Source organism: Floridaenema aerugineum BLCC-F46, assembly GCF_041929345.1.
Classification (GTDB): Bacteria; Cyanobacteriota; Cyanobacteriia; order Cyanobacteriales; family Aerosakkonemataceae; genus Floridanema; species Floridanema aerugineum.
In genome coordinates this window covers 1-40,599 of sequence record NZ_JBHFNQ010000251.1, presented here as the reverse complement: position 1 = coordinate 40,599, position 40,599 = coordinate 1, and the positions used below count along the sequence as shown (strand labels likewise).

Here is a 40,599-nt window from a genome sequence, read left to right as displayed (position 1 = left end):
CAACGAAACGATATGAACAATACATTTATGAACGAGTAATAAATTCTAACTGCGAACAGGTTGGTCGAACAGAGCAATTGAGTACAGAATCAGTGGAAAGTATATTTAAATCGGTAAGTAATCAATGGGAAAAAAAAGAGTTGTTCTCTCAATTCAAACGGGAAAGATTTCTTCGTCTATTTTATTGCGAAAGTTAGGGAACTATAGTCGAAAAAATCGTTTATATCAAGCTTTTCAAGAACTGGGACGGGTAGTGAGAACGGTGTTTTTGTTGCAGTATATTTCGGATATGCAACTACGACAACAGATTACGGCAGTTACGAATAAGGTGGAAGCTTATCACGGTTTTGCAAAATGGTTTTTCTTTGGGGGTGAGGGGGTAATTGCTAATAATGACCCAACTGAACAGGAGAAGATTATCAAGTACAACGATTTGATTGCAAATGCGGTGGTGTTTCACAACACGGTTGATTTAACTGAGGTGTTGCGCCAACTTCAACGTGAGGGTTATTTGCTGATGCGTTCTGATGTGGCGGCTTTAAGTCCTTATTTGACCAGTCAAATCAAGCGTTTTGGGGATTACCTGATTGATTTAGACGTGGTGCCGCAGGCGTTGGATGAGGAGATGGTGTTGACGTTTTCAGCCCCATAATCCTATCTCTGCGAGGAGTTTCTTTACATTTCTTTACGTCGTGTCCTATTGAGAGGGTCGAGGGGAACATTACTATTCCACCCCTCCCGTCCGAAACCGTGCTTGCCAGTTTCCCGGCACACGGCTACTCAATGTGTTTCCATTTTGTCAATATGGGACTTCAAGCTGCCATCATTGGCAGTTTTATCATCGTGGCAATGACGATGTAATAATTGGAGATTTTGCCATTCCTTCTTACCTCCACAGGAAATGGGTTTAATATGGTCAATTTCCAATAAATCGCCTTCTTGAAAATGCAAATTACACCAAGCACATTTCCCCTGTTGTTGTTTGAGAAGCTTCGCTTTCGTAGTAGGCATCTCAGGGTGTTTGCTTAGTCTTAAACTCCAGTAAATTAAGTCACCATCAAAAGGACTTTTATCACCGCGAACTTTTACATAATCGTTCACACTGGAGTGAAATTCGATATGTGTTAGTAACCGGAAAGGATTACTTTCTGACCTAGTGGTGAATACCCAATGGTTATCGCCTATGGTGTGCCAGTATTTTTGATGACCTAAATTAATGCTCCCAGTCTGTCTTTTAGCCCATCTTCTCAACCGAAGATAAGTAATCCTATCTAAGTGGGAGAAGTCCCCAGTGGTTCCGGCATCTGAGACTCTATAATATGAAGCCCATCCCCTGATAATAGGGTTGAGGTCTTTAATTAGTTCTGCTTGAGAACGTGACCTGTTTTTTGTGATGATGCTTTTCATATTCTGTTTATGAGCCTCAATTGCCTTCTTAGAGGGGGTAATGAGGGTGATGAAACCAAGTTTTTTACCTTGACTATTTTTATTGTCTCGGTATTTTCCCACCTTTATCTGTTGAATATGATGTCCCAAAAAATCAAATCCTGGTTGACCATCTTCACTTAAATGGGGGTATAGCGTATGTGCTATTCGCGTCTTTTCTGGTTTCAATTCTAAGCCAATACCTTTGAGCCAATCTTTGATTAATTCCTCACACCTCTTAATGACCGCTAAGGATTCATTTAACACCACAAAATCGTCGGCGTACCTAATACAGGTTACGCCAGATATTTCGCAGCCAAATTTGCTTTTAGCCCCTCTAATTTTCCCGGCTGAATTGACCGGAAATTCTTGGTTGAGTAGGCTTTCTAATCCATGTAAGGCGATGGATGCCAATAAGGGCGAAATTACACCGCCTTGTGGTGTTCCTGCCTTAGTAGCTGCAAATTTTCCGGAATCTATTACTCCCGATTTGAGCCAAGCTTTGATTTGTTGCCTGACTGAACCGTTCATATTTAATTTCCGAAGTAATGCTTCCTGATCTATTCGGTCAAAACATTGTGAGATATCTGCATCTAAAACAAATTTAGATTTAGATACTATGCAGTTTTTGATGTGTTTGATGGCATCATGGTATGACCTACCGGGTCGAAAACCGTAGCTTGATGGCTCAAAACGAGCCTCCCATTCCGGTTCAAGGGTAGCTTTCACTACTGCTTGTAAGGCACGGTCAAAAATAGTGGGTATCGAGAGCGGTCTAAATTCGGTTTTCCCTGGTTTTGGTATCCATATCCTCCTTTCGGTTATTTCCGAACCAAGGTGTGTCCGAAACACCAGCTTATTTCCCTTGGTGAGATTTGACGATGGCTCAACGACACTTCGTTTACTCTCCCCATAAACTCTTGCTTGCAGTTGGTGCTTTCAGCAATTACCACCATTAACCGCTTTCATCCCCGCTTTACAGATTTGATAGTCAGTCTTCTCCGTAGGGGCTACCATTATTGGTAGTTTATGTGCTTTCAACCCCGCACCAGGGCAGTAAGAATTGATTCTTTGAGAACCTCACTTACATGGATATCAAGTTGTCATTAGTAGAGGATTAAAGTGCGGACTCAACCAAGAGAGGTTACTCTACTAAAGCCTGGAATCCCCCCATGAAATGGGTTTCTCCAGAACGAATCGCACTTGCGCGTATCTCGGCTTTACCCCTAAAAGGGTTTAATCCTCTGATTTATCAGTCAAGTTGAGCATTTAAAAACCTGCGCGAGTGCAGTGATGCGTAGCATTATCGCCTAGAGGGAAAAGATGGGGATGTGCGATCGCATTTAAGAAAAGGTGGAGGTCTGCGATATGCCTCCGGCAGGCTACGCCAACGCATAAAAGCAGAAAATTAGAGTGCGATCGCTTTTGGGGAAAAGATGAGTATACGATCGCTTTTTCCAGAAAAGATGGGAGTGTGCGATCGCTTATCAAGTAAAATTCACAGGTGTAGTTTCTATGTTGTTTTCTTTGTATTTTACTGATTACCACTTGCAAAGCAGCCTACTTAGGGCTTGCTGAATAAAAGTAAAAAGTAAGATAGGCAATGGTGAAAGCGCCTTTTTTGCATATACAAGTGCAAGTTTTTCAGACCTTTTGGCGCAAAATTCAATACTCCTTTCGAGGAAATTGTAGGGACACGGCATGAAAGAGATAACGTAAGAGTAGCAAATATTAATGATGCCGTGTCCCTACCCCCACCAATAGACTTATTCAGCAAGCCCTACTTAGCGCCATCAATTCCGCCGCCAAATTTTGATAGTCTTGTCCGCACTGCCACTAGCAAGGGTTTGTCCATCTGGGCTAAACACAACAGATGTAACATTAGAATGTCCAGAAACTTGTTCTCTTTTTTGTTTCTTCTGCACCGACCATAGCTTAATCTGCCCAGTTTCGCTACCATTAGTAATAATGGTTTTTCTGTCGGGACTCAGAGCAATGTCTTGTAGCCAAATCAAAAAGGAAATTAAGTTCAACCAAAAATTCATAGGTTGGCCCTTCTGATGTACTTCTATGATTCTCTACGCTCCAAGCTTTCTCATCCCAAAATACATAGCTAGCATATTTTTCCAATGATTCTACATAATTGTTAAAAGCTTGTTGCCCATCCGCATTTTCAGCGTAATATTTAGCTCTCTCCCAAAATCTTTAGAGAGACATTCCAAGGTCAAAAATATGCAAAGATAGCACAAGAGCGTAATTGTAGTGAAGGTTATGTTAGAAGTAATGCTTCTGAACTATGGAAAATACTTTCTGAAGCGTTAGGAGAAGAAGTTAGTAAGACAAATGTTCAATTAATATTAGAAAGAGCAAAATTTTATAACTCTTCATCAGCGATTGGTAAATCAGCTATTGGTAGAGATTATGTAACAGTTAATAACGTCAATATTTGTCCGCAAAATTCTCAACCTTCACAAGCTACTCCACAAACCGAACAAACCCCAAAACCACACATCGACTTAGGCGACGCGCCGGAAATTTTCAGTTTTTTCGATCGCACCCCGCAACTAACCACCCTAGAAACCTGGATCTTACAACAAAACACACGCCTAATCGCAATTTTAGGAATTAGTGGAATTGGCAAAACCACCCTTTCACTACAACTAATCGAACAAATCAAACACAACTTTAATTACATCATTTATCGCAGTCTTCGCTTTTCCCCAACCCTAGAAACAACCCTCACCAACCTACTACAAATCTTCGCGCCAAAAACAGAAACACCCCAAAATATTGAAACCCAACTTTCCCAACTTCTCAACTACCTCCGCCAGCATCGTTGTTTAATTATCCTTGATGATGTACATACCCTTTTTAGCAGCAAACAACTTGCCGGACAATATCAAACTGGTTATGAAAATTATCACTTATTTTTTCAATTAATTACCCAAGTTAATCATCAGAGTTGTTTGATAGTAAATACTTGGGAAAAACCTAGAGAAGTTGTCCAATTAAAAAAAGAAAATAATGCCATACATTGCTTATTGTTAGAAGGTTTAGGAGAAGCAGCTAAAGAAATTCTTAGAGAACAAGACTTATTAGATGAAGACTGTTGGCAAACTTTGATTGAACAATATCAAGGTAATCCCCTTTGGTTAGAATTGACTGCTAACCTAATTAAAGAATTATTTGCCGGAAGAGTCTCTGAGTTTTTGCAATGTGATACACTGATTTTAAGCGAATCTTTGCAAGCACAACTAGACCAACAATTTCAGCGTTTAACATCACAATAAATTGCTGTAATGATTCAGCTAGCTAACGAAAATGAACCTGTTTCTTTAGCACATCTCATCAAAAATATAAACTTACCAACTTCAGAATTATTAAATGCAATACAATCACTGGGAATGCGTTTGTTATTGGATGTGAAAGAATGCGATCGGACAAGATTTTTTAATTTAAATCCGGTGTTGAAACAGTATGTTAAAAATCGATATACTGAAAGCAACAATGGGAGATAGGTATACTAGAGTAAAATTAGATTAAATTGGCTCGATATTTAACAATACTATCACCAATGTATGAAAGCAATTGAAACTACAGCCACAATTAATGAAAATGGGGAACTTACACTAGATAAATCCCTAGAAGTCACCAAACCCCAGCGCGTTCGTGTTATTGTTTTACTTTCCGAAGAAGACGAAATCGAGCCAGATGAAACACCAACAGAAATAGTTAGGGCTTGCTGAAAAAGTCTGTTGGTGAGGGTAGGGACACGGCATCATTAATATTTGCAACTCCTGCGTTATCTTTTGAATGCCGTGTCCCTACTTTAGGTAAATCACCCTACCAGCTAGATAGAAGCGGGTTAGAAGCTATTTAATGCTTAGGTCAGATTTAGGTCAGTTTTTTATGTCAGATAACTTGATTAACCAGTTTTTAATACAAAATGTAAAGTAAGGCAAAAGCCTGAAACCCTTACTGTATCTTAATTCTTAAAAAGCCCGTGACGAGGATTGAACTCGTGACCTCACCCTTACCAAGGGTGTGCTCTACCACTGAGCTACACGGGCATCGTGGAAGGTGGGCCGGGCTGGATTTGAACCAGCGTAGGCATAGCCAGCGGATTTACAGTCCGCCCCCATTAACCACTCGGGCACCGACCCGTTTGATCCACGATTACTAATAGTAGCACTCAATTTTTGGGTTGACAAGGGGTTTGCAGAAAATTTTTTTGTATTGATTTCCTGACAAAGAAGAGTCTGCTTTAAAGGCGTGACAGCTTACTTTTACCGACACTGACTCTGGGAGGAATGTCACTTTCATCATAGATTTCTCCGACCAACTCTTCGAGAATATCTTCCAAGGTGATTAAACCGACTGTTCCCCCGTATTCATCGACTACAATAGCCAAATGTAACCGTGACTGTAGCATCTCTTTGAGTAAACTGGGTACTCGCTTAGTTTCTGGAACATAGAAAGGAGAGTCCATTGCTTCTGTTACCAATGCTTTAGAACAATCCTCTTTTTGACAATTGTTGAGATGTTGCAATGCCCGTTTCAAGTGAACTACTCCCACAATTTCATCTTTGGAATCTTCCTGTACCGGAATCCGGGAATAACCTGTTTCTAAACAAAGATTCACCAAATCTTCTAAAGTTGCTTCGTGGGAAATTGTTCTCATCTCAATTCTAGGTTTAACTACATCACGGGCGCTGAGATTATCTAGTGTTAAAGCTTTACTCAATAACTGATGCTTATCTAAATCCAAGTAACCTTTACCACCCAATACTTCAATCATCAGTTGGAGATCTCTTAAAGATTCTCCTTCGGGAACATTACCTCTCTCAAACAAACGGATTACACTTTGGGCGATGTTTTGAAAGAGATAAATTACTGGGGATAAGGGAATTGAAAGCCAGTAAACGGGACGCACTGCTAACCTAAAAATTGGCATAACATGAGTAATTGCCAAAGATTTAGGCGTTACTTCCCCAAAAATTAGCACCAGAAAGGTAACAACTGCTGTGGCAACTCCTATCCCTGCATTACCTAACCAAAGGGCAAATAGGTTACTTGTCAGAATAGCGGAAAAATTATTTACCAAGTTGTTACCGATTAAAAGAGTGGTGATAAACTTGGCGCGGTTTTCCAGTACTAAGGTAAAAATCTTTCGGGGATCTCCTTGTTCCTTAATTAAGGCGCGGAGTTTAAAATTGTCTAGTCCGGTAATTGCGGTTTCTGAACCGGAAAAAAATGCTGATAATAACAGCATGATTACCAAGGCTGAAATATCAAGCCAAATATTCCCCAAAAGCGGGCCACTTTCTGTGGTAGTTAGTAAGTAGGACTGATTTGATAAGAAAATCACTGGTTGCTAAGGAAGGAAGAAGGCATTTACTCTATCCTGGAAATAAATTTTTTCTTGTCTTTTCCCAATCGTATTTTTCTGATGACTTAACTCTTTGCAGGAGTAAGGGTTTGATTTTCTTTTCTACCTCACGGAGGGCGAAAGGAAGTACGGGGGAATTAGCAGGATGGAGTAAAGGGTGAAAAGGCAAAAGAAAAGCAAAGCTTTCTTTCACCTTTTATTTTTACCTTTTTACTCTAAATTAGCTCACCTGTTTCTTGTAGTGAGTGGAGACGATGATAAATTCCTTCTCGGTGCAATAGTTCGCTGTGTGTACCAACTTCGACTATTTGACCTTGGTCTAACACAATGATTTTATCTGCTTCCCGAATGGTGCTGAGTCGGTGGGCAATAATGATTGTGGTACGAGTGCCTAAGATACTTCGCATTGCTAGCTGGATCGATCGCTCAGACTCATAATCCAAACTAGAGGTTGCTTCATCAAAGATTAGCACATCGGGATTGACTAACAGCGCCCTGGCAATTCCTAAGCGCTGTCGCTGTCCACCAGAAAGTCTTACGCCTCGTTCCCCGACAACTGTATAGTAACCTTGGGGCATTTCCCGAATTACTTCATCTACTCTGGCGATGCGACAAGCTTCTTCTACTTCGGCAAATGTGGCGTTGGGATTGCCATATTTCAGGTTATCGAGGATTGTACCGTTAAAGATGTCTACTTCTTGGTGGACGATCGCTAATCTGCGTCGGTAAGCTGTAACATCAAGGTTGCGAATGTCTTCTCCGTCGATTAAAATCCGCCCTTGGGTTGGTTCAAAGTACCGAAACAATAGCTTCACTAAAGTCGATTTTCCTGAACCAGAACGCCCGACTAAAGCTACAGTTTGATAGGGTTCAATGAGTAGGTTAATGTTTTTTAGGACTAAGCGATCGCTAACATAGCCAAAACTCATTTTGCCGAACTCTATTTTACCTGTAAACTGATAGCTAGTACTCGGAAGCAAACCATTTCCTGATGAGATTAAATCAATGGCATCTTCGCCAGATGGTTTCTGAATAAATTCATGAAATCTCAGCATCGAAGCATAGCGCCGTGCAAATACTTCTGCTAATTGACTAATCGGTTCTAACTCGGCATAAGCCATGCTAGAAATAGTTAAAGTTGTGACAAAATGCCCTAAAGAAATTTTTCCCTCAGCTGTAGCAGCTAGGGTCAAACCTAACACCATGAACACGAAGAATTGAATCACAGTCCTTTGCCAAGTATTTAACTTGACGTAACTTTTGTGAATTCGGTAATCAACTACTTTCAATTCTCGATCGAGGCGTTCATTTTGTCGGTTGAATTCTCTTGGTTCGGTAGCAAACGCTTTGACTGTCTTGATATTGGTGATAATTTCCGAAGTGCGGCTTTCAGTATTTTCCATATACTTATCTAGCCGTTCTTCTTTTTTCATTATCTCTTGCAAATTTTTCATGCTAAATCCCAGAATTAGCAGAAAAGACAGCAAAAACAGAATAGCAATTCGCCACTCTATCAAACAAATAATCACAAAAATTCCCAAAACTCTGGCAAGTTTGGGAATTAATTGTCCAGCGACTTCTGGGTAAGTCCATGTATGATTAGAAATGCCTCTGGCGACTCTTCCGGCAATGCGACCTGGGTTGTTTTCATCATAAAATTCTAAGGGTAAAGTGAGGATTTTTTCTAAGGCTTTTCGGAAATTATCTCGCCGAGAACGGAGGGCGATTTCCCAATGAAACCAAGAACTAATCCAAGGTTGAATGGGTGCTCTGACTACCGTGACAAAAAAGATGATTGCTAACAACACACTTAGGGATAAAATCTTACTTGCAGGTATCCCGGTCAGTGTGGCTACTGCTGCGATCGCTGTTTGCAATGGGCCATCTAAACTCTGTCCAGATAGCACGTTTAAAATTTGCCCAATGGTATAAGGAACCATTAGGTCAAGGATCTCAAACACACTCGTAGCGGTAATGCTCAAAAGTGCGATCGTCCGATAAGGACGAAAATATCCGACGACATCTGCAAATTTTGCCATGTCTTGGCTTGGGAACGACAACCACACCCAGTCTTCCATAAAATCTAACTGGGCTTTTTGTATTATAGTTGTAATATAAAACTTTAGCGGTGCTAAAATCTAAAATCTCATGGCTACACCAAAATCCCCCACCCCAGAAAAATACGCCCGACTCAAAGAGGAGATCAAAGCGCCTTATCGTGGATTAAGACAGTTTATTTATATAGCTTTTGGCGCTTCAGGACTTATTGGCGCTGTAGTGTTTTTATCCCAACTAGCCGCAGGTCGAGAAGTTGACACAGCCCTGCCTAATTTTGCCCTGCAACTGGGTATATTAGCTTTAATGGTGTGGCTGTTCCGCTTAGAAGCACGAGCCGCCAAAAAATCCCAGGCGAAAAAAGCCAAGCGTGATTTGTGATTTAAATCAACGCCGGAATTCTTAAAAAAGTCTAAAGATTTTTAGAAATTTCGCTTAGGTAACGTATAGGCAAAATAAATTTACAGAAAGCAACAATTCAAGAAAATTAGTAAGAAATATAAAAAAAACATTAACAATTTTAGTATTTCGCGATATTGCTGTCACAATAATGGTGTCTGAAACGGGGTCAGCCTATATAAAGACCCTGACTATAAAATCCCGCCTGGACATAAATACCGGGTTTTTCAATGGGGTCAGCTAATATAAAGACCCCGCATAAAAAAACTGACAGCTTTTTAAAGTCAGATTAAAGCACCAGCCGCAGAACTTAACTGAGGCTGGTGCTTGATTTTGAGTCGGTTGTAAACACTGAGCGTGTTTCCCGCTGGGAAAGAAACACACTCAGTGTTTACAACGAACGGATTATTGTCCGCCAGCTTCTGATGGGGTGTTGGAGGAAATGGTGACTACGTAAGGAGAAGCGATCGCTTCTGCACGTCCCGAATTTACCATTGCCTGATAGACAAAAGCAGCAAGATCGGCTCTAGTGACAACTTGGTTGGGATTTAACTGACTTTGCTCTGGGTAGTTTACCACTAACTTTTGGTTAGTGGCAGCGGCGACAGCTGGGGCGGCGTAACTGGGAATTTGAGCCGCATCTTTATAAAAAGACAGCACAGTAGGATTAGCATTAGGCAGTTTTAAACCAGTTGCTAAAGCCACTAATGCTTGGACTCTAGTAATAGGTTGCAGAGGTCGGAAATTGCTCCCTTCCCCAGATAAATAACCACCTCGGTAAGCAGCTTGAATGGCAGGAAAAGCCCAAAAATTACTTCTCACATCGGCAAAATTCATGCTGGGGCGCTGTGGTGCGGGGGCAAAAGCTTTTTGAATAATGACAGCAAATTGGGCGCGGTTGACTGGTTCGCTGGGACGAAATGTACCATCTTCATAACCAGTTAAGATACCTTTAGCGGCGAGGGCTTCAATATAAGGTTTTGCCCAGTGTCCTTCAATATCTGCAAAAGCGGCATGATTTCCCCCAGTGGGCGGTTTTACCGTTGCGGCGACGAAATTGACTCGCCCGGAAATGCGACTGCGGTTAATATCGTTACCGATCGCCAAAATAGTAACTGTAGAAGTAGCATTTTGCAGGTCTACATTGGCATTATTGCGGATAATATTATTTCCAGGTTCAGTGTCAGTTCCCAAATCAGGTTGAGCATTAATCGTGACAACAATACCAGCACGGGAATTATTTTGAATTAAATTATTCCGCAACACCGGACGGGCGGAATCATTAATATAAACCCCATCAGTGTTTTGCAGAATCCGATTTTCTGCAATTAACGGAGAAGATGTACCCCCAATAGCAATACCAAAACCCGTACTTTGAAACTGATTCCGCAAAATTTGCCCTTTAGCAGCACGCGCCACAGAAATTCCATTGCCATCATTGCGGGTAAACAGGTTATTTTCTATTTTGGGATTCGCTTCCCCAGTAATAAATATTCCTTCCCGCTTGCTATCACTAAAAGTGTTATTGGCAATAGTCGGATTGCCCGATTCTACCCAAACACCTGTACCTCGTTTGAGCGGGTTAGTCACACTCACCCCGCGAATTTCGGATTCACTTTCCGCTACAATTGTGACGTTTTGACCTGCAAAAGTCGGGCTAAGATATTTACCACCACCGAGAATCACAATACTCTGACCTCTAGTGGAATCATTCCCCCGTAAAATTACGCCCCGTTTAACGGTTAAGGGGAAAACTTCGCCAGTTTGTGCGGTGTAAGAACCTGGTGCTAGCTGAATTACTGTTCCCGGTTGCGCTTGTTGGAGCGCGAATGTAATAGTGCGATAAGGTGCAGCTTGATTACCAGCACCCGCACTATCATTGCCTGTTTGGGGATTAACGTAAATAATATTGGCAGCTGTAGGTGCAGGCGATTGATTTGTTTGTTGGGAGATTAACTGAGAGTTTGCCCAAGCAGGAAGTAAAATTAATCCACTAGAAGCAGAAAGCAAGAATGCTGCTAATCCAGCTTTTAGTGTTTTAGCAGGTTGAATGGATTTAGGAGAATTCTGGTTCAAAATAGTCACCTGATAAATATGAGTTGCCAAGTGTTTACCCATTTTCGGGTATTTTGAGTGCTATATTTTTATACTTGGTACAGATGAAAGTCATCTATGAGGTTTTTAGCTGTTGATTTACCACATTCAACACTCGATATGCAAGAGCTATAGGTAGTAAAGTTAGTAATTGTAATTTGGTTTTCCCACGAAAAAAACTGCCGCCTTGGAAGCAGCAGTCCTGAGAATTGAGAAAGTAATTGCACCGAAAGCGATCGATTTAATAAGCTAATGTTTCTAAAGTTTCGCGTAGATAACGACGCACTCGATAATCAAGGCTGGTATCATCTCGATCGAGTTGTTGTTCATATTGCCAGCGCTCAAAACCGGAACAGGAAGCGATCGCTTCTTTGAGGTTATCCCAGATTTGAGCATCGTTAATATCTTGAATGTTGGAAGAGGTAGGTTGTTTAGCCATAACTATCACAAAGAGCAATAACAGATTAGGTGGATCAAGTAGACTTAGTATCTTCTATTGTGAATGAATTTGAATTTTAGCTTGGTGTTTTTGGCGACAATTTTCTGGGTAAAATTCTATCTACTTGAAAACCTGCGATCGTAAAATCGGCAGAAATTTTTTCCACTGGATAAGGTTCTGTAGTCGCAAAAGCTGATTCTTTGGTAAGTAAAACACCCAAAACACTCAAAGGAATCTGAAAAAACAGATTAGATAACATAAAAGCTACTCCAGCAACTAACAACCCAGCAATTCGCCTGGATGGTGCTAAACTTGAGATTCCCAATGCCAGAGGAGCGATTCTATAAATTTGCCACAGCACCAAAAGTAAAAACAATGGTGCTGCTATTGCTCCTACCCTTTCTAAAGGACGTTTGAATAAACTCAAAATCTTTCTTTGTTCAACAGTTAGTACTTCTGGTTTGAGAGCTACTACCAAGATGCAGAAAATATTAAAGGGTTTTACCAACTGCATCCACAAAACTGGAACAATACCAATTACTGCAATTAAACTAAATTCTAACCAGGCTGGCAATAAGGGATTAGCGATCGCCAACGAAAGCAGCACTATTCCTAACCAAATCGGGAAAGCGGCTATTCCAGCTAAATGAATCCAGAGGAAAGGCTCAGACCAAAAAGAAGGGATCATAAAGTAATGAGTTTTAAGTGATGAGTTTTAAGTTAGTAACTTAACTCAAAACTCAAAACTCAAAACTCAAAACTATCTAAAACTTTACATTTTGACCTAACTGCCAGTCAAAGTCCGGCGTTTTGTCACCATGCGGTAAGCTTCGATAATATCGCCTTCTTGCCAGTCGTTGAACTTATCGATGCCGACACCGCATTCAAATCCGGCATTTACTTCTTTAGCATCTTCCTTCATCCGTTTCAAGGAATCCATTGAGCCTTCGTAAATCACTTGATTATTGCGGCGTACCCGCACTTTACAGTTACGGATCACCTTGCCAGATTGAATATAACAACCAGCAACCGCGCCTCGACCCACAGGGAAGACAGCCCGGACTTCCACCTGACCAAGGGGTTCTTCTACCAATTCTGGTTCCAGCAAGCCTTCCATCGCCCCTTGGATGTCTTCCAAGAGTTTATAAATGATGTTGTACTCGCGGACATCGATACCTGCTTGGTCTGCGGCTTGACGTGCGCCACTAGCCAGGGTAGTGTTGAAGCCAATAATTACAGCGTTACTTGCTGCGGCTAGGTCAACGTCTGTCTGCGTAACTTCCCCTGGTGCAGCTAACAAGATCCGAATTTGCACCTGATTTTGGGGCAGTTGTTGTAATGAGCCGATAATCGCTTCTAGAGAACCTTGAACGTCTGCTTTCAAGATCAAGTTTAGTTCTTTGAGTTCTCCTTCTTGAGCTTGTGCCGAGAGGGTAGTTAGAGTCACACCGCGCATCAAGCGAGATTGCCGTTGTTGTTCGGCGCGTGCTTCGGCAGTTACTCTAGCTTTCTTCTCATCTTGGTAGACTTCAAACTCATCGCCTGCTGCCGGAACATCGCCCAAACCTAAGACTTCTACGGCAAAAGAAGGTGTTGCGGCATCGACTCGCTGACCGCGATCGTCAATCATCGCCCGGACTTTACCAAATGCCGATCCGGCTACGAGGATATCACCGACCTGCAAAGTACCATTTTGAACTAACAGGGTAGCAACTGGCCCTCTAGATTTGTCTAGGTTAGCTTCAATTACAGTACCTTTAGCTGACCGATTCGGGTTAGCCAAGAGGTTTTCATCTACTTCAGCGATCAGCAGAATCATTTCCAGAAGTGTATCCAAATTTTGTTTTTGGATGGCACTCACTGGCACCATAATGGTTTCGCCGCCCCATTCTTCTGGTACTAGACCAAATTCGGTTAATTCTTGCTTAACGCGATCGGGCTGTGCTTCTGGCTTATCAATTTTATTAATCGCCACTAAAATTGGCACTTCCGCCGCTTTAGCGTGACTGATAGCTTCCTCTGTCTGAGGTTGTACCCCATCATCAGCAGCGACCACTAACACGGCAATATCCGTCACCCTAGCTCCCCTTGCCCGCATTGCAGTAAAGGCTTCGTGACCCGGAGTATCCAGAAATACCACCTGTTGAGTTTCGCCGTTATGCTGAACATCTACGTGGTAAGCACCAATATGCTGGGTAATTCCACCTGCTTCTCCCTGAGCCACTTTGCTAGCTCGGATTGCATCCAACAAGCTGGTTTTACCGTGATCGACGTGACCCATGATGGTAACAACTGGAGGACGACGCTCTAAGTATTCCCGATCTTCAGCATCAATCATCTCGCTACCTTTAGTAGCTTTCGATTGCGGCTGAGCAGTTTCTACTTTTACGCCTAGTTCGTCTGCCACCATTTTTATAGTAGCCTGATCCAAGTTTTGGGTCACGCTAACGGGAATTCCCTTCATGAATAACCGTCTGATGATTTCCGTTTCCGCTATTCCCAAAGCTGCAGCTAGTTCCTGCACGCTCATATTGCCCGTTAACACTAGCTCTTGCGGACGTTCTGGTGCTACTTCTTCGCGATTGCGCCTGTTGTTCGCTGCCCGATTAGCACTTCCTCCATCTCGTGAAGGTTTAGTTCTGGCTGTTGGTAAAGTAGCAACAGGTGTGGGTTGAGATGGTTTGGTAGCTTTTGGCTTCGGTGGACGAGCTACAGACAAACTGACTTGAATAGCCGGAGCTAAAGCGTCGAGTTCGGGATCGTCAAAATCGATCTCGTCTTCATCAATGATTTGCTTGCTGCGTTTACCCTTACCAGCCAGCTTCGCCGCCTTTTGCGGTTGTTCCTCTTCTTCTTCTTCCCATTTCCTTTTCTTGGTGGGCGCTGTCCTTGGCGGAATCGCCACAGGTCGCTTCAGTTCTTTGTCTGCCTTGCGTTGTTTGCCTTCTCTTTCGTCATCTATGATTACTGGTTCTACATCTTCCTCACCGACAGTTCTATCAGTAGGTTTCAACGCTGCGGGGGCGTTTGGTCTGACTGGCGGTTTGGGGCGTACCAGGTCTGGTATTGCTGGTACTGGTGCGGCAACTGCGGCGGGTCGATTTGGTTTCTCACCTGTTGGGGCAACTCTTTCCGGTCTTTCTTGCCGATCCTTTGGTTGTCCTACAGGTTTGAGTTTTTTCCGGGGTTGCTCGCTCTTGGGTTGCTCTGGTTTTGGCTGCTCAACTGCCTGTGCTGGTTGCGGTTGTTGCGGTTGAGGTCGTGGTGTTGGCAGTGACGTGTTAGGGCTGGCTGCACTTGGTCTTGACGGTGGTTCAACCAGCTTGGGTTTTGGTGCTACCGGAGCAGTGGGTGGATTGTGTAATTTTGCTTTCCCATCCGATTTCCCATCCGATGTATCCCTGTCCCTATCTGCTTGCTTAGCGATCGTCTCCGGTTGAGGATTGGGGCGCACTGGTTTGTTCGGCGCTGTCTGTTTTACGGATGACTGCGTTGGCTGATTGTTAACTGGCGCTCTGGGGGGAATCGCAACTGTTGGCCCCTGTGGCTTACCTGGGTTGTTGGAGATCTCCTGATGCTGGCGAATTCCTAAAATCTGTTGTTTCTTAGGAGGATTGGGTTTAGCTCCCGATCCGGGCGCATTAGCGCTCGCTTGTGAGTTGTGGTTATTTCTAGAACCTGATGTTGAGACGCGATTCATTACCTCTTTAGTTGGAGAAGAATGCTGAGCGGTGTATTTTTCCGCAGCCGTGCGAATGCGTTCTGCATCCGCGTCTGGAATGGTGCTGCTATGGCTTTTTACCGGAATTCGCAGCTGGTCGCAAATAGCAAGGATATCCTTATTTTCCAAATTCAATTCCCGTGATAACTCGTAAATTCTGACTTTGCCGTTGTTCATCCACGCTTTCCCCTTGAATCCTACCAGTGGTTACTCTTCGTAAGAGCCACTGTTGCTTGATAGTTGTTTACATCATTGGAACGCTGCCTCCTTTGGCGGAGTTCAAACAGTGTTGGTGTTGTCAAGGAAAAACCTATGAAAGCTTTTTACTTGACTGGGGCCTCTGAAATAAGTTAATAAATTCAGATCCCACTTCTAAAGTAGTTGTTTTTGCCTGCGTCCGTCAAATAGTCGGATTGCTCCCAGGCGATTGGCTTTCCGCTTCACACCCACTCTTCTAATGTTGCACCAAATTTTTCTTAAATGTGCTTGTTATCGCTAATTATTTAACTCCATCTTGTTGTTTGATTATAACTTCTACTATTCTGGCACCCAATAGCATGGCATGAAACAACGGATTTTTTGAGGGAAAGGGGAACAGGAGGTGGAGAATTGCTGAAGTAGGTAAAGTATTTCCCCCCATCTCCCCACAGCTTGTTCCCTGCTAGTAGGATTCTCTTTCAGGCTGATGGGATAAACGTTGCCATAAAGCTTGATATAGCTCTGGGGGTACGGTGCTTCTTAATGTCTTGCCCAAGCGATTTTTTTTCTGTGCTGTTTCCAGACAGCTGGCTTGGGGACAAAGATAGGCCGATCGCCCCATGCCCTGATCAAATTGTACCTGCCGTGATGGATAGACTCTCACGATGCGCCAAAAATTTGACTTTAAATCTACTTTCCGGCAACTGATACAACGTCGATAGTTAGGTTTCACTGCTACACAAATCTTGGCTAAACAAACTTTAAGTGTCACCATTCAACTAGAAATGGATAACTTCTAGAGGGTCTGCTTCCTGCTTCTTCCAAGGTAGACGGCTACTTCTTGTCCACAGGCGTAAATTCGGGTGTAGCCCACCCTATTTTACTAGATTACTTCTGAAGCTTTTAGTCATTGTTCATCCATTATTTTCGACCTATTTAACGAATCGCGGACGAGCGTTCCACCTTTTTACAGGCTGGTCAGTTCTGAATCGACTGTGGTTTACAAAGCCCAGATATGGTAATAGCCTTGGTTTTCGGCTTTTTGAGAACTTACCAGAAAATTACCCTCTAGTCAATTCCCGCCTAAACTTAGCCATCTTAGCTAAGTTTAGAAAGAAATAGATAAGAAATTGGTTACGTCGGTCAAGCTCTTATTCTTCATCTTCTGGCACGGATGTATCTTCATCGTAATCTGTTTCTTCGGTATCATCATCCAAGCTGTAGATTCTGACGCTATCTCCTGTCTGGGCATCCATGCTGGCGGCTTGTCCTTTGGCTATTGCCTCAGCAATTTTCTGGTCTTCTGCTGCTGCGTCGTACTTGGCAATATCTTTAATATCGATTTTCCAACCAGTTAAACGGGCTGCTAGCCGAACGTTCTGCCCTTCTTTGCCAATAGCTAAACTTAGTTGATCTTCGGTAACGAGGATGTGAGCTTGCCGACCTTCTGGATTAACTAACCGCACTTGTTCCACTCTCGCTGGACTAAGCGAATTTTGAATGTAAGTAGCCGGATCGGGCGACCAACGAATTACGTCGATTTTCTCTCCCCGTAATTCATTGACTACTACTTGAATCCGCGAACCTCTAGCGCCAATGCAAGCCCCTACTGGGTCTACGTCTCTTTCTAACGTATCTACGGCTATTTTAGTCCGAGGGCCAAGGGAACGTGAGGGCGGATTAGCCTCCCTTGCTACGGCGACTATCCGTACCACTTCATCTTCAATTTCTGGTACTTCGTTGGCAAATAGGTAAACTACTAATCCGGCTGATGCTCTGGATACTAGCAGTTGTGGGCCTCTTTGCGGGCCTTCCCGAACTTTTTTCAGGAATACTTTAAAGGTGGCGTTGGCGCGGTAGTTGTCGTTGGGTAGTTGTTCGCGTTTGGGTAACTCTGCTTCGACTTCTGGTTGGTCAAAATTACTTTTGACAGCCAGGATTACTGATTGCCGTTCAAACCGCAAGACTCTGGCTTGTAAAACTGTTCCTTCTAAGTCTTGGAATTCTTCTTGAATTAATTTCCGTTGCTGATCTCGCAGTTTTTGGGAGAGTACTTGTTTGGTTTGAATCGCTGCCATGCGCCCAAATTCGCCTTGATCTGGTGTGACATCCAATACTACGGTGTCACTTAGTTGGGCTTCTTCGACGACTTCTTTGACTTCATCGAGGGCGATTTCGTGGTCGGGGTTGCTGACTTTTTCCACTATGCTTTTGGTGGCGAGAACGCGAAAGCCTTCTTCTTCTACGTCTAGTTCGACTTCTAAGTTGTCGAAGTAGTTGTCGTCAAAGTGCCGCCGATCCATGTTTTGCGTGCGTCGATAACGTTCGTATCCTTTGAGAAGTGCTTCGCGCAGTGCTTCTTTAACGGAATGTTTGGGTAAGTTACGTTCTCGACTAATGCTTTCTATTAAGTCTTTTAGTCCTGGTAATTTAACGATCGTCACAAGTAAAAAGCCTCCTATTTGTTTTTTTTGCGGTGACAGTCTGGTGAGTGAATTTTTAGATTTGCTTATGGCACGCTACCCGATCGATTTCCTAACTTGAATGAACGACAGTGTGGGTACTACCAAAAATCGAAAATCGGCAATTCTTCAATCGATTATTGCTACTCTTTCTCTTCCAGTTGCACCCTAGTAATTAAGGGACGGGGAATGGCGATCGCCCGTCCTTTTTGGTTCAAGTAAACTGATGTCTCATCTCGCTTGATCAGTTTTCCTCGCCACTCACTTTTGCCTTCATAAGGTTCAGATGTATTGACGAGTACTGTAAATCCTTTAAAGGAGATAAACTCTCTATCGCTGGATAGATGGCGAGAAATCCCCGGACTAGAAATTTCTAGTACATAAGCGTCTGGGATTACGTCGGTGGCATCTAAGCTGGTTTCTAATGCCCGACTCATCCGTTCGCAGTCATCTAAACTAGTGTCTTGCACAGGGTTCCGAATGTCCACTCGCAATACCGGAGGGCTTTGGTTGGTGTGAAATACTACGCCCACAACTTCTAAGCATAAGGCTTCGGCAATGGGGTTAGCGATTTCGATTATTTGTGGTACTAAGGGATGAGTCATCCGTCAACTCCAATAAAAAAAGTGGGGCAAATACCCACTTCCCATGAAAGAATTATTCCTTCAACAAAATCCCTCGGTTGACTTCCGGGGATTAGGGGAACCGATTACTTAAGACTTTCCTGCTCTCTAAAGGAGAGATAGCTCCAGTATTACCAAGCTACCTCTGCTTTTACTGTTCTTTCCAGAAGGCTTCTTGGTTTTACTTTTACCGCATCACAGTCTTGATTGTATTCTAACTTACGGATTAGCTAAAGTCTTGCTTAAATTATTGAAGCTGACTCTGGTTTTTTGAGCGATTGGACTCACTTTCGCTTGTAGGGGATAATTTCTACTGCTTTTGGTTCGGTTCTTTGGCGCAGTTGTCTGGTTTGTTCGATTATTTGTTCCATATCTTCGTGAGATAGGCGTTCGACGTAGTTAATTTTGATTTCTTCGAGCATATCAATCAGTAAGCTCTGAATTCTTTCTATGGTATGTTGATTTCTTACTTCTTGAGCGATCGCTTTCCCTAAATGATTTACCAAGTTTCCTGATAGTTTAGCACCTACGGGATCTTCGATCGCTGCTGTTAAACCTTGATATGTGGCATAAGAAATTTCTGCTACCAATTTTTCGGTTAATTGTTTTGGTAAGTTGGCTAATCCGGGAATACCTTGTAAACTGCGGTAAGCTGGTAAATTTTGCAGCACGCTTTCTATATTATGCCGCAGTAATAATTCAATGTCTGGCTGTACTTTCGGCAAAATTCGGTAAACTGCTAATTTGGTGATTATGTTACTAATTTCTGCGACTTCATCGATATTATTGATGTCGATATAAGGGCGATTTTGCGAGTGAGATAACCAATCGCTTACATCTCCCCGCCGAATGGAAGATTGCATTTGATCGATTACTCCAACTACCACTACTTCGATAATTTCTTCGGCAAAGTTAGCAATAATTATTTGGTTCAAGTGCCGTTGTAATTTATTGAAACTGCTGATTTTAGATTGTTGGAGTCTCATGGCAACTGGAATTATTCTTAAAATGCGCCAAAAGGGTAAAATTAAGAAAATGTCATACCAACGCCATAAGATTGCTTCTCGCCAACTTACGCCTTTATGGGTGCGACTAATATAAATTACTCTGCCGATTAATTCCATACTAAAAATTAGGAAAAATATCCAGTCAATTTGTTCAAAGAAAAAATCAACAAATTCGCCGTTTTCGCCTACAGGACGGAAATAATTAGTTTCAATCAATGGTTGAATTTGTCTTTTAAAATATGCTAATTCCTCTTGCCAACCTCTTTGGGATAAGTTGGGAGAACTCCAAAATTCTTGAAAAGCTTCTTTGGAAGATTCATGATCGAGATGTCGTCGCATCCGATTTTTAATTTTTTCTAATGTACCTGTTTTGTTAGCAACTGCAAAAGGATTAGTATCGATCATTTCTGTGCTTTGCAGTCGCAATGCTGCTAACAATTTTTCTACTTCAGGTGATTTTAATCCGGTTTTTAATATTTGTTTTTCTAGTTGGTTTACTGTGTTTAGATACCCTACTGTGTCTCGATGTGGTTCAATTCCTTTAACTGGATCGTACCATTTGGTAATCGGGGGTAAAGGAACTTTAACTGTTAAATTACTCAGTCTGATATTACCCTGTAGCCAGAAGTTGCGCCAAGGTATGTATGTTACATCAAATATAACTAGGGTTAGGTTGGCTAGGGCGATCGCAGCCATCACTCTTTCAAATAACAGTTGTCGTGTTAGCCGTTTCTTTTTAATGATTAAATTTTGGACTGGTGTCATAATTAATACTCAACTAGTAAAAAGGGAAAGGGAAAAGGGTCAAGGTTTGGATATTCCCTTACCCTGTCCCCTTTTCTCCTGACGCGATTAAAGATTTTGCTGCCAGGCACAAAACCTGAGATTATCTACAGTTAAACTTGACCATTTTCCGGCAAAGGTCTACCTTTTGGTTCGGGTAAAGCTGGACGACTTTCGTAAGGCATGGGAATATACATTACGGAAGGTTTTCCACCTGTGCTTAAAATGTTACTTATAGCTGTTTCAGGCAGAGTAACTACTATTGAATTTATGAAGTTATTTTATGTTTTATTACCTACAAGTACATACTAACGCCATAAAATTAATATGCTTCCATTGCCACTAAGTCTAGGGGATGGGAAAATAAATTAATTAGCTTCGCAGCTTGCATCTATCTTTAGTAAGAATTAGAGAGGTGTTTTCCTTTGGCTATATTTCACAAAAATAAGTTTAATGCTCTGCTTGATGAGATTAGTCCGCTGGGAGAAAATGTGAATGAAACTACGGAAAATTACTTGAACCACCCTACTTTTGGTTTACTTTATGGGGTGTGTCCATTGCAAAATAAACAGGAATTGTTCACGACTATTTATGCAATGCGGCTGTTTTTTGTCATTACTACCAATGGCGTTGATATTAAAGTGGAACCTGTTGGGCGTGCTGATGCTAGGTTACTAGTAGAAAATTACTTGCGTCACTTGCGCGGTGTTGGTAAATCACAGGAGTATGAGAAAATTCTCAGTAAATATCAGCAAATTTTTCAGGTGAAAACTTTGGCTTTGTAGGAGGCATTAATTTTTTATTAGAGTTCTGGCAAAAATCCTCTAACTGGGATTTCCAACTGTAGATAAAAATTAATGCAAAATCTACAATTCGCTACAAATGGTAGCAGCGAATTGTAGCGTGATTATTCAGAAACAGAGTTTTTCTGTCACTTTTACTATTAACAACGGGCGACACCTTCTAGGCGTGCTGCTTGTTGAACTGCACTTGCTACGGCGATCGCAACTCGTTTGTCAAATACAGAAGGGATGACTTGTTCGGCGCTGAGGTCAGAGGGACTAACTAGGGAAGCAATGGCATAAGCTGCTTCTAAATACATGGTGGTGGTGATGGTAGTGGCGCGACAGTCTAGGGCTCCTCGAAATACGCCAGGGAAGGCTAAAACATTATTAATTTGGTTTGGGTAGTCGCTGCGACCTGTGGCGATGACTGCGGCATCTGAGACAATATATTCTGGCTGAATTTCGGGAATGGGGTTTGCCATTGCAAAAACTATGGGGTCTTTTGCCATTGATTTGACCATTTCCGGGGTGAGAACTCCAGGAACGCTAACGCCGAGGAAAACGTCTGCGCCTTGGAGGGCTCCGGCGAGGGAACCTTGGGCTTTGACGGCAAATTCGCGTTTTTCTTCGTTGAGGTCGGTGCGACTGTGGGAGAGGATGCCTTTGGAGTCACACATCCAGATATTTTCTGCGCCTGCTTTTTTGAGTAAGCGAGCAATGGCAATACCAGCTGCGCCTGCACCGTTGATGACAATGCGAACTTCTGATAGGGATTTTTTGACTAATTTCAGGGCGTTAATTAAGGCTGCTAAACTAACGATCGCAGTACCATGCTGGTCATCGTGAAATACGGGAATGTCTAATTCTTGTCGCAGTCGCCTTTCAATTTCAAAACAACGGGGTGCGGCAATGTCTTCTAGGTTAATGCCACCGAAGACTGGGGCAATATTTTTCACGGTTTTAATAATTTCTTCGGTGTCTTGGGTGGAAAGACAAATGGGGAAGGCATCAATACCAGCAAATTCTTTGAATAACATGGCTTTGCCTTCCATTACTGGTAATGCACCAGCAGGGCCTAAGTTGCCTAATCCTAAGACGGCGCTACCATCGGTAACGATCGCCACTGTGTTTTGTTTGATGGTGAGGCTGTAAACTTTTTCTGGGTCTTGGGCGATCGCAGTGCAAATTCTACCCACACCAGGAGTATAAGCCATTGCTAAGTCTGATTGGCTTTTCAGGGGAATTTTGCTGTTGACGCTGAGTTTTCCGCCTCGATGTAGATTAAAAGTGCGATCGTAAATTTCGATGATTTTGACATCGGGTACTGCCTTGACTGCTTGAATAATTTCCTCATCTTGTTCCAAGCTGGCAGCATCAACGGTAATTTCCCGAATTGAAACGTGACGTGATTGCTCGATTAAATCTATTTGTCCTAGATTACCACCGACGGAAGCGATCGCCTGAGTCACACTGGCTAACATTCCGGCGCGGTTAGGTAATTCAATGCGAATAGCTAAACTATAACTAGGATTTGGTGTAAGTTGTACCATTTTTTCTTCTTGCCTCAGTTCAACGTTGCCTTCTGGTAGTTTGCCCAGAATCTAATATTTTCTATTGCAACGTCCTCAGATTAGAGGAAGAAAAGCTGTTTTATTGTACAAACTCACACCAATTTAAGAGTTGCACTTTCTTCTAGCCGACGGTGTAAGCGGAACTGATTGCCCAGATGATTAAGCCAGCAATTGTACCTAGAACTAGGATTGCGGAAATGGTAACTGCTTTGGGGGTGTCGGCTCCCTCGAATTTCATGATGCCACGATTTAAGTCTGTCATAGCGCTGCAAAGTTGTAGAAAATAAAGGTTTCAATTATTAAATTAACTAGCTGTTGCTACCTTCGTCTATTACCTTATGGTACAAAAACTCAAGAATTAAACATATCTTTAGAAAGTTTTTTAGCATTGACGTGCTTACAACAAACTAATAATGGAGAGAACGGTTGTGAAAGTAGTGCTGATAGTTTTGGCAATTGTTTTGGTTTTGGGGTTAATTTTGGAGGTGGGATTACGATCGCGCTTTGGCTTCGGCAATCCATTAATTTATATTACAGATGCAGAGATTGGTTATTTACTAGCGCCGAATCAGCAAACGCGGAGATTTGGGAATCGCATTGAGATTAATGAGTATTCGATGCGGGGTGGGGCGATTTCTGTAACTCGCCCGGAGTCAACTTTGCGGGTGTTGTTGTTGGGAGATTCGATCGCCAATGGGGGTTGGTGGACGGATCAAGCTGATATTTTATCGGCAATGATGGCAAGTGGGTTAAAAGCTACTGTTGCTGAAAATGAGTTTAGGGAAGTGGAAGTTCTGAATGCTTCGGCAAATTCTTGGGGGCCGAGGAATGAGTTAGCTTATTTAAAAAGGTTTGGTACTTTTGGGGCGCAAGTGGTGGTGTTGTTAATTAATACTGATGATTTGTTTGCGACTGCGCCTTCTAGTGTACAGGTGGGACGCGATCGCAATTACCCCGCTCAAAAACCTTTGTTGGCATTACAAGAAGTTTTTACTCGCTATGTTTTACCAGCACCAAATATACCGGAATTAACGGCTTTGAATCAGGAATCTGGCGATCGAGTTGGGTTTAATTTAACAGCTATTGAGGAAATTGGGGCGAACGCAAAATCTAGCAACAGTAAATTTTTACTGGCAATGACACCATTATTGCGAGAAGTTGGTTCTCCTGGCCCTCGTGATTACGAGATTAAAGAACGCCAACGTCTTACCGAGTTCGCTGCCAGCAAACAAATTTTATATTTGGATTTTTTGCCTTTTTTTAACTCTGCCAAGTCAAAAGAAAGTTTATATAGGGATCATATTCACCTCAGTTATCAAGGTAATTTGCAAGTTAGCCAAGCAATTACTCAATCTATTGGACAATTATTAGAAGCTCAATCTTCAGCCATTACTGACAGGGAAGAACTAATTGGTTAAATTTGCACCTGCAAAGGTGATTGATTATTAAGGCGCTCTATCTCTTTCTGATGCCAAATTTGACCATCTAGCGCCATTTGCTCGATTGAGCTTGCTAAACGCAAGGCTTTAAGAGCTTGTTCGCCGCCTACAGAAGGTTGATTGCCACCACGCACGCAATTGACAAAATGCTCTAATTCTGCATGGAGTGGTTCAATATTACTGGTGTAAACTTTCTCAATTAGACCATCTTGCCGATAGAGCACTTGACCGTAATCAGTCATGCAGTTGGCGGTAGTTTGGCGATGAATCAGAATTTCGTTGTTGAGAAAGTCAGCTTCAGTTAGAGAGTTTTTACAATGGGCGGCAATGCGGCGAATTTTCCGGTGAGTGACTTTGCTAGCAGTTAGAGTTGCCACTATGCCGTTGCTAAAGCCTAAAGTAGCGGTTACATAATCTAAATAACCAGAATCGGATGCACGACTACCACTGGCGGTTAATTTCACCACTGGAGCACCTGCTAATTCCAGCAACAAGTCTATGTCATGGATCATTAAATCCAAGACTACGGAGACATCGTTAGCTCGGTTTGAGTAGGGGCTCATGCGGTGTGCTTCTAGCGCCAGCAGTTCTTCAGTTTTGAGCACTTTGCTCAGTTCTTGGAATGCTGGGTTAAAACGTTCAATGTGTCCGACTTGGAGAATGCGCCCGGATTCAGCGGCTGCATTGACTAGGGATTCAGCTTCGCCAATGCTAGCTGCGATCGGTTTTTCAATCAAAACATGAACGCCTGATTGCAGACAGGTCATTCCTACTGAATGATGCAAGCGAGTCGGTACGGCAATGCAAACAGCCTCTACATGAGGCAGTAGGTCGCGGTAATCTTCAAAAAAGCGCACGCGATACTTACTGGCAGTATCTAAGCCGCGTTCTACGTTAATATCTGCGACACCGACTAGTTCCACATCTTTGAGTAGGCTTAAGACACGGGTATGATGTTGCCCCATGTTACCCACACCGATGACCCCAATTCGCAACGGTTCTATATTTCGTTGCATATAAGCATTTGCAAATCTTACGGAGATGCTTTCTTGCACTCTGGTATGCTCCTACACCACGCTCGGTCTTTTTACTTATAGCCGTCAAAAACCATCCAGATGGTAACATAGTGGCTCCATTGATTAAGAATTTATAAGCAGACTCAAAGTTCCTACACAGGTTACGTTGACCAAGAGGGCTTTTTATGCTTTATGGGAAAATACCGTAAGCAAAAGCTAGAAGGAGTATTAAAGGGGGAAAGATGATCAAAGGGGTGATTTTACTATCTGGGGGTTTAGATTCGTCCACTGTGCTCTATCAAGCTCGACAGGATGGGTTAGATTGTTATGCGCTTTCGTTTGATTATCAGCAGCGTCATCGCCGGGAATTAGCCGCAGCGCATGAGATTGCGCGTTGTGCCGAGGTAAGGGAACACCAAGTTGTAAGTTTTGATTTACGGTTGTGGGGAGGTTCGGCGCTGACGGATAATCAGATTGATTTGCCGAGTGATCGATCGCTCACCGAGATGGGACAAAGTATTCCAATTACTTATGTTCCGGCGAGAAATACGATTTTTTTGAGTTTTGCGCTGGGATATGCAGAAGCGATCGGTGCATCCAAGGTGTACATTGGGGTCAATGCTTTGGATTATTCTGGTTATCCAGATTGCCGTCCTGATTATATCCAAGCAATGCAGGAAGTTTTTCGTTTGGGAACTAAGCAAGGTCAGATCAGTGAACCAATTAAAATTGTTGCGCCTTTAATTAATTTAAGAAAGACAGAAATTATTCAATTAGGTAATAGTTTAGGTGTACCTTGGGAAAAAACTTGGTCTTGTTATGCTGGTGGGGAAAAAGCTTGCGGCGTTTGTGATTCTTGCCGCTTACGTTTGGCAGCTTTTGCGGAATTGGGTTTAAAAGATCCAGTGGATTATGCCGAAAAATAGACTATTTTAAATTTCATTTACTACTAAAAATACTTACTAAAGAGTATTTTTAGAAAATTACCATGTTTTTTCAGGATTAATGCTGATATTTTTGGATGTGGTTTGGGCATTTTTACTATTATTAACCCAAAGTGAAATTCAGTAGAGATTTTAACTCAGATCTTACACCATTCTCAACAAGACTTGAAAAACCGAGTTTATGAACGAAAAATTTAGGGTTTCGGGTTTAGCTATTTGCTCACCTCCCGGTTTTTAGCCCGGTTGCAAGATGTGAGTTTAATAAACTTCCGCAAATGCACAGAGTTTATAGATCCGGTGCATTATTATTAGTAAGTAGCCGTTAACTAAAGATTTAAAGCTGTTCATTTAATCTGAAATCAGGTCAGATCCAGAACTGGTGTCGTTTGTTGTTGGATTTTTTGTTTGATTTACAGGGTTTAATTCGGTGGTATTTTCGATTAAATCTGATATGGAGTCGAGGCGACGAAGGCGAATTTGATGTAATCTTGGCCCTTGGGCAGAAATTACTGTAAATTCTAAGTTTTTATAGATTAAACTTTCTCCGACTTGGGGAATTTTTTGGGCTTGGTAAAGTAAGAAACCTGCTAATGTTTGGTATTCATTAGTTAAAGGCAAATTCAAGTCTAACAGGTCGTTAAGTTCTTCCAAATTTATTTGTGCTTGGACTAAGAAGGTTTGTTCATCTAAACTTTGAATGATTAGTTCTTCGGGGTTTTCTGGTTCGTTAGTATCACCGATTATTTCGGCAATTAAATCATTAATTGTGACTAATCCAGCAGTGCCGCCAAATTCATCAACTACCATTACCATTGGCAGGTGCGATCGCTGCATCATCGGCAACAATTGACTCAATGGTGTATATTCAGGAACGAATCTCACTGGACGAATCCAAGGTTGAATGGAAGTATCTAAATTAAGATTTCCTTGGGCTAAAGGTTCAGCTAATTCGATGAAGTCAATAATGCCCCGAATATCATCTAAAGATTCTCCCATAACTGGGTAGCGGGAGTGACCATTGCCAGCGATTTCATAAAGTAGCATTCGGAAGGTGGCGGTACTAGGAATAGCGGCAATACTAATTCGGGGAATCATTACTTCTTCTGCGGTAATATCGCCAAATTCAAAGACGTTTCTTAACAGTTCTCTTTGTTCAGCTTCTAATCCAGTTGATTCGGTAGAAGTGGTGATAATTTGTTGTAATTCTTCGGGGGTAACTGGTGTTCGCCAACCTTGCCCAGTGTAACGAATTCCGACTAGTCTTAATAAAAAGCGAGTGGATTGATTTAAAATCCAAATGAAGGGGTTAAAAAAGCGTGCGATCGCTAAACTTGGCGGCCCTAAAAATCTGGCTAATTGTTCCGAATAAAGTAAGGCGACTGATTTAGGACATAACTCGCCTAACACAATTTGTAAATAGGCAATCAGGAAGAAAGCTAAGGGAATAGCTAAAGTATGAGCGATCATTTGATTGAGCGATCGGGGTAATGGTAAGCGAGTCAAAAAACTAGCGACTAATATCGCCATTGTGTTTTCGCCAATCCAACCCAAAGCTAAACTAGAAAGGGTAATTCCCAGTTGGGTAGTTGAGAGTAAGCGATCGATACTCCGTTGCAAATCTTGAACCGTTTTTGCCGGAATGTCGCCTGAGTTAACTAATTGGTTAATGCGCGATCGACGCACCGAAACCATAGAAAACTCAGCAGTAACAAAAAAAGCGTTGATTGCAATTAGCAACAACACCGACAAAATCCGAAATCCCACATCTGACCAAGTGAGAACTATGGGAACTTGATTACTCAATCCCTGATTGGTCACTAACAAAACCACAACAGTGGCAAACATTTAAGGAAAACTATTATTACTAAAAAAATGGTTTCTAATTAATTACTAGATTTGGCAATGGGAATCCCAGCCGCTTGCAGACGAATTTTTTGCTCAGGATAATCTGTTAACGTCAAAGAAAGTTGCTCGGCATTTTCCAACACTGAATTCGGAATGTTTACTGTCCCAGTAAATGCCTGACTATTAGCAGGTAATTCTCCTGGCAAGCCTTCTATATTAGCGCTTAAAGGTCTTCCCCAGTTATCAGTAACATCTAAGAAGGTATAAACAAACTTTACTGGTTGAGAGCTTTCATTCTTTAAGCTAACATCCAGCATTAAAAAACCTTCTTGCTGACGAGTTGAACGAATTTCCAATACTACACCCTTATCTTTGGTGGTAATTGGAAAACCGGGCACAGTTGGCGGTTTTTGAGCAGCTTCAGCTTTGGCAATCAGCTTCTCATTGGCATTACTGTCTGCTTCTTTCTTTTCCGGTTTAGCTTGGTTTCCCTTCTCCTGTATCCTGGTTTTCACGGTCTTAAGGATATCAGCTTCCTTTAAAAAAACCAGAGGTTTTGATACCAACTGGGATTCCTTTTGGTTCTTTTTGGCTGTTGGACGAGCATCTGGTTGACTGACACCTTTGAGAGCTTCTCTACCTAAAGCAAACCCCCATATTCCACTTAAAATGCCCCCCACAAGCATCAGTGCTAGCAAAGTAATTGTCAACACTGCTGTTGGGTTCAATCTTTTTATGGATGTTATATTTTTCGCCATTTTGCTTCCACTAACGCTCAATTATACTCAGCTGGCTTTAAAGCTTGTCGAATTTACCTGATTGATTATACAATTAAAGAGCTTATAGCTGGGATGTACTTGAAGTGGTATTATAGAACTCTGTGTTTATACCGCTTTGTAGGCATTTTCCCGGCAGTTGGCCGAGCGGATTAGGCAGCGAACTCATAATTCGCCTCAGGCAGGTTCGACTCCTGCACTGCCGATTTAAAAGTTAGCAGAATCACCCTTAGTTGTTTGCTATTCACATACTCCCACCGTTACAGTAGGGGCAATTCATGAATTACCCCTACTGTAACGGGGGCATTAATCCGACATTTCTAGGTAAGGGATTCAGTCCTCTGTGTGTTGGCAATTAGGACTAAAGTCCCTACTACGAACTTTGTGGCAATAATTTACTGTGGGGGTAATTATTCGTTGTAAAGTTCGACTCCAGGAACTCGGTTTGGGTTAGTAATAAAACTATTTTGGAGTTGCAACAAAGAGGAGTTGTAAGGGTTGGGTAAATTTCTGGTACGGATCACAGGGCCACTACTACCTTGTAATCGTAAGGCTTCTACGTAAAGGTTATGAACTGCCCTAGCATCCTTGGTAATTTCAATTTCTGGGTAGTTTCCCTCTAAGATGTTGAAGCTGGGGCCAAAAATGTAGTAGAGTTGTCTGGGCAAAAGTTGATCTTGATAAACAGGTTTCTCGTTGCTGTAATAGGCACGATCCATTGCTTCATCTAGAGTGTAACCTGTTAAGGGAAAAGGGTTGACACAATCTATGCCGTTTGTACAATCTACTCCCGGTTGAGCTTTGGCAGTAGTGGCAAATAAACTAGTGGCAGCACTCAGCGTTAATGCTGCTATGAGACTGCTAAGACGCATAACCATAATTTCACCCTCACTTTTTCCCAAATATTAACCTATCTTTCAGTCTAAGATCGTGGTTGGCTGATTTAGTTTAATTACTGTAATGACTAGTGGAATTAAAACTTCATCTGATTTAACGACTTTACGGCAGGAACTCCTAGATTTATTTTGTCAGTTGGCGTATCAATCTGGGGACTTTGTACTCTCTTCTGGGCAGAAGAGTTCTTATTACATTAATGGTAAACAGGTGACTTTGCATCCGCAAGGGGCTTTGGCGATCGGGCGTTTACTTCTATCGATGTTACCGGAAGATACGCAAGCTGTAGCTGGGTTAACTTTGGGTGCAGATCCGATCGTATCAGCAGTCAGTGTAGTTTCTGCTTTAGAAAATCGCCCAATTCCCGCTTTAATTGTCAGAAAAGAAGCTAAAGGTCATGGTACAAAAGCTTACGTTGAAGGGCCAAATTTACCCGATGGTGCAAAGGTGGTAGTTTTGGAAGATGTGGTGACAACTGGACAGTCAGCAATGAAGGCGGTGGAGAGATTGCGCCAAGCTGGTTACACTGTGGAAGAAGTGATTTCTTTGGTGGATAGAAAGCAGGGTGGGGAAGAGTTTTATCAGTCTGTTGGGTTGAAGTTTGCGGCGGTTTTTGGGATTGAGGAAATTCAAGAACGGGATAAACAGTTGAAAGTTTAAAATGCTGTGCCAAAATTTATTTAGGGTTTGCTGAATAAATGTAAAAAGTAATATAGGCAAGGGTGAAAGCGCCTTTTTTGGTCAAAACAAATGCAACTTTTTCAGACCTTTTGGCGCTTTCATCCTTGCTTTTTTCCAGGAAATTGTAGGGACACGGCATGAAAGAGATAACGCAGGAGTTGCAAATATTAATGATGCCGTGTCCCTACCCCCACCAACAGACTTTTTCAGCAAGCCCTATTTAGCGCATCTTCATCCAGAATTGGTATTAGGAAGGGAAAAATACTATGATTACTGCAACGAATGTTAAACAGCAAATCTTTTCTTTAGAAGATTATATGCAGAATCCACCCGAACATACTGAATGGGTGAACGGACAACTTATTGAAAAAAATGGCATGACATTTAAACATAGTGTAACTCAATCTAGACTCGACTATTTCTGGAGGAGTTATGTTCGATCGATCGAACAAGGAGGAGAAGTTGTCACCGAAGCAGCTTGTCGCACGAATAAACAAGGTCGTCGTCCAGATATTGCTTATATTACTCGTGAAATGATCGAGCAATATGGCGAGTTTGAAGTATTACCTCAAAGTTTTCCTTTAATAGCTGAAATTGCCTCGCCAACTGATACAGTTGAAGATTTTTTTGCTAAAGCTAAAGAGTATTTAGATTCTGGTTGTCAGGAAGTTTGGTTAATTTTACCAGAAAATAAGTTGATATTTGTAATTACCGAAAGTCAGAAATTATGCTTTGGTGCTGGTGAGGTAGTGAGTACACAAGTTATGTTACCGGGATTTAGTGTTGCGGTGGATGAGTTGTTAGGTTGAATCGAGGTAAAATCAGATCTTGCACCTGTGCTGTTAGCCCACCCGGAAATCAATTCCTTAGCTAATAGCTCAAGTCCATTAAAATGGACTGAAAGCATAAAAATTGAAAGTATTTAGTCCTCTTTAGAGGAGTTTAGCTATAAGAAAAGCGAATTGATAAGGCAGGCGGATTTTGGGGCTGGTGTATAATCTGAATAAACACAATTATTGGGCAGAAAATACTTATAATGATATAAAGAGCGATCGCACTACCAATTACAAAGGTAAGTAAATAATTCTATTAACCCACTCTTCAGTATTAGACGCTGACCAAACTATAATTAAAGTTTCTATTACCTGAGATATTGAAAGTTTTTTAGGTACAATTATCAACCCCGGACTTGTTCGATTGCTAATAAATTCAGCAAAGTATCTCGGCATAGTCCTTTGATCGTGAGAAACAAGAATTCGCTCTGCTTGTGCTGCAATTTCTAATACTTGTCTATCTGTTAAACCGCTTAAACCTGCCGTTGTAGCTGTTTGAAAATCTATTTCTGGTTCTCTTCTTAATACACCAGTTAGAATGTTTTGGTTGAGGTCTGCATCTGCCTGAAAGCGAATAGTCATACTTTTTGCATTTGGGCATCAGCTAATTTTTTGTATAACAAAGGATTTGCTTCCTTCGCCGCTTTTCGCTGTTCTGCGAAAATAACTTCTCCTTCTTCTAGATAAGCATCTATTTCAGTTCGATTTGCTAAGTAAAATGTAATTGCTCCATAGACTTGTTCAAGGGTTAATGTTGGAAAAGCTTGAGCAATACTTTCGGGTGACATACCGTTTAAGAAGGAGTAAACTATGGAATCTAAGGAAACGCGAGTTCCCCTAATTCGGTAAGATCCTTCTTTCTGTTCAATGTATTGTTTAGTAGTTGCCATATCAAAGTTTTTAGTTTTTAACAACCGTCAATTAATTGGATTTATTCCACTCATAAACTAACGCATAACTGCGAATAAAATTTTCGTCTATTGGGCGATCGTCGGAAAGTTTTATTAACTCAGTTTGCATAAAAGGTGAGGTCAATTTCCGACAATGAGAAATCACATAAAGAGTTTGAACGCCCACTTCTCCGTCCTCTTTTTCCCATAAACCTTCTTCCTGGGTAGATTCTAAACAGTTAGCAAGTAACTCTTTGGTTTTAAGGCTATCTGGTTCTGGTTCTAATAATACTTCTTCTAAAATAGCTTCATATTGAACTAGTTTTTCCTCACCTGGTACAAAGTAAATTTTACAAAAACCGTGAGTTTTTACTGCTAATTCAGCTGATGCCCACTTTAAATAAGAACGAAAGGTAATAGGTTGTCGAGGATTTTTATTTATCGCATCTTCAAGGTGTTGCGGATAATTGCGAGTAAATACAGCACAATTGGGAGTAACCTTAATTTTTGCTTGTAAATCCATTGCTGTTTACCAAGGTAAAATATTAAGGTGGGAAGATTCCCACCCTACTTTAATGTTAGACGCTAGGAACTGCTACAGATTCCTGATCTTTAGCCAGGAATTTCTCCAATTCTTCCAATGCTTCGGCATCAACTTTTGTCTGCATTGGGCAGAATTTTGGCCCACACATTGAGCAGAATTCAGCGGTTTTGTAGATGTCTGCTGGTAAGGTTTCGTCGTGGTATTCTTTGGCCCGATCGGGATCTAATGCCAATTCAAATTGACGATTCCAATCGAAATTATAACGGGCTTTGGAAAGTTCGTCATCGCGATCGCGTGCGCCCGGACGATGACGGGCAATATCCGCAGCATGGGCAGCAATTTTATATGCAATTAACCCATTTCTCACGTCTTCGGCATTCGGTAAACCTAAATGTTCTTTAGGCGTTACATAACACAACATTGCAGTACCATACCAACCAGCCATTGCTGCCCCGATCGCAGAAGTGATATGGTCATAACCAGGAGCAATATCTGTCACCAATGGCCCTAAAACATAGAAAGGTGCTTCCGAACACTCTTCCATTTGTTTTTTCACATTAAACTCAATTTGATCCATCGGTACATGACCTGGCCCTTCGACCATTACTTGCACGTTATGTTCCCAAGCTTTGCGAGTTAATTTACCAAGGGTTTTTAATTCAGCAAGTTGGGCAGCATCGGAAGCATCATGAGTACAACCAGGGCGCAAAGAATCACCTAAACTAAAAGAAACGTCGTATTTCTTGAAGATTTCAATGATGTCTTGGTAGTGAGTGTAAAGGGGATTTTGCTTGTGATGATGCAGCATCCATCTAGCAATAATTCCACCACCACGAGAAACAATTCCCGTAATTCTGGATTTCACTAACGGCAAATATTCAATTAGAATACCTGCGTGAATTGTCATGTAATCAACGCCTTGTTGAGCGTGTTTTTCAATCACATCAAGAAAGTCATCAGGGGTAAGATTTTCCATCTTTCCATGAACGCTTTCTAATGCTTGGTAAATTGGCACTGTACCAATAGGAACAGGGGAAGCTTTAATAATAGCGGTGCGAATTTCGTCTAAGTTTCCGCCACCTGTGGACAAGTCCATCACGGTGTCAGCACCGTATTTTACCGACAATTTCAGTTTATTGACTTCTTCTTCAATATTAGAAGAATTAGGAGAAGCACCAATATTGGCATTAACTTTGCACTTGGAGGCGATGCCAATACACATCGGCTCTAAGTTAGTGTGGTTAATGTTAGCAGGGATAATCATCCGTCCCCTTGCTACTTCATCCCGAATTAACTCAACAGGAAGATTTTCCCGTTTAGCAACGTAGTGCATTTCTTCGGTGATGACACCCTGACGGGCGTAGTGCATTTGAGAGACATTAGCTTCCCCACGCCGTTTGGCGACCCATTCTGTTCGCATATTTGATTCCTCGAATAAACAGCTTCCCTCCGCTGGTATTACCCAGTCTCAGGTACTAAGGGTCTAATCTCAGCCCAAAATGGGCACCCCTAGCTTGGATGTAGATTGTATCACCTTGGATTGGTGGTGAGTTAGGGTCTGTTAGGAAAATTTTATAAAATGTGTAGGAATGGTAATTGCTGTCTATTTGTTAGAGTATCTGGCAGAATGTTACAACAACAGTATATTCATCTCGATCGCAGCTAACTTGAAAATTGCGATCGGGATAAAGAAATTTTAGGCGACTCGTCCACATTTGAGAGAGTGCATTTCCTAAATAATATAAGTTATCGATCCCAACTTTCTCTGTACCTGGTAGTAAATCATCAATATGCAGATGATTCATTACTTTTTCAATTGCTGTGATGTCGTTGCCAAGTTTAGTTTTCCACTGTTCGTAGGTTTCTTTATTGAATGCTTCGGCTAAAAAGATGCTGCCTTCATGTTCGATAATATCAGGTAAAAATAGTTTGGTGAATGCGATCGCTATTTCTGCATTAGCAACTCCAAAAAGATAATCCCAAAGTGAGAAATCATCACCGTTCGCTTGTTTCCATTGCTGGAAATCGATTAACTGTTCTGAATCTAAGGATATTTTTTTTACTGACATAATCAAGGTGTTTCATCTATTGTTGCAGGTCGAACTAAGCTACTAATTGTATTGAATTTGCTTTTTGAAGAATAACTGCTGGTTATAAAGTGCTAAACTATGCCAATGTAATTCTTCAACAAAGAAGATTATCGTACAAAATCCTTCTCCACAAACAGCGTCAGGGTAGTCTAACCAAGTAACTTGAATTGTTCCAGTAAAATATTTTCGCAGTTCGGCAATTTCAGCTTTAATTTGATTAAGTTCGCTACAGAGAGGTTCTAAGTTTACCCATTTACTTGATTCTATGGAAAAGAGGCGATCGAGAAAAGACCTATTGCTTTCCAATGCCACTAAGTCTGCTGTCAAATTTGAAAGTTGATCTTCCAAATCTATTGCTAAACTTTCTTCTAGATTCATTTTTTCTAAAGTAATTTGAATATCTCCCGCTATACTCTATCTGTAAAACAGGCAGATGCACCAATGACAGACAACGAAATCATTCGTCTAAAAGCGCCGCAAATTCCAGCAGCAAGCGAAGTACTGGCAAAAGCGTTCGAGAATGACCCAGTTTTTAGTTACATTTTCCCGAAAGAGGATGAAACCAGAATCGGTAAAATCAAGCAGCTATTTCTCGTTTCATTGCGCTACAGCCAGCTTTTTGATTCAATTTACACAACTGATGCTTTAAAAGGTGTGGCAATTTGGATACCCCCAGGAAAATACCCTATGGGTTTCTGGCAAACTTTTCAGTTAGCTTTAACTATGCCATTTAAACTGGGTTGGGGAGGGATGGGGCGGGGAATTGGGCTATTTAACAAAATAGAGGAATGTCATCAAGAATGTATGTCAGAGCCTCACTGGTACTTGAATGTTCTGGGTGTTGACCCTGCTTATCAAGGTCAAGGTGTGGGTGGAAAGCTCATCGAACCGATACTAAAACAAGCTGATGGGGAAAATTTGCTTTGTTACTTGGAGACTGATAGCGAAAAAAACGTCAGCTTTTACCAAAAACGGGGTTTTCAGGTGGTCAAGAGTTTTGATTTGCCTGGAAGTAACCTGCGCCTTTGGGGGATGCGGAGAGAACTACAGGGTTGATGCTTCAGAGAGATTTTCGAGTAAACCCAAGTATTTGTGACCTTTCTCACAAGGAAAAAACCTTTTCCCTCACAATGTAACAAAGGTTTCAAGCACGTAGTTTATACCTAATTGTCACAGAAGCTCAACTGGGCTAATCACTTGAGCCACTAGCTAAACAAGGAATACTGTTAAGCGTCCTCGATTTCGTACTAACAGATACCTGAATGGCTAGTAAATTCTCCATGTCGCAAACCGGATTTACCACTCAAATCAACTCACCTGCCAAACCGGGGTTAATTTTTCTTATAGGAAATAATGCTAATAATTTTGATTTGTTGTCAAGATTATTAACTGAATCTCGGTTTAATGTAGTGGTAGCAAAGAGTGTAGATTCAGCTATTTATCAAGCTGCTTATGCCCGACCAAACTTGATGATTTTAGATATCACTGAACCAGGATTTAATGGTGTAAAAGCTTGTCAATCATTGAAGGAGGATGATATCACTAAAGAGATTCCTGTGGTTTTGCTTTCGGATACTGCTCATAGGGAGGAGAAAATTAAATGTTTGGAAATTGGTGCTGTTGATTATATCAATAAACCAATTCAGCCAGAAGAAGTTTTAGTTCGAGTCAGAAATAATATAATTATTTGCCAGTTGCAAAAACAAGTGAATGAACAGAATCTCCGCATCCAAAATCAATTGGCTATTCAGAATTTAATTGGGATGATGCAAGAGCGGATTTGTCAGTCTGCTAAATTAGAGGAAATTCTCAGCGATACTGTTAAGGAGCTTCGGGTAATTTTGCAAAATGAGCGGGTATTTCTTTATCAATTGCAACCAGAGTCTAAGCAGGCAATAGCTTTTGATTCGATGAAAATTGATGCGGTTAATAAATATGATACTCTCAAGGGTTATGATTACATCCAAAATTACCCAGAAACAAAAGCTGGTTATTTTCCTAGTTTTAATGAGTACCAAAATCATGCCCTATATCAAGTGAATACCCAGCCTAATTTAATACTTCCTATTCGGCAAGGAGGAAAAATATGGGGATTTTTTATTGTAGAAAATATTTCCCAAAAACGTGATGATCAGGCATTAGAGGTGGAGTTACTCAAGCAGTTGGTGAGACAGGTAGGAGTTACTATTCAACAAGCACAACTCTATGAAAGGTTACAAACAGTTAACGAAGAGTTACATCGTTTGGCAACTTTAGATAGTTTGACTCAATTAGCAAATCGGTATTGGTTTAATATGTACTTGAGCCAAGAATGGCAACGTTTATTAATTGAGGAGGCACAAGGATTTAGGTTTAAAGGTAATTCCAATTGTTTATCTTTGATTATGTGTGATGTGGATTACTTTAAGCCTTATAATGATACTTACGGTCATTTGGCGGGGGATTTTTGTTTGCAAGAAGTGGCAAAAGCGATTCGAGAAACGGTGAATCGTCCGGCTGATTTGGTGGCGCGTTATGGTGGAGAAGAGTTTGCGGTGATTTTGCCCAATACAAGTGCAGAAATGGCGTTTGATATTGCAGAAAGGATTCGGACTAAGGTTAAAGGTTTACAGATTGCTCATAGTAAATCACCCATCGCCCAATATGTTACTCTCAGTTTGGGAGTGTCGAGCATTGTTCCTCATCGGGAGTCTTCGCCGGAAGAGTTGATTGCGACGGCTGATAGGGCGTTGTATCGGGCTAAGGAGCAGGGACGCGATCGCACTTATCTGTTGTAATGGGTTACAATGCACCTCTTAGGAGTGATAGTCTAAAAACTATTCCCATCCAAATCGATACCAATGAAGCCGAAAATTACTAATATGGTGGCATGGCAGCAAGCTGAGTTGTTGATGCAGCCCGCCTATCTTCGCATTGTTGATAATCTTCGTAAACAGTTGGAACAGTCTGCTTGGAAGGGTACTTATGAGGAAGTGCAAAATCCTTATCCGGGCTATTTACTACGTTTACAACACAACGATCGGGATTTTAGTATAAGTTTATGGGAACTTTGCTTCCAAGTGTGTTTTCTGGAGTACCAGCCGACGCATTCGGAACTGGAAAGCCAAGATGTTCAAGTTGATACTAGTTTAATTGATGAAACTGGAGATGTAGATTGGGAAAGGTTGGAGGCGAAAACGCAACGAATAATTGAGGAGATATTTACAAATTTACCCGCTACTTAGTAAACTTCTAAACTTGGAGGTAGGTAAGGATGATGCAAGATTTACGTGAGATTCAAGTAGCAGCTGGGGCGAGTATTGTAGATGGAATAGTGGTTAGTTTTGGGAATGAGTTGGATGCTTTGGTAGCGGCTAGGGAAGGGGTGGCTTTGTGCGATCGATCCCATTGGGGTAGAATTTTAGTAAGCGATGATGATAGATTGCGCTTTTTACACAATCAAAGCACCAATGATTTTCAATCTTTGAAGCCTGGTACAGGTTGTGATACAGTTTTTGTTTCTTCAACAGCGAGAACTATTGATTTAGTAACTGCATATATTTTAGAAGATGCAGTATTGCTTTTAGTTTCGCCCAATCGTCGGGAATATTTGCTGCAATGGTTGGATAAATATATCTTTTTTGCTGATAAAGTCAAACTGAAAGATATTACTAATGATACTGCTACTTTTAGTTTAATTGGGCCAGAAAGTGAGCAAATTGTTAAAAAATTAGGTGCAGAAGAGATTATTAATCAAGCTTATGGTAATCACCAATTATTTAAGTTAGAAGATATTGAATTTCGAGTTGCTGTTGGTAGTGGTTTGGCAATTCCCGGTTATACTTTAATTGTGGCTGTTGAATATGCAGCGAATTTATGGAAAAAGTTAGTAGAATTAGGTGCAGTTCCTTTAGGCGAACAAGGTTGGGAACAGTTAAGAATTACGCAAGGAAGACCGATTCCAGACCAAGAATTAACCGATGATTATAATCCTTTAGAGGCGGGTTTGTGGCAAACAATCTCTTTTAGCAAGGGATGTTATATTGGTCAGGAAACTATTGCTAGGTTAAACACTTATAAAGGTGTGAAACAGCAACTTTGGGGGATTCGTTTAGCTGCGCCTGTGGAAGTTGGAAGTGTGATTAGTTTGGAGGATGAAAAGGTAGGGAAAATCACGAGTTTTACTGAAACTGAAAATGGTTATTTTGGTTTGGGTTATGTGCGAACAAAAGCTGGTGGGGAAGGGTTAAAAGTGCGAGTTGGTGAAGTGGAAGGTGAAGTGGTCGAAGTTCCGTTTTTGACCCGTGATTCTTCTCAATAATTAGGTAGATATAAATAAAGTGAAAACTAAGGCGGGCAGGATGCCCACCCCACAAGAGTTACAGCTTTCTTGTGGGGTGGGCATCCTGCCCGCCCCATCCGAAGATAACTATTATCACTTTACTTATTTACACCTACTTAGACTTCTGGAAAAATGCCAATTCTTCGTTTTTTTACGGAGATGAATGCAGATGAATGCAGATGAATACTTCTCAATTTCTTCTCTCTGTGTTCTCTGTGTCTCTGCGGTTCAAAATAAATTATTGCTGTTCTCTTACCCAAGCGCGAAAAGCTTTTAAAGTAGCAGTTTCCCCATCAATTAAACTTTGGCGAATGAAGCAAGGAATAGCATCCAAAGCTAACCAAGGAAAAGTCCGACTTGGCGATACTTGATTGTAAATCAAAATCGGTTCTTGTAAAATATAAACTTCTAATTTCTGCCCATCATAACGCCAAAATTCGGGAACTCCAAGTGCAGCATAAATCGGACGTTTGTCTAAAGAACTGCTGGTAATGTCAATTTCAACTACTAAATCTGGAGGAGGGTCAATTTCAAGATTAATGTTTTGTTTACTTCTAACTAAAGGTTCACTTTGGATATAATAACAAGAGTCGGGTTCTGCACCCTGTTGCATAGTTTCTCGTTTTAAAGTTAAAGAGCCAAATTTCTTTAAGTTTAAGTTTAACTCATCTGCGATCGCACGCACCAAATCATCAATAAAACGGTTGTTATTTTCATGCTCTCCCAAAGGTGTCATAATTTCCAAAAATCCTTCATAATAAGCTAGGCGAGTTGCTCTGTCTTCTCCTAAATCTGTCAACAATCTCTCATAAGTTTGCCAACTGACGTTTTTTAAGATTACCCTTTGTTCGGCGGGTGTAGAAGTTGCTACAATCATAAGCTTTTTAGAAATTTTGGTTATAATTTGGGATGGAATTTAGCATAAAGCATTGCTAGGACTGGTTTACCATTTTTTAAATGCCTTTCTATCACTGCTGGTACTTCATCTGGGTTTACGCGATCGTACCAAAAATGCTCAGGTTCTATCAATACCATCGGACCATTACCGCATTGTCCTAAACAGGTACTCGCACTAACAGCAACTTCCGGTACCGGATGCGCTAAAAAAGCTGCTAAAACTTTCGCAGCACCTAATTTTCGACAAGCTTTACTTTGACAAATTAAAACTGTTTTTGCAGACATTTCTGGCTATTAACTTCTATAAATGTATTGTTGTTGCGCTTTAGCGCTCTTATTACAACGTACAAGAGCGCTAAAGCGCAACTACGTACAAGAGCGCTAAAGCGCAACTACGTACAAGAGCGCTAAAGCGCAACTACGTACAAGAGCGCTAAAGCGCAACTACGTACAAGAGCGCTAAAGCGCAACTACGTAC

The 40,599-nt window shown here is 41.5% G+C and carries 40 protein-coding genes, 3 tRNA genes, 2 pseudogenes and 1 riboswitch; of the genes and pseudogenes, 15 read left to right on the top strand and 30 right to left on the bottom strand.

Annotation, left to right across the window (positions count from 1 at the left end):
- Positions 1-136: 136 nt before the first annotated feature.
- Positions 137-652, top strand: a pseudogene (locus tag ACE1CC_RS33870) (Tn3 family transposase); the annotation flags it as partial.
- Between the two features lie 128 nt (positions 653-780).
- Here the strand turns inward: ACE1CC_RS33870 and ACE1CC_RS33865 are convergent.
- The 3 genes from ACE1CC_RS33865 to ACE1CC_RS33855 all read right to left on the bottom strand — a co-directional run bounded on the left by ACE1CC_RS33865 (position 781) and on the right by ACE1CC_RS33855 (position 3,470).
- Positions 781-2,277, bottom strand: coding sequence for a group II intron reverse transcriptase (locus tag ACE1CC_RS33865; protein ID WP_413274831.1), 1,497 nt, complete (start codon positions 2,275-2,277; stop codon positions 781-783).
- A 417-nt stretch (positions 2,278-2,694) separates the two neighbouring features.
- Positions 2,695-2,973: a hypothetical protein gene (locus ACE1CC_RS33860; RefSeq protein WP_413274830.1), complete on the bottom strand. Its 279-nt coding sequence runs from the start codon at positions 2,971-2,973 to the stop codon at positions 2,695-2,697.
- A 245-nt stretch (positions 2,974-3,218) separates the two neighbouring features.
- Entirely contained in the window at positions 3,219-3,470 is a 252-nt protein-coding gene (locus tag ACE1CC_RS33855; RefSeq protein WP_413274829.1) for a WD40 repeat domain-containing protein, read from the bottom strand.
- 156 nt (positions 3,471-3,626) lie between these two features.
- Here ACE1CC_RS33855 and ACE1CC_RS33850 point away from each other — a divergent pair, with 156 nt between their 5' ends.
- Genes ACE1CC_RS33850 through ACE1CC_RS33840 form a run of 3 tightly spaced genes read left to right on the top strand, consistent with a single transcriptional unit; the run spans position 3,627 to position 5,171 of the window.
- Complete coding sequence (locus tag ACE1CC_RS33850; protein WP_413274833.1) at positions 3,627-4,715, top strand: NB-ARC domain-containing protein; 1,089 nt, start codon at positions 3,627-3,629, stop codon at positions 4,713-4,715.
- A gap of 9 nt (positions 4,716-4,724) precedes the next feature.
- Positions 4,725-4,943 carry a hypothetical protein gene (locus ACE1CC_RS33845; protein ID WP_413274828.1) on the top strand — a complete coding sequence of 73 codons (219 nt, stop codon included), beginning with the start codon at positions 4,725-4,727 and terminating at the stop codon, positions 4,941-4,943.
- Positions 4,944-5,003: 60 nt separating this feature from the next.
- On the top strand, positions 5,004-5,171 hold the full coding sequence (locus ACE1CC_RS33840; RefSeq protein ID WP_413274827.1) for a type II toxin-antitoxin system RelN family antitoxin: 168 nt from the start codon (positions 5,004-5,006) through the stop codon (positions 5,169-5,171).
- A 252-nt stretch (positions 5,172-5,423) separates the two neighbouring features.
- Here the strand turns inward: ACE1CC_RS33840 and ACE1CC_RS33835 are convergent.
- From ACE1CC_RS33835 to ACE1CC_RS33820, 4 genes are all read right to left on the bottom strand, one after another.
- A tRNA-Thr gene (locus ACE1CC_RS33835) sits at positions 5,424-5,495 on the bottom strand.
- An 11-nt stretch (positions 5,496-5,506) separates the two neighbouring features.
- Positions 5,507-5,588: transfer RNA gene (locus ACE1CC_RS33830), tRNA-Tyr, on the bottom strand.
- A 101-nt stretch (positions 5,589-5,689) separates the two neighbouring features.
- Positions 5,690-6,793, bottom strand: a complete 1,104-nt coding sequence (locus ACE1CC_RS33825) for a hemolysin family protein (protein ID WP_413274826.1) — start codon at positions 6,791-6,793, stop codon at positions 5,690-5,692.
- Between the two features lie 236 nt (positions 6,794-7,029).
- Entirely contained in the window at positions 7,030-8,853 is a 1,824-nt protein-coding gene (locus ACE1CC_RS33820) for an ABC transporter ATP-binding protein (RefSeq protein ID WP_413274825.1), read from the bottom strand.
- Positions 8,854-8,962: 109 nt separating this feature from the next.
- On the opposite strand from ACE1CC_RS33820, the gene ACE1CC_RS33815 reads away from it, so the two are divergent.
- Positions 8,963-9,250: a DUF3493 domain-containing protein gene (locus ACE1CC_RS33815; RefSeq protein WP_413274824.1), complete on the top strand. Its 288-nt coding sequence runs from the start codon at positions 8,963-8,965 to the stop codon at positions 9,248-9,250.
- A gap of 423 nt (positions 9,251-9,673) precedes the next feature.
- On the opposite strand, the gene ACE1CC_RS33810 is transcribed toward ACE1CC_RS33815, so the two are convergent.
- The 9 genes and pseudogenes from ACE1CC_RS33810 to ACE1CC_RS37025 all read right to left on the bottom strand — a co-directional run.
- Entirely contained in the window at positions 9,674-11,386 is a 1,713-nt protein-coding gene (locus tag ACE1CC_RS33810) for a DUF1565 domain-containing protein (protein WP_413274823.1), read from the bottom strand.
- Positions 11,387-11,603: 217 nt separating this feature from the next.
- Positions 11,604-11,801 carry a hypothetical protein gene (locus ACE1CC_RS33805; protein ID WP_413266254.1) on the bottom strand — a complete coding sequence of 66 codons (198 nt, stop codon included), beginning with the start codon at positions 11,799-11,801 and terminating at the stop codon, positions 11,604-11,606.
- A gap of 76 nt (positions 11,802-11,877) precedes the next feature.
- Positions 11,878-12,489, bottom strand: a complete 612-nt coding sequence (locus ACE1CC_RS33800; RefSeq protein WP_413274822.1) for a low-complexity tail membrane protein — start codon at positions 12,487-12,489, stop codon at positions 11,878-11,880.
- A 96-nt stretch (positions 12,490-12,585) separates the two neighbouring features.
- Complete coding sequence (infB, locus tag ACE1CC_RS33795) at positions 12,586-15,699, bottom strand: translation initiation factor IF-2 (protein ID WP_413274821.1); 3,114 nt, start codon at positions 15,697-15,699, stop codon at positions 12,586-12,588.
- Positions 15,700-16,183: 484 nt separating this feature from the next.
- Positions 16,184-16,453 (bottom strand): YlxR family protein, encoded by a 270-nt coding sequence (locus ACE1CC_RS33790; protein ID WP_459563951.1) that lies wholly within the window; start codon positions 16,451-16,453, stop codon positions 16,184-16,186.
- Between the two features lie 418 nt (positions 16,454-16,871).
- Positions 16,872-18,164, bottom strand: a complete 1,293-nt coding sequence (gene nusA, locus ACE1CC_RS33785; RefSeq protein WP_413274819.1) for a transcription termination factor NusA — start codon at positions 18,162-18,164, stop codon at positions 16,872-16,874.
- A 161-nt stretch (positions 18,165-18,325) separates the two neighbouring features.
- A complete protein-coding gene (rimP, locus tag ACE1CC_RS33780; protein WP_413274818.1) occupies positions 18,326-18,787 on the bottom strand; it encodes a ribosome maturation factor RimP in 462 nt (153 codons plus the stop codon).
- A 302-nt stretch (positions 18,788-19,089) separates the two neighbouring features.
- Positions 19,090-20,577: a hypothetical protein gene (locus ACE1CC_RS33775; protein ID WP_413274817.1), complete on the bottom strand. Its 1,488-nt coding sequence runs from the start codon at positions 20,575-20,577 to the stop codon at positions 19,090-19,092.
- A gap of 131 nt (positions 20,578-20,708) precedes the next feature.
- Positions 20,709-20,810, bottom strand: a pseudogene (locus tag ACE1CC_RS37025) (SDH family Clp fold serine proteinase); the annotation flags it as partial.
- Between the two features lie 210 nt (positions 20,811-21,020).
- Here ACE1CC_RS37025 and ACE1CC_RS33770 point away from each other — a divergent pair.
- Positions 21,021-21,380, top strand: a complete 360-nt coding sequence (locus ACE1CC_RS33770) for a PipX family protein (protein ID WP_413274816.1) — start codon at positions 21,021-21,023, stop codon at positions 21,378-21,380.
- Positions 21,381-21,538: 158 nt separating this feature from the next.
- Here the strand turns inward: ACE1CC_RS33770 and ACE1CC_RS33765 are convergent, their stop codons facing one another.
- Positions 21,539-22,930, bottom strand: a complete 1,392-nt coding sequence (locus tag ACE1CC_RS33765) for a malic enzyme-like NAD(P)-binding protein (protein WP_413274815.1) — start codon at positions 22,928-22,930, stop codon at positions 21,539-21,541.
- A gap of 142 nt (positions 22,931-23,072) precedes the next feature.
- Positions 23,073-23,213 carry a hypothetical protein gene (locus tag ACE1CC_RS33760; protein ID WP_413274814.1) on the bottom strand — a complete coding sequence of 47 codons (141 nt, stop codon included), beginning with the start codon at positions 23,211-23,213 and terminating at the stop codon, positions 23,073-23,075.
- Positions 23,214-23,379: 166 nt separating this feature from the next.
- Between ACE1CC_RS33760 and ACE1CC_RS33755 the strand changes: the two genes are divergently transcribed.
- A complete protein-coding gene (locus ACE1CC_RS33755) occupies positions 23,380-24,369 on the top strand; it encodes an SGNH/GDSL hydrolase family protein (RefSeq protein ID WP_413274813.1) in 990 nt (329 codons plus the stop codon).
- Here the strand turns inward: ACE1CC_RS33755 and ACE1CC_RS33750 are convergent.
- A complete protein-coding gene (locus ACE1CC_RS33750) occupies positions 24,366-25,406 on the bottom strand; it encodes a Gfo/Idh/MocA family oxidoreductase (RefSeq protein ID WP_413274812.1) in 1,041 nt (346 codons plus the stop codon). The two genes, ACE1CC_RS33755 and ACE1CC_RS33750, sit on opposite strands and share 4 nt — an antisense overlap.
- 245 nt (positions 25,407-25,651) lie before the next feature.
- Here ACE1CC_RS33750 and queC point away from each other — a divergent pair, with 245 nt between their 5' ends.
- The gene (gene queC / locus ACE1CC_RS33745) at positions 25,652-26,332 is read left to right on the top strand and encodes a 7-cyano-7-deazaguanine synthase QueC (protein ID WP_413274832.1); all 681 of its coding nucleotides are present in this window, start codon (positions 25,652-25,654) and stop codon (positions 26,330-26,332) included.
- A 366-nt stretch (positions 26,333-26,698) separates the two neighbouring features.
- Here queC and ACE1CC_RS33740 read toward each other — a convergent pair whose 3' ends face one another.
- Both ACE1CC_RS33740 and ACE1CC_RS33735 read right to left on the bottom strand, forming a co-directional pair.
- Entirely contained in the window at positions 26,699-28,168 is a 1,470-nt protein-coding gene (locus tag ACE1CC_RS33740; protein WP_413274811.1) for a hemolysin family protein, read from the bottom strand.
- A 65-nt stretch (positions 28,169-28,233) separates the two neighbouring features.
- Positions 28,234-28,953 carry a putative periplasmic lipoprotein gene (locus ACE1CC_RS33735; RefSeq protein ID WP_413274810.1) on the bottom strand — a complete coding sequence of 240 codons (720 nt, stop codon included), beginning with the start codon at positions 28,951-28,953 and terminating at the stop codon, positions 28,234-28,236.
- Between the two features lie 151 nt (positions 28,954-29,104).
- Here ACE1CC_RS33735 and ACE1CC_RS33730 point away from each other — a divergent pair.
- Positions 29,105-29,177, top strand: a tRNA-Ile gene (locus tag ACE1CC_RS33730).
- 204 nt (positions 29,178-29,381) lie between these two features.
- On the opposite strand, the gene ACE1CC_RS33725 is transcribed toward ACE1CC_RS33730, so the two are convergent.
- Positions 29,382-29,849 carry a hypothetical protein gene (locus tag ACE1CC_RS33725; protein WP_413274809.1) on the bottom strand — a complete coding sequence of 156 codons (468 nt, stop codon included), beginning with the start codon at positions 29,847-29,849 and terminating at the stop codon, positions 29,382-29,384.
- Between the two features lie 82 nt (positions 29,850-29,931).
- Between ACE1CC_RS33725 and pyrE the strand changes: the two genes are divergently transcribed.
- Both pyrE and ACE1CC_RS33715 read left to right on the top strand, forming a co-directional pair.
- On the top strand, positions 29,932-30,525 hold the full coding sequence (gene pyrE / locus ACE1CC_RS33720) for an orotate phosphoribosyltransferase (protein ID WP_413274808.1): 594 nt from the start codon (positions 29,932-29,934) through the stop codon (positions 30,523-30,525).
- 287 nt (positions 30,526-30,812) lie between these two features.
- A complete protein-coding gene (locus ACE1CC_RS33715; RefSeq protein WP_413274807.1) occupies positions 30,813-31,355 on the top strand; it encodes a Uma2 family endonuclease in 543 nt (180 codons plus the stop codon).
- Positions 31,356-31,610: 255 nt separating this feature from the next.
- On the opposite strand, the gene ACE1CC_RS33710 is transcribed toward ACE1CC_RS33715, so the two are convergent.
- The 6 genes from ACE1CC_RS33710 to ACE1CC_RS33685 form a co-directional block, all read right to left on the bottom strand.
- Positions 31,611-31,961, bottom strand: coding sequence for a DUF5615 family PIN-like protein (locus ACE1CC_RS33710; RefSeq protein WP_413274806.1), 351 nt, complete (start codon positions 31,959-31,961; stop codon positions 31,611-31,613).
- Entirely contained in the window at positions 31,958-32,269 is a 312-nt protein-coding gene (locus ACE1CC_RS33705) for a DUF433 domain-containing protein (RefSeq protein WP_413274805.1), read from the bottom strand. The genes ACE1CC_RS33710 and ACE1CC_RS33705 overlap by 4 nt, the downstream gene beginning before the upstream one ends.
- A gap of 31 nt (positions 32,270-32,300) precedes the next feature.
- Positions 32,301-32,792 (bottom strand): hypothetical protein, encoded by a 492-nt coding sequence (locus ACE1CC_RS33700; protein WP_413274804.1) that lies wholly within the window; start codon positions 32,790-32,792, stop codon positions 32,301-32,303.
- Between the two features lie 55 nt (positions 32,793-32,847).
- The gene (thiC, locus tag ACE1CC_RS33695; RefSeq protein ID WP_413274803.1) at positions 32,848-34,233 is read right to left on the bottom strand and encodes a phosphomethylpyrimidine synthase; all 1,386 of its coding nucleotides are present in this window, start codon (positions 34,231-34,233) and stop codon (positions 32,848-32,850) included.
- A gap of 7 nt (positions 34,234-34,240) precedes the next feature.
- A riboswitch (TPP riboswitch) is annotated at positions 34,241-34,334 on the bottom strand.
- Positions 34,335-34,423: 89 nt separating this feature from the next.
- Positions 34,424-34,882: a hypothetical protein gene (locus tag ACE1CC_RS33690; RefSeq protein ID WP_413274802.1), complete on the bottom strand. Its 459-nt coding sequence runs from the start codon at positions 34,880-34,882 to the stop codon at positions 34,424-34,426.
- Positions 34,883-34,924: 42 nt separating this feature from the next.
- Positions 34,925-35,281 (bottom strand): hypothetical protein, encoded by a 357-nt coding sequence (locus ACE1CC_RS33685; RefSeq protein ID WP_413274801.1) that lies wholly within the window; start codon positions 35,279-35,281, stop codon positions 34,925-34,927.
- Positions 35,282-35,344: 63 nt separating this feature from the next.
- Here ACE1CC_RS33685 and ACE1CC_RS33680 point away from each other — a divergent pair, with 63 nt between their 5' ends.
- From ACE1CC_RS33680 to ygfZ, 4 genes are all read left to right on the top strand, one after another.
- Positions 35,345-35,959 (top strand): GNAT family N-acetyltransferase, encoded by a 615-nt coding sequence (locus ACE1CC_RS33680; RefSeq protein ID WP_413274800.1) that lies wholly within the window; start codon positions 35,345-35,347, stop codon positions 35,957-35,959.
- A gap of 206 nt (positions 35,960-36,165) precedes the next feature.
- Positions 36,166-37,680, top strand: a complete 1,515-nt coding sequence (locus ACE1CC_RS33675; protein WP_413274799.1) for a GGDEF domain-containing response regulator — start codon at positions 36,166-36,168, stop codon at positions 37,678-37,680.
- A 63-nt stretch (positions 37,681-37,743) separates the two neighbouring features.
- Complete coding sequence (locus ACE1CC_RS33670) at positions 37,744-38,127, top strand: hypothetical protein (RefSeq protein WP_413274798.1); 384 nt, start codon at positions 37,744-37,746, stop codon at positions 38,125-38,127.
- 29 nt (positions 38,128-38,156) lie between these two features.
- Positions 38,157-39,203, top strand: a complete 1,047-nt coding sequence (gene ygfZ, locus ACE1CC_RS33665) for a CAF17-like 4Fe-4S cluster assembly/insertion protein YgfZ (RefSeq protein ID WP_413274797.1) — start codon at positions 38,157-38,159, stop codon at positions 39,201-39,203.
- 259 nt (positions 39,204-39,462) lie between these two features.
- On the opposite strand, the gene ACE1CC_RS33660 is transcribed toward ygfZ, so the two are convergent.
- Together ACE1CC_RS33660 and ACE1CC_RS33655 are read right to left on the bottom strand one after the other, a co-directional pair.
- Positions 39,463-40,101: a Uma2 family endonuclease gene (locus ACE1CC_RS33660; protein WP_413274796.1), complete on the bottom strand. Its 639-nt coding sequence runs from the start codon at positions 40,099-40,101 to the stop codon at positions 39,463-39,465.
- Between the two features lie 20 nt (positions 40,102-40,121).
- Positions 40,122-40,406 carry a (2Fe-2S) ferredoxin domain-containing protein gene (locus tag ACE1CC_RS33655; RefSeq protein WP_413274795.1) on the bottom strand — a complete coding sequence of 95 codons (285 nt, stop codon included), beginning with the start codon at positions 40,404-40,406 and terminating at the stop codon, positions 40,122-40,124.
- Between the last annotated feature and the right edge of the window lie 193 nt (positions 40,407-40,599).

Coding starts and splice junctions, on each gene's coding strand:
- ACE1CC_RS33700 (WP_413274804.1), bottom strand. CDS start 32,792: ATGGATTTACAAGCAAAAATTAAGGTTACTCCCAATTGTGCTGTATTT.
- ACE1CC_RS33685 (WP_413274801.1), bottom strand. CDS start 35,281: ATGAATCTAGAAGAAAGTTTAGCAATAGATTTGGAAGATCAACTTTCA.
- ACE1CC_RS33670 (WP_413274798.1), top strand. CDS start 37,744: ATGAAGCCGAAAATTACTAATATGGTGGCATGGCAGCAAGCTGAGTTG.
- ACE1CC_RS33735 (WP_413274810.1), bottom strand. CDS start 28,953: ATGGCGAAAAATATAACATCCATAAAAAGATTGAACCCAACAGCAGTG.
- infB (WP_413274821.1), bottom strand. CDS start 15,699: ATGAACAACGGCAAAGTCAGAATTTACGAGTTATCACGGGAATTGAAT.
- rimP (WP_413274818.1), bottom strand. CDS start 18,787: ATGACTCATCCCTTAGTACCACAAATAATCGAAATCGCTAACCCCATT.
- ygfZ (WP_413274797.1), top strand. CDS start 38,157: ATGATGCAAGATTTACGTGAGATTCAAGTAGCAGCTGGGGCGAGTATT.
- ACE1CC_RS33660 (WP_413274796.1), bottom strand. CDS start 40,101: ATGATTGTAGCAACTTCTACACCCGCCGAACAAAGGGTAATCTTAAAA.
- ACE1CC_RS33820 (WP_413274825.1), bottom strand. CDS start 8,853: ATGGCAAAATTTGCAGATGTCGTCGGATATTTTCGTCCTTATCGGACG.
- ACE1CC_RS33805 (WP_413266254.1), bottom strand. CDS start 11,801: ATGGCTAAACAACCTACCTCTTCCAACATTCAAGATATTAACGATGCT.
- pyrE (WP_413274808.1), top strand. CDS start 29,932: ATGACTAGTGGAATTAAAACTTCATCTGATTTAACGACTTTACGGCAG.
- ACE1CC_RS33690 (WP_413274802.1), bottom strand. CDS start 34,882: ATGTCAGTAAAAAAAATATCCTTAGATTCAGAACAGTTAATCGATTTC.
- ACE1CC_RS33750 (WP_413274812.1), bottom strand. CDS start 25,406: ATGCAACGAAATATAGAACCGTTGCGAATTGGGGTCATCGGTGTGGGT.
- ACE1CC_RS33675 (WP_413274799.1), top strand. CDS start 36,166: ATGGCTAGTAAATTCTCCATGTCGCAAACCGGATTTACCACTCAAATC.
- ACE1CC_RS33680 (WP_413274800.1), top strand. CDS start 35,345: ATGACAGACAACGAAATCATTCGTCTAAAAGCGCCGCAAATTCCAGCA.
- ACE1CC_RS33765 (WP_413274815.1), bottom strand. CDS start 22,930: ATGGTACAACTTACACCAAATCCTAGTTATAGTTTAGCTATTCGCATT.
- ACE1CC_RS33760 (WP_413274814.1), bottom strand. CDS start 23,213: ATGACAGACTTAAATCGTGGCATCATGAAATTCGAGGGAGCCGACACC.
- ACE1CC_RS33800 (WP_413274822.1), bottom strand. CDS start 12,489: ATGATCCCTTCTTTTTGGTCTGAGCCTTTCCTCTGGATTCATTTAGCT.
- ACE1CC_RS33715 (WP_413274807.1), top strand. CDS start 30,813: ATGATTACTGCAACGAATGTTAAACAGCAAATCTTTTCTTTAGAAGAT.
- ACE1CC_RS33840 (WP_413274827.1), top strand. CDS start 5,004: ATGAAAGCAATTGAAACTACAGCCACAATTAATGAAAATGGGGAACTT.
- ACE1CC_RS33810 (WP_413274823.1), bottom strand. CDS start 11,386: ATGGGTAAACACTTGGCAACTCATATTTATCAGGTGACTATTTTGAAC.
- ACE1CC_RS33710 (WP_413274806.1), bottom strand. CDS start 31,961: ATGACTATTCGCTTTCAGGCAGATGCAGACCTCAACCAAAACATTCTA.
- ACE1CC_RS33725 (WP_413274809.1), bottom strand. CDS start 29,849: ATGGTTATGCGTCTTAGCAGTCTCATAGCAGCATTAACGCTGAGTGCT.
- ACE1CC_RS33815 (WP_413274824.1), top strand. CDS start 8,963: ATGGCTACACCAAAATCCCCCACCCCAGAAAAATACGCCCGACTCAAA.
- ACE1CC_RS33705 (WP_413274805.1), bottom strand. CDS start 32,269: ATGGCAACTACTAAACAATACATTGAACAGAAAGAAGGATCTTACCGA.
- thiC (WP_413274803.1), bottom strand. CDS start 34,233: ATGCGAACAGAATGGGTCGCCAAACGGCGTGGGGAAGCTAATGTCTCT.
- ACE1CC_RS33775 (WP_413274817.1), bottom strand. CDS start 20,577: ATGACACCAGTCCAAAATTTAATCATTAAAAAGAAACGGCTAACACGA.
- ACE1CC_RS33655 (WP_413274795.1), bottom strand. CDS start 40,406: ATGTCTGCAAAAACAGTTTTAATTTGTCAAAGTAAAGCTTGTCGAAAA.
- ACE1CC_RS33845 (WP_413274828.1), top strand. CDS start 4,725: ATGATTCAGCTAGCTAACGAAAATGAACCTGTTTCTTTAGCACATCTC.
- ACE1CC_RS33855 (WP_413274829.1), bottom strand. CDS start 3,470: ATGAATTTTTGGTTGAACTTAATTTCCTTTTTGATTTGGCTACAAGAC.